The sequence below is a fragment of the Vibrio sp. IB15 genome (assembly GCF_016406055.1).
Classification (GTDB): Bacteria; Pseudomonadota; Gammaproteobacteria; order Enterobacterales; family Vibrionaceae; genus Vibrio; species Vibrio chagasii.
The window spans coordinates 1-54,544 of record NZ_JAEFCE010000034.1; the positions used below are offsets into that span (position 1 = coordinate 1).

The 54,544-nt window shown below is 43.7% G+C and carries 42 protein-coding genes and 1 pseudogene; 17 read left to right on the forward strand and 26 right to left on the reverse strand.

Annotation, left to right across the window (positions count from 1 at the left end; genetic code table 11):
• Window positions 1–93 precede the first annotated feature (93 nt).
• Both JC606_RS13530 and JC606_RS13535 read right to left on the reverse strand, forming a co-directional pair.
• Entirely contained in the window at window positions 94–891 is a 798-nt protein-coding gene (locus JC606_RS13530; RefSeq protein ID WP_137408342.1) for a slipin family protein, read from the reverse strand.
• Window positions 892–960: 69 nt separating this feature from the next.
• Window positions 961–2,354, reverse strand: a pseudogene (locus JC606_RS13535) (NfeD family protein).
• A 469-nt stretch (window positions 2,355–2,823) separates the two neighbouring features.
• Here JC606_RS13535 and JC606_RS13540 point away from each other — a divergent pair.
• On the forward strand, window positions 2,824–4,083 hold the full coding sequence (locus tag JC606_RS13540) for a dicarboxylate/amino acid:cation symporter (RefSeq protein ID WP_008219823.1): 1,260 nt from the start codon (window positions 2,824–2,826) through the stop codon (window positions 4,081–4,083).
• Window positions 4,084–4,203: 120 nt separating this feature from the next.
• Here the strand turns inward: JC606_RS13540 and JC606_RS13545 are convergent, their stop codons facing one another.
• The 6 genes from JC606_RS13545 to JC606_RS13570 all read right to left on the reverse strand — a co-directional run bounded on the left by JC606_RS13545 (window position 4,204) and on the right by JC606_RS13570 (window position 13,988).
• A complete protein-coding gene (locus JC606_RS13545) occupies window positions 4,204–4,785 on the reverse strand; it encodes a TetR/AcrR family transcriptional regulator (protein ID WP_004741243.1) in 582 nt (193 codons plus the stop codon).
• A 307-nt stretch (window positions 4,786–5,092) separates the two neighbouring features.
• Window positions 5,093–5,488 (reverse strand): hypothetical protein, encoded by a 396-nt coding sequence (locus tag JC606_RS13550; RefSeq protein ID WP_004741242.1) that lies wholly within the window; start codon window positions 5,486–5,488, stop codon window positions 5,093–5,095.
• 15 nt (window positions 5,489–5,503) lie between these two features.
• Window positions 5,504–6,754: a hypothetical protein gene (locus JC606_RS13555; RefSeq protein WP_004741241.1), complete on the reverse strand. Its 1,251-nt coding sequence runs from the start codon at window positions 6,752–6,754 to the stop codon at window positions 5,504–5,506.
• A gap of 12 nt (window positions 6,755–6,766) precedes the next feature.
• Window positions 6,767–8,386 carry a methyl-accepting chemotaxis protein gene (locus JC606_RS13560; protein WP_137408347.1) on the reverse strand — a complete coding sequence of 540 codons (1,620 nt, stop codon included), beginning with the start codon at window positions 8,384–8,386 and terminating at the stop codon, window positions 6,767–6,769.
• A gap of 116 nt (window positions 8,387–8,502) precedes the next feature.
• The gene (locus tag JC606_RS13565; RefSeq protein WP_198778760.1) at window positions 8,503–9,699 is read right to left on the reverse strand and encodes an EAL domain-containing response regulator; all 1,197 of its coding nucleotides are present in this window, start codon (window positions 9,697–9,699) and stop codon (window positions 8,503–8,505) included.
• Between the two features lie 14 nt (window positions 9,700–9,713).
• Window positions 9,714–13,988, reverse strand: coding sequence for an ATP-binding protein (locus JC606_RS13570; protein WP_198778761.1), 4,275 nt, complete (start codon window positions 13,986–13,988; stop codon window positions 9,714–9,716).
• A 545-nt stretch (window positions 13,989–14,533) separates the two neighbouring features.
• Between JC606_RS13570 and JC606_RS13575 the strand changes: the two genes are divergently transcribed.
• The 5 genes from JC606_RS13575 (at window position 14,534) to JC606_RS13595 (ending at window position 17,013) form a co-directional block, all read left to right on the forward strand.
• A complete protein-coding gene (locus JC606_RS13575; protein WP_004741237.1) occupies window positions 14,534–14,782 on the forward strand; it encodes a hypothetical protein in 249 nt (82 codons plus the stop codon).
• A 109-nt stretch (window positions 14,783–14,891) separates the two neighbouring features.
• On the forward strand, window positions 14,892–15,470 hold the full coding sequence (locus JC606_RS13580; protein ID WP_198778762.1) for a septation protein A: 579 nt from the start codon (window positions 14,892–14,894) through the stop codon (window positions 15,468–15,470).
• A 263-nt stretch (window positions 15,471–15,733) separates the two neighbouring features.
• Window positions 15,734–16,132, forward strand: a complete 399-nt coding sequence (gene yciA, locus JC606_RS13585) for an acyl-CoA thioester hydrolase YciA (RefSeq protein ID WP_004741235.1) — start codon at window positions 15,734–15,736, stop codon at window positions 16,130–16,132.
• A gap of 187 nt (window positions 16,133–16,319) precedes the next feature.
• Entirely contained in the window at window positions 16,320–16,616 is a 297-nt protein-coding gene (locus JC606_RS13590; protein ID WP_004741234.1) for a YciI family protein, read from the forward strand.
• Between the two features lies 1 nt (window position 16,617).
• Complete coding sequence (locus JC606_RS13595) at window positions 16,618–17,013, forward strand: GspS/AspS pilotin family protein (protein ID WP_198778763.1); 396 nt, start codon at window positions 16,618–16,620, stop codon at window positions 17,011–17,013.
• A 79-nt stretch (window positions 17,014–17,092) separates the two neighbouring features.
• Here the strand turns inward: JC606_RS13595 and metE are convergent, their stop codons facing one another.
• Entirely contained in the window at window positions 17,093–19,438 is a 2,346-nt protein-coding gene (metE, locus tag JC606_RS13600) for a 5-methyltetrahydropteroyltriglutamate--homocysteine S-methyltransferase (RefSeq protein ID WP_198778764.1), read from the reverse strand.
• A 281-nt stretch (window positions 19,439–19,719) separates the two neighbouring features.
• Between metE and JC606_RS13605 the strand changes: the two genes are divergently transcribed.
• Window positions 19,720–20,631 (forward strand): LysR substrate-binding domain-containing protein, encoded by a 912-nt coding sequence (locus tag JC606_RS13605; protein ID WP_198778765.1) that lies wholly within the window; start codon window positions 19,720–19,722, stop codon window positions 20,629–20,631.
• Window positions 20,632–20,748: 117 nt separating this feature from the next.
• Here JC606_RS13605 and JC606_RS13610 read toward each other — a convergent pair whose 3' ends face one another.
• Both JC606_RS13610 and JC606_RS13615 read right to left on the reverse strand, forming a co-directional pair.
• Window positions 20,749–20,949, reverse strand: a complete 201-nt coding sequence (locus JC606_RS13610) for a DUF4250 domain-containing protein (RefSeq protein ID WP_004741624.1) — start codon at window positions 20,947–20,949, stop codon at window positions 20,749–20,751.
• A gap of 97 nt (window positions 20,950–21,046) precedes the next feature.
• A complete protein-coding gene (locus JC606_RS13615; RefSeq protein ID WP_198778766.1) occupies window positions 21,047–21,727 on the reverse strand; it encodes a hypothetical protein in 681 nt (226 codons plus the stop codon).
• Window positions 21,728–21,964: 237 nt separating this feature from the next.
• Here JC606_RS13615 and JC606_RS13620 point away from each other — a divergent pair, with 237 nt between their 5' ends.
• Window positions 21,965–24,352, forward strand: coding sequence for a YgiQ family radical SAM protein (locus tag JC606_RS13620; RefSeq protein ID WP_198778767.1), 2,388 nt, complete (start codon window positions 21,965–21,967; stop codon window positions 24,350–24,352).
• A gap of 122 nt (window positions 24,353–24,474) precedes the next feature.
• Here the strand turns inward: JC606_RS13620 and JC606_RS13625 are convergent, their stop codons facing one another.
• From JC606_RS13625 to JC606_RS13635, 3 genes are read right to left on the reverse strand one after another with little or no spacing between them, the layout of a single operon-like run.
• On the reverse strand, window positions 24,475–24,939 hold the full coding sequence (locus JC606_RS13625; RefSeq protein ID WP_198778768.1) for a GtrA family protein: 465 nt from the start codon (window positions 24,937–24,939) through the stop codon (window positions 24,475–24,477).
• A complete protein-coding gene (locus JC606_RS13630; protein WP_198778769.1) occupies window positions 24,926–26,395 on the reverse strand; it encodes an ArnT family glycosyltransferase in 1,470 nt (489 codons plus the stop codon). Before JC606_RS13630 ends, JC606_RS13625 begins: the two co-directional genes overlap by 14 nt.
• Window positions 26,392–27,411 (reverse strand): glycosyltransferase family 2 protein, encoded by a 1,020-nt coding sequence (locus JC606_RS13635; RefSeq protein ID WP_198778770.1) that lies wholly within the window; start codon window positions 27,409–27,411, stop codon window positions 26,392–26,394. The genes JC606_RS13630 and JC606_RS13635 overlap by 4 nt, the downstream gene beginning before the upstream one ends.
• A 125-nt stretch (window positions 27,412–27,536) precedes the next feature.
• On the opposite strand from JC606_RS13635, the gene JC606_RS13640 reads away from it, so the two are divergent.
• The 4 genes from JC606_RS13640 to JC606_RS13655 all read left to right on the forward strand — a co-directional run bounded on the left by JC606_RS13640 (window position 27,537) and on the right by JC606_RS13655 (window position 31,478).
• A complete protein-coding gene (locus JC606_RS13640) occupies window positions 27,537–28,214 on the forward strand; it encodes a response regulator transcription factor (RefSeq protein WP_004741618.1) in 678 nt (225 codons plus the stop codon).
• The gene (locus JC606_RS13645; RefSeq protein ID WP_102425385.1) at window positions 28,211–29,467 is read left to right on the forward strand and encodes a sensor histidine kinase; all 1,257 of its coding nucleotides are present in this window, start codon (window positions 28,211–28,213) and stop codon (window positions 29,465–29,467) included. The genes JC606_RS13640 and JC606_RS13645 overlap by 4 nt, the downstream gene beginning before the upstream one ends.
• A gap of 124 nt (window positions 29,468–29,591) precedes the next feature.
• A complete protein-coding gene (locus tag JC606_RS13650) occupies window positions 29,592–30,539 on the forward strand; it encodes a 1-aminocyclopropane-1-carboxylate deaminase/D-cysteine desulfhydrase (RefSeq protein WP_137408358.1) in 948 nt (315 codons plus the stop codon).
• A gap of 201 nt (window positions 30,540–30,740) precedes the next feature.
• The gene (locus tag JC606_RS13655) at window positions 30,741–31,478 is read left to right on the forward strand and encodes a dienelactone hydrolase family protein (protein ID WP_198778771.1); all 738 of its coding nucleotides are present in this window, start codon (window positions 30,741–30,743) and stop codon (window positions 31,476–31,478) included.
• Window positions 31,479–31,556: 78 nt separating this feature from the next.
• Here the strand turns inward: JC606_RS13655 and JC606_RS13660 are convergent, their stop codons facing one another.
• The 7 genes from JC606_RS13660 to JC606_RS13690 all read right to left on the reverse strand — a co-directional run bounded on the left by JC606_RS13660 (window position 31,557) and on the right by JC606_RS13690 (window position 43,864).
• A complete protein-coding gene (locus JC606_RS13660) occupies window positions 31,557–32,810 on the reverse strand; it encodes a D-amino acid dehydrogenase (RefSeq protein ID WP_198778772.1) in 1,254 nt (417 codons plus the stop codon).
• 271 nt (window positions 32,811–33,081) lie between these two features.
• Entirely contained in the window at window positions 33,082–36,870 is a 3,789-nt protein-coding gene (locus JC606_RS13665; protein ID WP_198778773.1) for a cellulose synthase subunit BcsC-related outer membrane protein, read from the reverse strand.
• Entirely contained in the window at window positions 36,861–37,970 is a 1,110-nt protein-coding gene (gene bcsZ, locus JC606_RS13670) for a cellulose synthase complex periplasmic endoglucanase BcsZ (RefSeq protein WP_137408362.1), read from the reverse strand. The genes JC606_RS13665 and bcsZ overlap by 10 nt, the downstream gene beginning before the upstream one ends.
• On the reverse strand, window positions 37,967–40,261 hold the full coding sequence (bcsB, locus tag JC606_RS13675; RefSeq protein WP_198778774.1) for a cellulose biosynthesis cyclic di-GMP-binding regulatory protein BcsB: 2,295 nt from the start codon (window positions 40,259–40,261) through the stop codon (window positions 37,967–37,969). Before bcsB ends, bcsZ begins: the two co-directional genes overlap by 4 nt.
• On the reverse strand, window positions 40,248–42,884 hold the full coding sequence (gene bcsA / locus JC606_RS13680) for a UDP-forming cellulose synthase catalytic subunit (RefSeq protein ID WP_198778775.1): 2,637 nt from the start codon (window positions 42,882–42,884) through the stop codon (window positions 40,248–40,250). The genes bcsB and bcsA overlap by 14 nt, the downstream gene beginning before the upstream one ends.
• Window positions 42,885–42,887: 3 nt before the next feature.
• Complete coding sequence (gene bcsQ, locus JC606_RS13685) at window positions 42,888–43,670, reverse strand: cellulose biosynthesis protein BcsQ (protein WP_198778776.1); 783 nt, start codon at window positions 43,668–43,670, stop codon at window positions 42,888–42,890.
• Window positions 43,667–43,864, reverse strand: a complete 198-nt coding sequence (locus JC606_RS13690) for a hypothetical protein (RefSeq protein ID WP_198778777.1) — start codon at window positions 43,862–43,864, stop codon at window positions 43,667–43,669. Before JC606_RS13690 ends, bcsQ begins: the two co-directional genes overlap by 4 nt.
• A 473-nt stretch (window positions 43,865–44,337) precedes the next feature.
• Here JC606_RS13690 and bcsE point away from each other — a divergent pair, with 473 nt between their 5' ends.
• The 3 genes from bcsE to bcsG are packed head-to-tail and all read left to right on the forward strand — an operon-like array spanning window position 44,338 to window position 47,719.
• Window positions 44,338–45,921: a cellulose biosynthesis protein BcsE gene (gene bcsE, locus JC606_RS13695; protein ID WP_137408366.1), complete on the forward strand. Its 1,584-nt coding sequence runs from the start codon at window positions 44,338–44,340 to the stop codon at window positions 45,919–45,921.
• Window positions 45,918–46,094, forward strand: a complete 177-nt coding sequence (locus JC606_RS13700; RefSeq protein WP_008219898.1) for a hypothetical protein — start codon at window positions 45,918–45,920, stop codon at window positions 46,092–46,094. The genes bcsE and JC606_RS13700 overlap by 4 nt, the downstream gene beginning before the upstream one ends.
• Entirely contained in the window at window positions 46,094–47,719 is a 1,626-nt protein-coding gene (gene bcsG, locus JC606_RS13705) for a cellulose biosynthesis protein BcsG (RefSeq protein ID WP_137408367.1), read from the forward strand. The genes JC606_RS13700 and bcsG overlap by 1 nt, the downstream gene beginning before the upstream one ends.
• A 129-nt stretch (window positions 47,720–47,848) precedes the next feature.
• Here the strand turns inward: bcsG and JC606_RS13710 are convergent, their stop codons facing one another.
• From JC606_RS13710 to JC606_RS13730, 5 genes are all read right to left on the reverse strand, one after another.
• Entirely contained in the window at window positions 47,849–48,775 is a 927-nt protein-coding gene (locus tag JC606_RS13710; protein WP_198778778.1) for a LysR family transcriptional regulator, read from the reverse strand.
• A 259-nt stretch (window positions 48,776–49,034) separates the two neighbouring features.
• Window positions 49,035–49,820: an HAD-IIB family hydrolase gene (locus JC606_RS13715; RefSeq protein WP_105057368.1), complete on the reverse strand. Its 786-nt coding sequence runs from the start codon at window positions 49,818–49,820 to the stop codon at window positions 49,035–49,037.
• Window positions 49,821–49,855: 35 nt separating this feature from the next.
• Window positions 49,856–51,139, reverse strand: coding sequence for a TRAP transporter large permease (locus JC606_RS13720; RefSeq protein ID WP_198778779.1), 1,284 nt, complete (start codon window positions 51,137–51,139; stop codon window positions 49,856–49,858).
• Between the two features lie 9 nt (window positions 51,140–51,148).
• Window positions 51,149–51,613, reverse strand: a complete 465-nt coding sequence (locus JC606_RS13725; RefSeq protein WP_050651502.1) for a TRAP transporter small permease — start codon at window positions 51,611–51,613, stop codon at window positions 51,149–51,151.
• A 103-nt stretch (window positions 51,614–51,716) separates the two neighbouring features.
• On the reverse strand, window positions 51,717–52,730 hold the full coding sequence (locus JC606_RS13730; protein WP_198778780.1) for a C4-dicarboxylate TRAP transporter substrate-binding protein: 1,014 nt from the start codon (window positions 52,728–52,730) through the stop codon (window positions 51,717–51,719).
• 273 nt (window positions 52,731–53,003) lie between these two features.
• On the opposite strand from JC606_RS13730, the gene JC606_RS13735 reads away from it, so the two are divergent.
• Together JC606_RS13735 and JC606_RS13740 are read left to right on the forward strand one after the other, a co-directional pair.
• Entirely contained in the window at window positions 53,004–53,708 is a 705-nt protein-coding gene (locus tag JC606_RS13735; RefSeq protein WP_198778781.1) for a glycerophosphodiester phosphodiesterase family protein, read from the forward strand.
• 9 nt (window positions 53,709–53,717) lie between these two features.
• The gene (locus JC606_RS13740; RefSeq protein WP_198778782.1) at window positions 53,718–54,470 is read left to right on the forward strand and encodes a DeoR/GlpR family DNA-binding transcription regulator; all 753 of its coding nucleotides are present in this window, start codon (window positions 53,718–53,720) and stop codon (window positions 54,468–54,470) included.
• Window positions 54,471–54,544: the final 74 nt, after the last annotated feature.

Sequence of the window (54,544 nt, forward strand, 5' to 3'; positions counted from 1 at the left end):
GTTCAAAAAAAATCCCCAAGCGTGGCTTAGGGATTTGTGTATAAGAGACAGCCACAGATGTGGTGCCTTTTTTATTTCTGCTAGAAAAACTCGCTAATCTTCCGACTTCATCGCTTTCTTAATCGCAGCCTCATTGAGTGTCGCTTTGATTGGGTCAGTGATTTTATCCACCAAATCGACAGGCATCGGGAATACGATGGTTGTGGTGCGTTCATTCGCGACCTCGGTTAATGTCTGCATATAACGTAACTGAATGGCGTTGGGCGCCTTGTTCAGTACTTCTGCGGCTTCTCTTAGCTTAGTGGATGCCTCTAACTCACCCGTCGCATGTATCACCTTAGCTCGACGAGAACGTTCCGCCTCTGCTTGTTTCGCAAGCGCTCGCACCATACTGTCATCAAGATCAACATGCTTGATCTCGACATTAGCAATCTTAATCCCCCAGTTATCGGTATGTTGATCCAGTATCGATTGCAAGTCTCTGTTGAGCTCTTCACGCTCAGACAACAGCTCATCTAGCTCATGCTGACCTAAAACAGACCGCAACGTGGTTTGTGATAGCTGGCTAGTGGCTTCAAGATAGTTCTCCACGTTGTTGATTGCCATCTTAGGATCAAGTACTCGGAAATAAACCACAGCGTTAACCTTCACTGATACGTTATCTCTGGTGATCAAATCTTGTGTCGGAACATCCAATACAATGGTTCGTAGATCGACTCGCACCATTTGTTGAATGAAAGGAATGATGATAATTAATCCTGGCCCTTTCACGTCATAAAAGCGCCCGAGGAAGAAGACCACTGCACGCTCGTACTCGCGTAGTACTCTGAACATACTGGCGATCAGCAAGACAACCAGCACGATCACAATACCTATAGTGTGTATAAACATAACCGCCCCCTAATGGTAACGATGACTCAACAATGAATAAGTTCTTCGAGTTAACCCTCTCATCAAGCACTAACCTGTTTTCGATGATGTCTCATCAGAAAGAAATTCAACATCTAAAGAAAGTCCTGTTAGCTTGGTGACTCTGATACTCTGCCCGGCTTGCAGCTCACTAGTGCATTGAGCTTGCCAAATTTCGCCAGCAACAAGCACTCTACCCGCGCCAGGAAAACCGCTGACCACCTTACCGGTCTCACCGACCACCGCTTCCATCCCAGTGGTCACAGGCTTGCTTCTTACTCGAGCTAACATAGAGAGTGTTACGACGATAAAGGCAACGGAGAACAAACTTATCCCGATAATTAGCGGTAATGCGATTTGGTAGCCTGGTACTTCAGTGTCCATCAACATGATGGAACCGAGTGAAAACGCAGCAACGCCCCCCAAGCCGAAAATCCCAAAACTCGGACTAAAGGCTTCGGCGACCATCAAAGCAATACCGAGCAAAATGAGGGCGAGACCGGCATAGCTCACAGGCAACATTTGTAAGGAATACATAGCCAATACCAAACAGATGCCACCAAGCACCCCTGGCAAGCCGACACCTGGGTTATAAAACTCAAGTAACAGACCATAAATACCAATCAGCATTAAGATGTATGCAACGTTCGGATTCGTGATTACCGAGAGCAAACTAAAGCGCCAATCTTGTTCTCTCTCGACAAAGGCCACGTCATTAAGTTCTATGTACTGATTGATGCCATTAATCAGGATGGTGCGTCCGTTATCATTTCGACCAAGTGTTGGAGGTCGCTGGCTATAAAATCAATCACATTCAGCTCAAGGGCATTCTCGGAATCCAAACTGGCTGCCTCTCTTACCGCTTTTTCTGCCCACTCTTCATTTCGATTGTGTAGTTTAGCCAAGCCAACAATGTAAGCCGCAGCATCATTAATGACTTTCTTCTCCATCGCGGTAGTGGCTTTTACTTGCTCGGAACTCTCTTCTTTCGCTGAGCCTCGCTCATTATCTGTGGTGGTATCATCATTATTGGCGTCATCTTGAGGAGATAACGGATTGGCTGGCGCCTTCCCTCCGCCAAGTGACACAGGAGTGGCAGCCCCCAAATTTGTCCCGGGAGCCATAGAGGCGATGTGACTGGCGAGTAGAATATAAGTCCCAGCACTTGCCGCCCGTGAGCCTGCTGGTCCAACCCAAGTAGCAATCGGAATGGGTGAAGTGGTAATGGCACGAATGATGTCACGCATTGAAGAGTCCAGTCCTCCGGGCGTGTTCATTTTTAATATGATGAGCTTGGCTTGCTGCTCTATCTCTCTTGTTAGGTAATCACTGGTTGCAGGGCCGATACATCCATTCACCTCAATCACCCAAACATCATCGGCTTCAACATTTACCGAGCTGAACAACAGAAGAAATGCGAACAAGTACTTTAAAATAAAAGTCATGTCTCTCTCCTTACAACTGAGATGCTAGATAGACGTTTTATTTAAAGCGCAAAGGTAACATCTTGGTAATAAATCGATACCTTAAGCATAGTTCAGGCTAAATTTCGCACAACACACTCGCTTAAGTTCACCACCTTCTACCTGCTCAAAAAAAGCTCCAACTTGAAAAGGAAATGTTAATAGATGTTTATCATTATCAAACAACCAAATTCATTCACAAAACACGCGCTCACAACACATTTATAAATCAACCCAATACCACTCTAAGAGAAAACCAAGGCAAACGTTTGCCTTGGTATAAAAAAACACCAAAAAACGTTGGACCTACAATTTTTGGCGCACTTTCATCTCAGCTCATATTGATAAATGTAAAGGATACGTGTAAAACTCCTCGCGAAATATTTATCCAATGGTACAACGTACATTGGTAAGTAATTCTGGGAATTTTATATTTAGTAGCACAGAGGTTATGGAAGTGTTAAAAGAAAAGAGTTTACTAAGCAACATTGGCGTTCAAGTCGTTATTGCAATGTTCATCGGTACCCTAGTTGGTGCGATGATGGGTGACAGCGCAACAATGTTCGCTCCACTGGGTGCTATCTTCATCAACTTGATCAAGATGCTGGTTATCCCTCTAGTTGCGGTTGCCCTAATTTCAGGTGCAGCAGGCCTAGGTAATAGCTCGTCTGCTGGTAAAGTTGGTATCACCACCCTAGGTTACTTCGCACTAACGTCTGCACTTGCTGTAGCGCTAGCGCTTGTAATGGGTGAAGTATTCGAACCAGGTCGTGGTATCGATGTTTCTGGCGTAGAAGGCATGTTCTCTTCTGAGTACGCTGCGAAAGGCGAACTGCCAACGTTCTGGGCAACCATCACCGGCATGATCCCTACCAACGTTTTCCAATCATTGAACGAAGCAAACATTCTGCAAATCCTAGTTTTCTGCTTGTTCTTTGGTATTGCGCTTTCTAAGCAAGCGAAAGAAAAACGTGATCCTATCATCAATGGCGTAAATGCGATTGTTGACGCGATGGTTTGGATGATCAACAAGGTAATGATCATCGCTCCACTTGGTGTATTTGGTCTAATGGCAGAAGCAGTAGGTACATTCGGTTTTGGCGCACTGATGGTTGTGTTCAAGCTGTTTGTTGTTTACATCGCCGCTATCCTGATCTTCGGCTTTGTTGCTTACCCGCTAATGATTCAAATCTTCACTAAGACTTCAGCTAAGAAGTTCCTAGTTGCAATGAAGAAGCCTCAAGCGGTTGCTCTTTCAACAGCATCTTCAATGGCTACCCTGCCTGTTACCATGGACACTGTAGAAAACGAGCTTGGTGTGCGCAACTCTACGGCTTCGTTCGTTCTACCTTTAGGTGCAACGATCAACATGTCTGGTAACGCGATCTACTACGGCCTAGTGGCTATCTTCTTCGCACAGCTGTTCAACATCGACCTATCTATGGGCGCTTACGTTGCTATCATCGTAACATCAACACTAGGCGCAGTTGGCCAAGCAGGTGTTCCTGGTCCTTCTTTCCTAGTTGTTGCTGTTCTTCTGGCGGCTGGTATCCCTATCGAAGGTCTACCTCTGTTGTTCGCTCTAGACCGTATCTTCGACATGATTCGTACAGCACTGAACATCACTGGTGATGCAGCATGTGCAGTTATCGTTGACTCTCTAATTGAAGACGAAGCGAAAGAAGCTGAGCTACAAAAGCAACAAGCATAATTTTCGATTACATCGGAAAACAAAAAGCCACTCTATGAGTGGCTTTTTTTACGTTTTAAGATAAGGTCATTGCTGAGCTAAATTCGTAGGCTTCAGTCCTTTTGATACCCTACATACAACTCAGTATGCGTAACTATTTTCTTTCTTAAACAAGCTCGCGATAACTTCTTGATAGTGCATCAAGTTAAATGTCGAACTCTCAGAATTGTATTTTTGCTGTCTTGTTTCTAAGTAAGGCTGAGAAACCAGTGAACTTACTAGCATCTGATAATAATGAAAGTTGGATTCGTTACAGCCATCAACTAAATAAAGGAGGTTTTCAAGAGTTTTGTGATAGATGAAACCGAACTTAGATTCTTTTAACCTTTGCACATTGTCGTGATTAAAAGAGTTACCACCAAGAGTGAATAATAAAAATATGTTTGGCGCACTTTCCCAAAACTCAATAAGCTCTGAGATTAGCTGTTGTAGCTGTACCCCTTCCACTCTTTGATATTTTGAAAACTGTTCCTTAAATCGATTTGTATGCTCTTCAATGAGCTGGTCAAAAAGCTGTTCTTTATTATTGAAGTAATAAAGAATTAAAGCAGGACTTACCCCTGCAGATTTGGCAATAGAGCGAATTGATACTTTATTATAAGGCTGAGAAATAAATAACTTTTCTGCTGCACTTAATATTTCTTCTCTTTTTTCTTTTGGCATCAGATTGTATCCCACCCGCTTGTTTACATTTGCCACACATTTTATAACTCTAAGAAACAATCTCAATATGAAAAAACACACATTAAGTACACCGTTAGATAATCAAAACTTAGAAATCTAAATTTAATGTGTGTTTTAAATAATGTAATTAAAATCAAACTGAATAATTGCTCTAAGAAACAATAACATATAGCTAAGCAATATCATGTAAGGGTTAAGTAAGGCTAGCTATCTTAAATGTAAGGACGACAAGCTTAAACGTAAGCCAATGTAAGAGTGGCGCTCATATTGAGCGCCACATATAAAATTAAAGTTTTAAAATCACTTTAACTGAACTATCGACTAAAGATTCATCGATATAAGCAATCGTATTTGTCGAGCTAGCAACCATGTCTTTTGCTAGGCTCTCCTGACCAACAGCCTTAGGTGGTTGACCTTTACCCGTGAATACGCGTTTTGCCCAATATGCTTGCAACTGCGCTTCGGTTTTTTGAGTGATAGCTTGGTGAAATTCACCTTTCTTTGGGTGTCCGTCTTCCAAATCAACCGCTTCAATTTGTAGTGACTTCGCTTTTCCTAAGTACAACTTCTTAACCGTTGAAGCATCAAGCTCAGACATAGCAGGGTTGCCAACTACAACTAGGCCAGCGAATGCGTTCATGCTGCTAAGAAGAGCAGCGGCTACTAATGTTTTTTTCAACATGATTGATTCTCTTCCTTAAAATACCGCATCAACTTTTACAGTGTACAAAATGTTATCGTCGTTCTTATATTCCGACGCTACACCACCATTCGTTGAACCAAAGCCAGTTAGGTAACTAATATCACCTTTTAGCGCAATATTCGGTAGGAAGTCCCAACGAGCACCAATGCTGTATGTTGTGCGCTGTGTGTTTAGCTTATCAGCCAATGCTTTTGCTGAACCGTATGCGTATTTCGCAGACGCACTGGTTGGGTTTTGAAGTACATTTGCAAGCTGACGGTTTGCTTCTGCATTTCGCTCGTCATCGTCCTGCGTTTCCATGTGTGACACGGTAATGTAAGGCGTTACTTCATCTAGACGGTATGCTGCTGTTAGATATGCTGCATCCACATCGTAGTAGAACCCTTCAACGGTTGTGCGTGTCACTTCTGAAACCAGCATTAGGTTGCCGTTTTCGTATCGACCACCAACACCGTAAAACTTCGCTTTCTCGTCATCAAATGTTGAATTCAATACAGGCTTACTGTTTACATTCCAGTTAGTTGAAGAGCTGATCACAGACTGTGCGTAAACAGCACGTAGTGTCCAAGTATCATCAGTCCAGTTAACTACACCACCAGCAATGTCATCAAACTGTGTATCAGCATTGTAGCTATGCTTTGATGCCGACAGCTTCTGTGAACCGGCAAAGCCTTGGAATGAAAGAGTGCTGTCATCTAGCTCCACATCATAAATGAAGTCACCACCCGTTAGAGAAGTAAGCACTACTGAACCGTACACTTCATTAGGTACTCGTACACCAACTTGTGCGTAACCCACTTCTAGATAATCAGAGTACATGAACAGTGGTAAACGTAATTTACCACCACGAACCGTTAAGTTCGGCGTCACTTTGTGGCTTAAGAATGCCCACTCAATATCTGGAGACCAGTTCTCTTTTTTGTTACCACGAGCAACCATCTGAACAACGGCTGAAGTTGACTCATTAACTTCGAACTCACCTTGTAAACCAAACAAAGAACCTTCATCAAAACGTACTTTATTCTCCGACTTCATGAAGCCGTGGTTTTGATTACCCAGCTGCATGTTCAAAGACGCAAAACCATTGAAACTAAATTTATCAGCAATTGAGTTTTGCTCTTTCGCTTCAAGGATAGCGACCTTTTTCTCTAGCTCGGCCAATTTTTGCTCATCTGAAGCATGTGCAGCAAACGATGCCGCAAGCGCCACTGCTACAGGCAATAAGCGAAATGGGGAGTTAGTCATTATTGTTCTCCGTTATACTTTGAATTGTGATGTTGATTTACTCAGCTCTGTCACGATGCCACTCAACTGGTGGCTCAGAGCTTCTAGTTGATCGGTAGACTGAGACACTTGGTGAGAGCACTGTCTAAAATCATCCATATGGGTATGAATTTGTTTTGAAGCGCGAGCTTGGTGTTCAGTGGTACTCGCTATCTGGCGATTCAGCTCGGTAATTTCTTCAACCTGGCCGCTAATTTCTAATAGGTAATCACCAGCGTTTTGTGCATCTCCAACGGCTTGAGAGGAGCTTGCGAGACCTTGGTCCATTGCACCTACCGCCGCATTCGAACCAGACTTAAGCTCACCGAGTAAGGCATTAATCTCGGTTGCTGATTGTTGAGTATTATTAGCGAGTACACGTACCTCATCAGAAACGACCGCGAAGCCGCGCCCATGCTCTCCAGCGCGAGCTGCTTCAATCGCCGCATTTAGGGCCAGCAGATTGGTTTGCTCGGCAACGCTTTGAATCGTGCTGAGGATTGAGCCCACATTGCTGGCATTTTGGTCGAGCTCTTTTAATTTTCCGGCGGTATCGCGAATATTGGTGGCAAGCTCTTCGATCTCTTGGCTTGTTTTCAAAACGACTTGGGTACCCGTTTGAGCACTGGCATTGGCCTTTTGAGCTTGTGAATCGGCATGTGATGCAAAGCCAACCACTTGTTCAATAAGAGCAATGATATTGTTAACTGCGTCAGTCACTTCTTCGATGTGGTCACGTTGGGTGCTGTTCAACGCTAAGGTTTGATTGGATTCACTGCGGATTTTGTCGCTCACAACCTCAAGCTCCTGCCCAATGCTCAACGTGCTTGCGATGATCCCTTGAAGCTTCTCAATAAACTGGTTAACGCTTTGTACAAGGGTTGCGATTTCGTCTTTGCCGGAATAATCGATGCGTACGGTTAAATCACCATCTCCCGTTGCGATCGCTTGCATTTTCTCAGTGACGAGCAGAATTGAACTGATAACAGATTTGAAAATCGCATAGCCCACTGCAAAGACAGACAAAACAAAGAAAACGCCAAGCCAGATTGACTGCTGAGCAGCATCGTTTGCGGCATTCTCTGAGTGCAATATGGTATTTACGACATTTTGACTCGCTGACGAGCGCAGCATTTCACTTGCCGCGAGTAACGAATCATATTCAGCAGTGAGCGTATTCGATCTTGCTGTAAGATTCGCGAAGGAGTCATTCAAGTTAATAAAATCTAGACTTAACGCGTACGCGGAGTCCGTGTACTTTTTTAGCGAGCTCGACACCTTGTTAAATGCTTGCGCCTGTGAAGGTAAAACATTGGCCCCTTTACTTGCTTCAACTTGAAGTTCAGAAGATATTTGGCGCGCATAATCGAGAGCCTGCTCATCTTCCATGATCACAGCGGCTTCGAACTGCTGTTGAACATTTGGCAACAGCGAGTGAATTTTAGTGGCGTGCTCTAATGCAGGGTAATAACTTATTTCTAACTGAGTTAGTCGTTGGCTATTATCGCGATGAATAAAAACATTGATGGTAATTATCGCCGCTAAACTGAGCGAGATAATAGATAAAAGAACGACAAATTGTACTTTTATATTGATATAACGAGACAGTAGCATAAGGTTCTATTGAATTAGCGCAAATTGATAATTATGTTACCGCCAGTTCACTTTTATCGGTGAACATATTCACTAAACAAATATCACTTTATGTTTAAATGGCTCCCCTATTACCCCTACGCCAGTAAATTGAACTCGGTTACTTTCTTTTCCCAGCTACTTTTCCACTCAGGCAGTTGATCAGCAGGCATCGGACGCGCAATAAAATACCCTTGAGCCAGTGTGTCTTTATTACTCATTGAACGTATATCTGTCCAAATTGATATATCTTCAATGCCCTCTGCGACAGTCGTTAAATCCAATAATTTAGCGAGGTAAAGTGAAGCTCTCACAATTGCTCGACTAGAGCGGCTTTGCTGGATGTTTTTAACGAAGTCGATATCCAGTTTCAATGCAGAAAATGGCAGATCCTCGAGTTGTTTCAATGAGGAGTAACCCGTTCCGAAATCGTCAATCGCGAGCGGAATACCACGCATACATATTCTTGTTGTAGACGCTAAAGCAAGCGCAACACTTTCAACTAGGTCGGACTCCGTTAACTCCAGCTTGATCTGCTCAACATCTAATCTACCGTTATCGATAAGCTTAAAGATATGATCGACAATTTCACCGTCGATCATATCTTTCGCTGTTAAGTTCAAAACAAACCTTCTGCTGCATAGGAAGCGTTGATCGTTAATCGCTTGCTCAAGTAACTGCTTCAAAACATTCAACATTAATCCTGAATCAATGAGGCGCGTCAAAAAGAAAAATGGACTGAGAACACCATAATGGGGATGTTGCCAGCGAATTAAAGATTCACTCTCCTTCCATTCTCCCGTGTGAATACAGACGATGGGTTGATAGTGCAAAACCATCTCATGGTTCTCGACAGCCTTTACGATGTCCTCATCAGTGATCACGATATCTCTATTTGAACTTGAAGCCGACTCTGGTTTTTTAGTATCCCTACTTACCAACTCTAGTAGCCGGGAACGATCAATCGGCTTTTCTAACACACCCAATAAATTGAGATTAAATGCCTTACACATTTTACTAGCGGCATCGAGCACGGTTTGGTTTTCAGCACTCGTTATGATGATATTGCCCTTGAAATTCAAATTAGCTAACCGTTTTAGCAATTCGATTCCATCTATCATTGGCATATTGAGGTCACACAATATTAGGTCGACCGAAGACTGTTCAATGTGGTCTAACGCCTTACACCCACACTCGAAAGAATGAACCTTACCGACACTCAAGCTGTTCAATACCATGGTCATGACATTCAACTGAAAGGGGTGGTCTTCGATTACAACAATATTTTGATCCATAGTATTCCCTCAGCCTATTGAGCATACGTGGAGTAGAAGCTTTGTAACTTCTGCGTAAGTCGCTCCACTTCATGGAAATACTCTAAGTACCCACCTCTTTGGTTTGCAGAGGCATCTTCTAGCTGTTGCAGTTGGTCAGCCATCTCAGTACTGCCAACCATCTTCGCTGCACCTTTCATTTTATGGGCAACTTGTTTGATCTCATCTAGGCTCTCGCTCTCACATGCAGCGAGTAACAAAGGCAAGTCTGAGCAGTGACTCTGAATAAAATCCTTGATGATTTGATCGATAAGGTCCTGATCTCCAAATAACTCCATTAGGTTTTGAATATCAATAGGCGCAAGGCTAGGTTCAACGTTCGCATCGTTGGCTGCCAACTGGCTAACAACCGGTGTGCCTTTCATAAGATGCTTGTTGATCGTGTCACCACTCACTTTGAGCTTGGTAGGTTTAGACAAAAAGTCATCCATACCAATCTCAAAACATTTGTCATTTTCCCCCTTAACGGCGCTTGCTGTCAGTGCAATGATAGGCAATCGAGGTATATTCTGACTTTGCTCTTTCGAACGAATCTGTTTCGTCAACTCATAGCCATCCACCTCAGGCATATGACAGTCAGTGATAAGTAAGCCATAGTCCTGCTTATCGAGCGCCGCTAGCGCTTCTCTACCGTTGTCCACCATATCGGCATGAAAACCTAGCTGCTCTATCTGCTTAATAATGATCTGTTGGTTGATTGGGTGATCTTCCGCAATCAGTATCAGCCTATTATTTTCCATCGCCGATTCGCGTGATTCGGTGCTTAATCGTAAGTTGTTTTCTTCCTTTACTATTTCTTCGATAAAGGTTGGATTATTGCTCAAGCAATGTCTTAGCTGTGAAGGGAGTAATGGGTTTGCCGATAAATTCCAACCTAACTTACAAGGTGCAGGCGAAAGCATCCCTTGTTCGCTTAGACAGATAAAATTCACGTTCTCATCAGGAGTATTAATAGCCTGAGCAAGCTCATGTGGTACGAACACAAAACCAGGCTTAATGGTCTCTACCCAATGTGCTAACTCTTTCGTGGTTTGAACGCTTTTTGTAATCACCTTAATACCCCAAGATGTCAGGTAGCTCTCCAACTCTTGATGCTGCATGAAGGTTTTGGTGAGCAAAGCGACTTTACCTGTCATATCTTGATACTGGTTATCATCAAGTGATGTCAGAGGTACCGAGATAGTAAATGTTGAGCCTAAGTTCACCTTACTTGTCACGTTCAGCGTCCCGCCCATTTGCTCTATCAATTGCTTTGAGATAGTCAACCCAAGACCCGAGCCACCGTACTTTCTCGTGGTACCTTCATCGGCCTGCACGAACGGTCTAAATAGATTTCGAATATGCTCTTCGCTAATGCCGATTCCGCTATCGAAAACTTCAAAACAGACTTGTTGCTGGCCATCGTTTTGACTGACTAACTTCGTCGTTAAGCCAACGGTTCCATGCTCAGTAAATTTAATCGCATTGCTCAAGAGGTTGTTCAGTACTTGCCCGAGACGGATGTCTTCCATCAGTACCGAATCTTTTAATTCAGGGTCTAGCCAGAACTTGAATTGCAACCCTTTGGCATGCGCCTGTCTTGCCTGCAGTTGAGTCACCCTAAGAGTCAAGGTATCAAGGCTTGCGGGTTGGTAATCCAAAGTCAGCTTACCCGCCTCAATCTTCGAAAAATCAAGGATGTCGTTAACGATGTGCAATAAGTTATTAGCGGACTGGCTTAACGTTGTATGAATCTTTTGTACTTCATGACCCACTTCATATTGCTCGGAAAGCTCTAGCAAACTCACAATGCCACCAAGAGGCGTTCGGATCTCATGACTCATGTTGGCTAGAAATCTCGATTTCGCTTCTGTTGCTGCAATCGCACTCTGCCTTGCCTGAGTGAGCTCTTCTTGCTGCTGCTTTAGCTCGGTAATATCCGTCAGTACAGAATCCCATTCGTAATAATCACCACGATCGGATATTTTGCTTTGTAGGTTAAGCCAACGATTCTGATTTTCGATATTGACGCCAATATCCAGGCTCAACTTTCCATCTTTATTGCCACAACGTATTTTTCGAATCAGAGTACGGCGATCTTTCGCATTTAACGGCGCAAAGAAGCTCGTTGGAGATCGGCGTAGTTGAGAAGGCGTCAGCCCAAGAAGTTCTTCAATTCCATTACTGATAAATACGAACTCGATATCGTGTAAGCTTCGCTTAGGCTGGATATGTTGTATCACCGCACCGTGTAAATTGTTCGCGAGTTTTTGGACGCGGTCATCCGCACTTTTGGCGATTTTTTTCGCTTCATACAATTCAGTCAAATCATCGAGAATCGTTACTGAACCTTCGATACTTCCATTGGATATGTACGGGCACTTCCAATATGCATAGTGCTTACTGCCAAATGGCGAGACCACCTCTTTTTCCAAACGAGGCAAAACATTCCCTTTGTGGATCATGGCGTCTTCGTCTGGATTATTAATGATTGCTTCTTCTATTAAGTCAAAATCCTTAAGCGCCCTAGCCACACTGTTGAAGCTCACAAGTTGGTTATCTAGATCACGTACCACAATTGGAAATGGCATTGCGTTAAGTAGTGAACGCTCGAACTCGACTTGATGCTTCAACGCAGACTCAGCACGCTTGCGGTCCTCAACCTCACGGCTTAATTTCCAGCTCCATGCCATGATCGCCATGATAAGAACGGATGCGACAGAAATAAGAATGGCCGCACCCAAAATCACATCTTTCGTGTCAACTCCAGATTCGTAAGAAACATCTAACCAATTCTTTTTAATCTGCTGGAGTTTATGATGTGGAATCGCAAAAAGCGCCTTATTGATGATGTTACCTAATATCTCTTGGTTAGCTTCCACGCTATATGCAACTGGCACATCATTGTCTTTAGAAAGCAGGCTAATTACTCGCAAGTACCCTGAATACTGTCCTTGAAGAAGCGGTGATGCGAGATATAAAGAGAGCATTGCAGAGTCAACTTGCCCTTTATCAACCGCCTCTAACACTTGCTCAACCGAGTCATACTTTTTTATTGGGCAAACTTCGCAATAACGCTTAGCCAATTGGGAACCAACGCTATCGTCAGTAGTACCGATAATAGCGTTCTGAGAAAGCTCACCAAACACATCGACCTTGTTACTGTCGCTTTTACCAATCAGCGCCCACGGCTCAACCATAAAAGGTTTCGAGTAAAGGTGACGATCATCCACACCAGCAAAGGGAGTCGCTTTGGTATGGATCAGCGGTAGAGAAACCGTATGTAAATCGTTCCCTTCGATACCAAAGTCATTTTCAAAAATGAAGTTTAGCCCCGTAAGTCGAGAGATCTCATTCAAGATATCGATAGAGATACCATCAGGCTGCCCTTCGCTGTTCAGGAATGAAATAGGTTTTGAATCTCGAATGTAGGACACATAAATATTGGGATTCAATGATAGGTATTGCTGCTCTTTTTCCGTCAATAACAACTTATTTTTGCTAACAACCAAAAGTAAACGTCTTTGTATTTCGTTTAACCATTTCTTATGGATATTAACGATTTGATTTGGCTTATCTTGGTTAATTGAAGTATTGATGATGTTCAATAGCTTCCTATTCTCAGGAGTATCAAGTAAAGCAATAACGTAGTTATTCAGAGGCAAGCCATCATGCAAATTCACAGACAGTGATGCGTCATAGGGGCTATTCATCAGCTTACTGTGTAACAACACGCCATCATCCACAATTGCGAGCACTTTCTCACGCGCAACAGCGGCTATCGCATCCTGATATGATGAGTATGATTCAAATGAAGAAAACGGAAGTAAGGACTTCACAGACGATGCATTACTCGAGTTTTCAAAGTAAGCAAGCTTACGCCCTTTCATGAGCAAATGACTCTCAATAGGTTCACTGCTCAAACTGATCATTCGGCTCGACAAGATCGGTTTCGAGTAGATAACGCCACCACTTGAAACATTTTGCTCTGCCGTGATGATGGCGTCCACGTCACCCGTTTTTAGCATATTGTTGAGTTCAGACGGTGACTGGTAACCAACAAACTCCACACCATCGAATCCATCTTTCACGTAGAAATCAACTAAGTCCGGCAATAAACCCGAAACCTCTCCTTGTTGTGATTGAGCATAAGGAGCAAAATCTGAGATTTGAATTCCCAGTTGAATTGATTCATCAGCTTGTGCTTTTTGTGATGCGAAAAACACCAATGTAATCAAAGAAAATAACTGAAAGAAAAAGATACGGTACATGATAAACCTGACGTTATAGCAGCAGCGTACTTTATAACGTCAAGTTCACAGCCATTCAGCAAGTAGCGTTAAACAAAATATGGATACTGTTTAATAAGCTAACCACACACCGAACCAGCAAGAGTTTTCGCATACCGATATAAAAACTCTCCGACCTTCATTAATTTCTCAAATTGAAACTCTCCAGCTGGCGCATGAATCAAATCTCGATAGTCTAATTATCAAGCCTAACACCCATAAAACAAACGCTTTTCGATATGGGAACGAATCAGTTTGACTCAACAACAGCACATTAATTCTCAAATTGAAGGAGAAAATTGCCTCTCAAAATAGAACTATTATCCAATAGCTACGTATTGTCTCAGTGACAGCAGAGAGCACTTTCATTTAACTGATTGAAAGAATGATTATTTCAATCCGACACGGAAAATGTTCAGGAATACTAGACAAAATGGCATTTGAATTGCTTTGTCATAGATAACCCAACCAATATACAGCAGGTTGCATCACTTCTCATCATTGCAGCTTGTCACGGAGGATAGGCTATGACCTTACAAAGACACACGTATTACGGCTTGATTCACCACGGGATTAAAACCTTGTTAATGGACAGAGTGGGCCACTTTACTGAGCGTGAATATCACGAGTACCTTGATCTAACGACAGGAAAATCCACCTGCTTCGCGATGAGTGAACAAGAGCTAGAGAACACTTTAGACAATCTGAAAAGCGAAGGTTATTTAGAAGATATCAAGAAGCTGATTCCTCGCTACCAAACGTCATCGATGCGTTGAAATTCTGCCAGCTCCAATCAGTTTAGTAGCCAATTGTCTCGAGCTGTTTTGCATCGAGGCAATTTTGGTTAGACTGTCGGTAACTCAACTAACCGGATATTCAGTCCATATGAAACAAATTCTTGATTTCATCCCTCTCATCATTTTTTTCGCGCTTTACAAGATGTACGACATCTATACGGCTACTGGGGCATTGATTGTCGCTTCTGCACTTCAAATCGTTTTGACGTACTTCATCTACAAAAAAGTAGAAAAAATGCAGGTGATAACGTTTCTGATGGTCGCGGTATTTGGTGGAATGACCATATTCTTGCACGACGACAACTTCATTAAATGGAAAGTCACTATCGTTTATGCCTTATTTGCTATTTGCCTAACCGCAAGCCATCTAATGGGGAAACCTGCGATTAAGGGCATGTTGGGCAAAGAGATTACACTTCCGGATGCGGTATGGGGCAAGATCAACTGGGCATGGACATTCTTCTTCACTATTTGTGCAATCATCAACGTGTATGTAGCTTTTAACCTACCATTAGATGTGTGGGTTAACTTCAAGGTGTTTGGCCTGCTAATAGCAACATTACTATTTACGCTGCTTACTGGCGTCTACATCTATAAGTATTTACCAAAAGAACAACTTCAAAAAGAGCAGCAAGAACTAACTGATAAAAATACTGACGAGAAGTAACCCCAAGGGGTGAGTCCTCATTCCGTTTTTGTTACAATTCTTGTCAATATGCTATACCTAGCGGCCAATGATACTCGTGATCATTGGCCGTTGGCTTTTTTGTGTTGCGGAGACTGGTCAAAATAAAGCCTATTATTTAATGTAAATCGCACTAAATTATTGGCTATCTGATCTCTGTTGTTCATTGCGCTCGTTTGCAAATGCGCTTCACCAACCAACACTTCTGTTTTTATTTGATAATCAATACCACCAAGAGTACAACAATGACGATTCAATCAACTTTGAACCCAATTGGTTCCCTACTTCTTCGCACATTAGCGATGCCTTCTGATACCAATGCAGCAGGTCAAATCTTCGGTGGTTGGATAATGTCTCAGCTCGACCTAGCCGGCGGCATCTTAGCCAAAGAGATCTCTAACGGCAAGATAGTTACCGTGTCGGTTTCGAGCATTGAATTCAAGCAGCCCGTATCCGTTGGTGATGTGGTGTGCGTTTATGGTGACTGCACAAAGATTGGCCGTAGCTCGATGAATATCGACCTAGAAGTCTGGGTTAAGCCGGTCCTGGATCACGGCATTGGCGACCGCTACAAGGTATGTGGTGCAACGTTCAACTACGTAGCCGTTGATGAAAGTGGCAAGCCTCGAACCATCAAGAAATAAGCTAGCTTGCTTCGGGAATGGTCTTTAGTCTCAACCAGTGAAACCACTAAAGACCATACAAGTCTCTCGCACCAATTCACAATTTCTTATCATTAGCTCTTCCAATACCAATTAGTTCGCGTAAATTAGCAAGATAGCTATTTTATAATCTCCCAAATTCAGTGAAGTAAAATAAGGATATGCCAATATGTGGTACGTGATTTTCTCTCAAGATGTCGAAAATTCATTAGAAAAACGCCTCAGTGTTCGCCCACAACACCTAGAACGCCTACAAACACTTCACGATGAAGGCCGCCTATTAACAGCGGGTCCAATGCCAGCGATTGATTCAGATAACCCTGGCGAAGCTGGTTTCACAGGTTCAACAGTAATCGCTGAGTTTAACTCTTTAGAAGACGCACAGGCATGGGCAGACGCAGATCCGTACATCGACGCTGGTGTCTACCAAAATGTCATCGTAAAACCATTCAAGAAAGTATTTTAACGTGAAAAAATGGATTATTAGCTCACTGGCCGCGATCCTACTTGCAGGCTGTGCTTCAAGTGAGCAAGACCAACAAAGACAACTCGAGATGATGGCGCAGCATCGTGCTGGCGTGCTATCTGCAGGGCTACCTATTGAGTATGGCCCACTGTCTGTTATGCGAGTACTAGCAAAAAACACCTTGATCGAAATCATGATGATTTACAACCAAGATGCTAAAGGTGCTAAGCCTTTAAACCAAGTTGTCGATATGAGTGTGAATAGCTACTGCACCAACTCAGAGGTAAGAGCAAACCTAGATATGGGCTTGGCTTACAACATCAAGATTCGCAATACACGCGGACAACTGATGGTCGAAAAGCTTATCAGCAAAGATACGTGTCAGACCGACAGCTAGATTCGAACAAACATAAAACTAGAAGGCCTCGCATTTGCGAGGCCTTTATTTTATTGAACAATCAAAATCCTAGACTGAACTATGCCTCAACAGATTCCCACTCTTTACGTAGTGTTTTGGTTGCTGAAACAAGATTGGTCAATGCCGCTTCCGTCTCCGCCCAGTTACGAGTTTTAAGACCACAATCTGGGTTTGCCCATAAGCGTTCGGCTGATATTTTTTCCGCCGCTTTCTTAAGCAGGCTAATAATCCACTCTTGCGATGGGATGTTTGGTGAATGAATATCATAAACACCTTGGCCAATCGCATTCGGGTAGTTAAACTCTTCAAACGCTTTAAGCAGTTCCATATTCGAACGGGACGTCTCAATAGTAATCACATCAGCGTCTAATGCGGCAACTGAGTCGATAATTTCATTGAACTCGCTATAACACATATGAGTGTGAATCTGAGTCTCTGGCTTAGCACTCGCCGCGGAAATCTTAAAGGCATCAACCGCCCATTCTAAATATTCTGCATGGTCACGTTTTTTAAGTGGCAGACCTTCACGAATAGCAGGTTCATCAATTTGAATAATGTTGATCCCTGCATCTTGCAAATCAGACACTTCATCACGCAGCGCAAATGCCAACTGATTAGTGATCTCTTTACGCGAGATATCCTCACGCGGGAACGTCCAACACAAAATAGTGACCGGGCCCGTTAACATGCCTTTCATCTGCTTAGATGTCAGTGATTGCGCATAAGTCGACCACTCTACCGTCATCGGTTTTTCACGCTCAATATCCGCTACCACAATCGCAGGTTTCACGCAGCGAGAACCGTAGCTTTGTACCCAGCCAAACTTTGTTGTTTGAAAGCCAGCTAAGTTCTCTGCAAAGTACTCCACCATGTCGTTGCGTTCCGCTTCACCGTGTACCAACACATCCAAATCGAGTGCTTCTTGGCGCTTCACCGCATCCGCGATATGACCTTTTAGTGCAGTCGTGTATTCCGCTTCGCTTAACTTTCCAGTGCGATAAGCGCTACGTTGAACACGGATCTCGCAGGTCTGTGGGAACGAACCTATCGTTGTGGTTGGTAACAACGGTAAACCTAAAACTTCCGACTGGTGTGCAGCGCGTTCTGCATAAGGGGCACTACGCTCTGCCAATGCTTTGGTGATTGTATTAATACGAGCCAGTACCTGCGGCTTGTTTACGTGTGTCGCGCTTTTCCGAGCAACAATCGGTTGGCTATAAGTCTCACACGCTAAGATGGCATTTTGATCTCCGTCTAGCGCGGCACCCAATAAGCTCACCTCCGTCACTTTCTGTTTCGCGAAAGCAAACCAGCTTTTCACTTCTTTGCTAAGCGAATCTTCTAGCTCTAAATCAACCGGGCTGTGTAGCAGCGAACATGAGCTCGCCACCCAAAGCTTATCGCCTAACTTCTCTTTCACCGGTTGCAGTTTTGCTAGTTGAGTCGCTAAGTCTGCTCGCCAAACATTGCGTCCGTTGATCACACCAGCAGACAACACCCACTCCGCCGGTAATTGACTCACAACTTCATCAAGCTGCTGTGGCGCTGCAGCTAGGTCGATATGCAGCCCGTTAACCGGTAGTTTGACGATTTTGTCTAAGGTATCTGTCACCGAATCGAAGTACGTGGTTAATAGCAGTTTCACTTCCCCTTGAATAACTTGGTATGCCAGTTTAAATGAATCAGCCCATTGTTTTTCAAGCTCGAGGGCAAGAATTGGCTCATCAATTTGAACCCACTCAACCCCCAACTTGGCAAGCTTCGCCAAAATCGCTTGGTAGGCAGTCAGCAAGCGGGGCAGCAAGGTTAAGCGGTCGAAGCCCTCTTCTACCTCTTTCCCTAAGTACAAGTAAGACAGTGGCCCAAGAAGGACAGGCTTCACTTTATGCCCTGCTTGAACGGCTTCATTCACTTCATCAAACAATTGTGGCCAGCTCACCTCAAACGAATCATCTTTACTGAACTCAGGAACGATGTAGTGATAGTTGGTATTGAACCACTTGGTCATATCTGACGCCGCTGCACCGTTGTTCGTGCCTTCAGAAGCGTGTTTCCCACCACAACAAGCAGCTTCAACTTGTGATTGCCCACGTCCCACTCGGAACAAGGTATCTAAATCAGGAAAAGCTTTCTCCTCTTCGCTACCACCAGCATGACGCTTTGGTACATGCCCCAAGAGCAAAGTCGTTGTCAGTACATGGTCGTACCATGCGAAGTCACCCGCAGTTGCAAAGCTAAGATTCGCATCAGCTTGTACATTCCAGTTACGATTTCTCAGCTCGCTACCTAGCTGTTTGAGTTCTGATTGGTTGATTTCACCACGCCAGTATTTTTCGAGTGTGAATTTCAGTTCGCGCTTTTCACCAATACGTGGGTAGCCAAGAATATGCGTTGTTGTCGTCATGAACCTGTTCCTTATTCAATAATTGTTAGTTTCTTTTCAGATTGCCTATTGTGCTCTTGCTCTCATAAAAAGGCGTCTGGATGGCTAAACTATCTACCGAATCGAATCGCTGAACAACGTCCAAATATTCATCTTGTTTATTAAAAATATTCATCATCAGCGAGTCAGAGATGAAGATAGTTAAATCCATCTGGACATCTAGACGTTTACAAATGATAAAAAACCCCGTAGGGTGATTATTAAGAAATATTGAATTAGCTTAGGGAATATGAGGAATACTCATGATAGAGCTTAAACATCTGCGAACATTGACGACCTTGAGAGATAGCGGTTCGCTCACAGCAACAGCGACCTCTCTCCACCTGACTCAGTCGGCGCTTTCTCATCAATTGAAGGATCTAGAGGCACGTATTGGTGGACAGTTGTTCCTGCGCAAAACTCGGCCAGTAAAGTTCACCTCAGAGGGGGAGATCTTGCTTAAGCTCGCTGATGAGATTCAACCAAGAATCGCTAAAGCAGAGAATGAGTTGGCGAGCCTCAAAGAGGACGTGAATGGGCGTTTGCATATGGCGATCGAGTGTCACTCATGCTTCCAATGGTTAATGCCTGCATTGAAAGAGTATCAAGTCGCTTGGCCAAGCGTGACTCTAGATTTCTCGTCCGGTTTTGGCTTTGAACCGCTACCCGCGCTAATGGCCGGCGAGTTGGATTTAGTGATCACCTCAGACATTCAACCTCGCTCTGAGATCCACTATGAGCCACTTTTCGATTTCGAGATGCGTTTGATCACAGCCATTAACTCTCCTTTGGCCGAGAAACCAAGCGTTGATCCGCAAGATCTTAGCGATCTCACGATGCTTTCCTACCCAGTTCAAAAGCAGCGTCTAGATGTGGTGAAACACTTCTTGCAACCTGCAGGTATTGAACCGAAGAAGTGGAAGCAGGCAGACAACACCTTGATGTTAGTGCAAATGGTATCAGCAGGGTTAGGGGTCGCAGCCTTGCCAAACTGGGCAATCAGCGAGTTTTCAAGACAGGGATTAATTGCTAGTAAGCCTCTGGGTAAAGGGCTTTCAAGAAGGCTATTCGCTGCGGTAAGAAACTCAGAGAAAGACAAACGTTATCTGCAAGCATTCTTCAGCACTGCAAGGCAGCAGAGTAAGAGCCACTTGGATGGGATTGAAGTCGTTTAACCATATCGGTTATTAGATCAACACAAAGTACAAAAACAAAAAAGTCACAGATTACCTGTGACTTTTTAGGTTCAGTAACGCTTATCTTACGATATCTGTTCAATCGCGAAAAATAGACTATCTTGCGTATGACTTAAACTGATTCGTCAGTGGGTCGTATTGATAGCCAAGCATGTCTAGCTTGCCAACGACACTTTCTATATCCATTTCATACATGCTAATGAGTTCTTCAAAACTGTCGCATTCCAAGCGCAGTTTTTCATTCACTATTCCAAGCAAAATAATGCTATCTAGGCTTTTGACATTGCTTAAATCCATCTCGTACTCCTTACGAACACTCTGACTAGATTAAGTTTAGAACGCTAACTCGCCTCTCGCTAAAAAACAGATCACACTTCTTAACTCAAACGGGTAATTACAGCGCCCAAATTGGTGTTAGACCAACGACAGCGGCTAACAACATCAGCAATGACACCGTAAGTTGGACCTTCTCTGGCGTTTTAACAAACAGTAGGTGCCAACACCACACCACGATTGAAGAGATAAGCAGCGCAAAGCTAAACAGCAATGCTGAGATAACAGGCTCTAACTGAGCTTCAGAAAGCGAGTAAACGTTCACAACTGTCGCTAGTACCAACAGCATTCCAGTCAATACACCGACAACAGGCAGCACACGGTGAAACGCTTGTAAGCGCGTTCTTGCAATCGTCAGTAATAGATGAGCAAACGCCGCGCCCAATAAAACCACCAACAATAATGTCGTGATAATACCAACCACCGTTGGTTGTTCAAATGCTTGAATAGCAACATAAGACAGCGATAAACCACACGCTAAATACATCACCCAAATCGGGCCCGAATCACGTGTTTTCTTAGTCTGAACTTGAGAATAGAAATAAAAGATTGCGAACACGACAAGAAACGCTTCGACCTTGACTGAAGCCACGGCTAACCAAAGTACGCCAATCGCAGGTAACATTTTGTGGATACGACCACGTTGCCCCGGGCAAATATCACCCTTTACCAGAATTAAGGTTAAGATCAGTTGAGCTCCTAATAACATTGGAGCAAATTGCAGTAATAATGTTTCGGCCATTGTGGATCTACTTATCTAGACTTATTTTCGCGAATAATATCAAAAACTGCTGTGAACACTAATCAAAATCACAAATTAGCGACGTTATTCAAGCCTTCAACTATGCTGTTGTTTGGCTCTTTTATTGTTTTTATCAACAAAATCACGAAAGACACCAGAACTAACAGGGGCATGTTCTACTGGCTAGTCAGGGCGCATGCCGCTATAATTCCCGCCTCAAAAATCAGAGGTCGAAATATGTACAGCGATATCACTCCTATTCACGAACACAAAAAATACTGGGCCGAGTGCTACGGAACTGCACCCTTTTTGCCTACCAGTAGAAAGGAGATGGATGCTCTTGGATGGGATAGCTGTGACATTATTATTGTAACTGGTGACGCTTATGTTGATCACCCGAGCTTTGGTATGGCTATCATCGGGCGTCTTCTTGAAGCTCAAGGCTTCCGCGTGGGCATCATCGCTCAACCGAAGTGGGACAATAAAGATGCCTTCATGAAGCTAGGTAAACCAAACCTATTCTTCGGCATCACTGCGGGTAACATGGACTCCATGATCAACCGCTATACCTCTGATCGCAAATTACGTCACGATGATGCATACACGCCAAATAATGAAGGTGGTAAGCGTCCTGATCGTGCAACTTTGGTTTACTCTCAGCGTTGTCGTGAAGCCTATAAAGGCACACCAATCGTATTGGGTGGTATCGAAGCGAGCTTGCGTCGTGTAGCTCACTACGACTACTGGTCGGATAAAGTTCGTCGCTCTGTACTGTTTGATGCAAAAGCGGACATCCTGCTATTTGGTAACGCAGAACGTGCACTAGTAGAAGTGGCACACCGCCTTGCTGATGGTGAAGAGATCTCTAGCCTCACCAATATTCGTGGTACGGCAATCAACCTGCCTGCTGCACCTGAAGGTTACAAGATCATCGACTCTTCTCGTATCGAAAAACCAAATAAAGCTTACGTACCAGTAAACCCGTACGAAGTGGAAACGCAATGCGATACCAAAAAAGATGAAGAGCCAAAGGCGCAGCCAATTACGATTCGCCCTTCTCGTCACGATGCGAAAACAACCGCGGTTCGTATACCTGCGTTCGAAAAGCTTAACAACGACCGTATTCTTTACGCTCACGCAAGCCGTATCTTACACCTAGAGACAAACCCGTACTCAGGCCGGGCTCTGATTCAACGTCACGGTGACCGCGAGCTTTGGGTTAACCAAGCACCAATCCCTCTAGCAACAGAAGAGATGGATTACGTGTTTGGCCTTGCTTATAAGCGTGTACCTCACCCGATGTACGGCAAAGCAAAGATTCCAGCCTACGAGATGATCAAAACCTCGGTAAACATCATGCGTGGCTGTTTTGGTGGTTGTTCTTTCTGTTCAATCACAGAACATGAAGGTCGTATCATCCAGAACCGTTCAAAAGAATCTATCTTGGATGAGATCGAAGACATCAAAGATAAAGTACCTGGCTTTACTGGTACCATTTCTGACTTGGGCGGCCCTACGGCGAACATGTACCGTTTAGGTTGTTCAGACCCGAAAGCAGAAGTGAACTGTCGCCGTCCATCGTGTGTGTTCCCGAAAATCTGTGAGAAGCTAAACACAGACCACAAACACACCATCGACCTGTACCGTTCAGCGAGAAAAGTACCAGGCGTTAAGAAGATCATGATCGCTTCTGGTGTTCGTTACGACTTGGCGATTGAATCACCAGAGTACGTGCGTGAGCTTGTAACGCATCACGTAGGTGGCTATTTGAAAATTGCTCCAGAGCATACTGAAAAAGGCCCTCTGGATCTGATGATGAAACCGGGTATGGGCACTTACGATCGTTTCAAAGAGATGTTCGAGAAGTACAGCGCTGAAGCCGGTAAGAAACAGTACCTAATTCCTTACTTCATCTCAGCTCACCCGGGCACAGAAGATGAAGACATGCTTAACCTGGCATTGTGGCTGAAAAAGCACAACTACGAGTGTGACCAAGTACAGAACTTCTACCCATCGCCAATGTGTAACGCAACGTCGATGTACTACTCAGAGACAAACCCTCTGAAACGCGTTAAGTACAAAAAACGTGAAGATATTCCTGTGCCAAAAGGTGACCGTCAACGTCGTCTGCATAAAGCATTGCTTCGCTACCACGATCCAGAGAACTGGAAACTGATTCGTGAAGCGCTGATCGACATGGGTAAAAAGCACCTAATCGGTGATAAACCAGGTTGCTTAGTTCCTGAGGATGACTTTGATGCTCAAACACCAGCACAGCGTCGCAAGTCTGGTCGTCACGGTTCACAACGTTTTGCTACTAAGCACAGCAAATCTCAACCAGGATTAGGCGGCGAGAAGCCACGTAACCACTCTAAATCTGGTGGCAATAAGCCTAAACCAGGGGGTAAGAAACCTACTGGTAACAGCAATGGTGGCCAAGGTAACGGTGGCGGTAATGGGAACTCTCGTAAACCAGCAACTGGCTTCATCAAGAAAGGTCCTGGTGGTCAATCACAAGGCACAGGCAGCGGAAACGGCAAACCAAACCGCAATAAAGGCGTTAACGGCCAAGGTGGAAAGCCAGCAGGTAACGGAAAGAACCGTCAACGTGCCGCACAACGCTAATCTTATAAGCCGATACCATTAGCGAACACAAAAACACAAAGCGCAGCTAATTAGCTGCGCTTTTTAATGTCTGTTATCCATGACTAATCAAGGTTTCACTTGGCTATATGATTACAAGGAGTTTAACGAGTAAAGACCCAATATTGACTAAACAGGTAGTTAGTCACCATACCGACCAAGATACCAACTGCCATTGCGATAAACACAGCGCCCGTAAACACTGGCAGTAGTTCTACCATCAACTTAAAGCAAAGTAGATTAGGTACCGCTGATATCGATGCGGAGAACATGAATTTTTGCCACTGAATCAGTTTATCAGACCAACGCCCCTGCCCCTTGAACCCAAAAGTCAGCACGCGATTACCAAACCACGTTGTCGTTGCAGCAGCAATGAACGAGCCTATTCTCGCCGTCATTAGAGGCAAACCAGCAATGTAATGCAGCAAGGCAAATACCGCACAATCAACAACAAACCCACCAACACCAACCACAGCAAATCGAACCATCTTGTGATGGGATTGGAGCTTTTGACTGTGTGCCTGAAGCTTGTTGTTGACCATTTGCAGTCCTGAGTTAACGCTGAACATTACTTTCACTTCGGATGTGGCTCAACGACAGATTAGGTTTGATGTTTTGGCTATGACAAGTGAATAAAGCACGCTTTATTTTCACCGTTGGTTCCAAAATACAGGTCAACGCATTTTCTTTTATCTTGGTTTCTACTTCTGCCCTTTTACCAATCAAGTAGAACTTGTCGATGCCATCTAGTTGCTCGATATCAAGCAGTTTCTTCGCTTGCCCGTGGCTATAAAATTGGCCTGAGAATGGGCGCTTACCTACATAGAAGCTTGGCGCAGAATCCGTAATCTGTTCAAAAATGATACGGTCACTCTTCTCGTTCGCCTTACCTAGGTTTAGGTAAACCATCGCAATCATCAGCAACACTGGTAGAACCAAGGCCACGCTCGAGAACCACTTCTTATCTTTTTCCACTAAGAGTATAGCAACCAACAAACCAAGAGCAGGAATACCTGGTAACACGTACGCAGGAAGAATGTTACCTGCCATGGTGAATAGAATTAGAGGTGAGATTAACCAACACACCAGAAATGAAAACAGTCCGCGATTCTCAGCGTTAATTTGAGCGATTTTGCTGCGACGAGCGAACGCTAAAACAGGTAAAACAATTGACCAAGGTGCGGCGGCTTGAATCCAGAATACCCAGATCATACCTCGCGTTTCATCATGAGCAGATCCATAAAGATCCCCTTCCCAACCGCTTACTACAAAGCGTTTGAAATGTTCACCAACGATGAAGTAATCAATAAACCCTGGCGTAGCGATCTCAGCCATGATGTACCACGGTAACGAAATAGCTAGCATGACACCGATACCAGACAACAATGGGAAACGTTGCCAAAGGACTTTGAAAGCGCCAATAAACCCGTGTTGTAAAACTAACCAAGGGAAAACCGCGATACCCATGATAACAATCGCAACAGGACCTTTTGCAAGTAAGCCTAGCGCCAAACCAATGAAACCGATATATCCCCAATTTCTATTGGTCTTATCGCTTCCTTCTCCCTGCCAACACAAATAAAACCCTAACATCGCAATCGTCATAGACAAGGTTAAAGCCATATCAGTCATTACAGCGCCAGCAGCAATCGAGAAGATTCCACATGTTGCTAATACAACAGCAGTAACCAAAGCACTCTGGCCCACTCGTTTTGCCATATACGCGATCAATAGAATCGTCGCGACACCAGCTAACCAATGGGGTGCACGAACCGCAAATTCACTCAGGCCAAATAGCTGAATACCAGCCGCACTCATCCAAGTAAACATTGGAGGCTTACCCCAGAAAGGAATACCGTAATCGAATTGTGGGGTTAACCAATTTCCAGTTTCGATCATCAAGCGGGCCATTTCGCCATAGCGTGCTTCTGTGGTATCCATTAGCGGATATGTCGCTAGGGATAAAAGCCTTAGAACCAGTGCAAAAGCCAGTAAATACCATAGGTGCGTTCTATTCAGGCTCATGCCGATTCCTCTAGTTTAAAGTGTGTTTTTAATGCAGGTGTATCAACCACAGACTGGATCAAATACAAAGGACGATTCTTGGTTTCAATGAAGATACGACCTATGTATTCCCCCATTAAACCGATACTCAGAAGTTGAATGCCACCGAGGGCAAGTTGAACCACCATCATGGATGGGTATCCTGTGATTGGCTCACCAAACATCATGGTTTTGAAGACAATAATGACGCCGTAGATAAATGCGCTCAGTGCGACTAAACCACCAACAGCCGTCGCAATACGCAGCGGTCGAATCGAGAATGACGTAATGCCATCCATTGCTAACCCGATCAGCTTGAGGTAGTTCCACTTAGTCTCACCACAGAAACGTGCATCACGATTAAACTGAATAGTCGCTTGGCGAAAACCCGGCCAAGAAAAAATGCCTTTCATATAACGATTACGTTCTGGAAGTTGGTTTATATGGTCGACAACTTCACGGCTCAGTAGTCGGAAATCCCCCACATTCTCAGGAACGTCAATCTTGGCAGCTGCATTCATCACTTTGTAAAAACTCGCCGCTGAGAACTTCTTAAACCAAGTTTCTCCATCACGTTGGCGACGTTGCATGTTGACCACGTCATAGCCTTCACGCCATTTGGCAATCATTTGAGGAATTAACTCTGGGGGATCTTGCAAGTCTGCATCTAATAAGATCACCGCTTGCCCGCGACAATGCTCTAAGCCAGCACTCATCGCGGACTCTTTACCGAAGTTGCGGCTCAGTCCGATAACAGAAATAGAACTATTGATAGAGGTAAATGAGCTCACCACGTCTAAGCTGTTATCTTTACTGCCATCATCGACATAAACAATCTCACTGGTAATCGGCAGGCTATCTAACACCTTGGTTAGGCGCGAATGAAACTCTTCCAGCACCTCTTGTTCATTATAAAATGGCACAATGATAGACAAAGATATCGCAGGGTGAATCTGCGAAGGGGAAACTTTAGGTCGGCTAATATGAAGTTCAGACATGATACGTTCTTCTATTTTTTAATCTGAAACCAATTTACGCGCCCATAAGTGAAAGTTATGTTATTGACATATTTTTCACGCTCGCCCAGGATAATGTTACTGTCTATTTCTGTATGAGAATCAAAATGAAACGAGTTCTATTGGTCGAAGATAACCGTGAAATTGCAGGTGTCTTGTTTGATTATTTTGAGTGTATTGGCATGGAACTCGATTATGCCGACAATGGTGAGCTTGGCCTGCAACTCGCGATGGATAACTCTTTTGATATCATTATTTTAGATCTGATGTTGCCACGAATGGATGGACTGACAGTTTGCAACAAACTACGAGATCAAGGCAACGCAACGCCGATCCTGATGCTGACTGCACTCGATAGCCGCGAAGATATGCTGAAAGGCTTTGACCACGGTGCAGATGACTATCTCACCAAGCCCTTTGACTTAGATATTCTCGAAGCAAGGATGAATGCGCTGGTTCGCCGTTACCGCGGAAAAGTCGCCTCCTCTAAGCTTCAATTTGACGAGCTCACCATCGACCAGAAAACCCGCAAAGCTTACCGTCAAGACAAGCTACTTGCACTCAACCCAACCACCTATACCATTCTTGAGATGCTGTGCCAGAATGCACCTGAAGTGGTAACGCGTGAAGACATCTCGTACAAGCTATGGGAAGAAGACGAACCGAACAACGATGTGCTACGTAGTCACATCTACCAACTGCGTAATCAACTCGATAAGCCCTTTGATACCCAGATGCTAATTACGGTTCCTAAGGTTGGATTCCGCCTGGAGTCTTACAATTGATTCTCAATGTTCTCACTAGCACAAAAACCCTAACAGGCCGCTTAGCGCTTTTCTTTGGCTTAATGGCGGTGATTGTGACGGCATTTGTCTATGTGGTCTTTATATCTGCACTGTTTTTGTCTGAAGACAGCGTCGGCGAAAGGCGAATCCTGATTGACCGCAACTACGCCATCAGTCAGTTTCAAGCTGGGGAGAATGGTGAATTAAGAATAGATGAACTGACCACCGCCTATAATGACCCAACTCTCATACCGGAAGAGTACTCTAAATTTATAAAAGGCAGAGAAAACTTCCTTGGCGAAGTGGGTCAAGAACCAAACTCGCGCATGGTCTATGTTGGTGAGTACACACACCAAGGAAAAACCTATCCTATTATTTTACTGTCTGAAATAGACCTTATCGAACTGGACCAAACAGAATCAGTGTACGCAACAATGTTTATACTTACATTGCTCTCTATCCTAATTTTTTGCTTTGGTTCAATACTTTATCGATTATCCAAACGGCTTATTGAACCATTTAACTCTCTCTCTGCACAGCTTGAGTCGAACAAACTCAACCTCAACGAAGAATTTGGAGTAAGTGACGATGCTGCGATTGAATTCCGTCAACTGACCGATCAACTCAATCAATATCGTCGAGAAATCAACTCCCTTATCAAACGTGAGCAAGCCTTTGCACGCTACGCAAGCCATGAATTGAGAACACCATTAACGGTTGCACGTGGTGCTAATAAGCTATTGCTTCGTAGTGATACGACCGATTTTCAATCTCGTCAGGTTGAGCGTATTGATGACGCCATCGTGCAGATGTCGGAGATGGTCGATGCCTTGCTTGGCCTCGTGAGATATGAAAGAAACAGTGACGACGCACCACTGCGCTTATTTAGCCAACAAGAACTAGAAGCTATTGTGTCAAAAAGCACTTCACAGGCCTCTGACAAAGAGGTCGAGATATCATTAACCGTTGAGTCTGAGCCGACCATTCAAGCCACCAGCGCTATCATGAACATGCTGATTGGTAACCTACTAAGGAATGCTATTGCTGCGACCAATAGTGGTACTGTGACAATTACTTTGTCTCAAAACGGCATTACGATTGAAGACCAAGGCGAAGGCTTACAAGATCAATACAACCCTAACGGTCACGGCTTAGGGTTACTGATTGTTGACGACCTGTGTCAACGCTATCACTGGGACTTCAAACTGTTCAACCGAACTTGCGGTGGATGCACAGCTCAAATCACCTTTTAGAGCGATCAATATCGAGTGAAAACTTGATGTAGTTGGTTTACAGAGCCAATAACCTGCTAGATACTCGTAAGTCCAATTTGATTTTAAAATGCTGGTTTTTTAGTCAGCATTTTTACTAAGTGCGATGAAACTAAATAATAGCCCTGTAACTCAGCATCAATACAACAACCACACCTTTTTCTTAAAGCGTGATGACCAGCTGCACTCCCACTTTTGTGGCAATAAAGCCCGCAAATTTATGAAGCTGCTAGAAGACGATCATCCGGACATCACCACCCTAATCAGCTACGGCTCAGCGCAAGCTAACTCTCTGTTCTCACTCGCGGCATTGGCAAAGATTAAAGGTTGGACGCTGGAGTTTTACGTCGACCACCTACCTCAATGGTTACAAGAGCGCCCAATCGGCAATTACCGTGGTGCTATTGACCTAGGCGCTAAAGTCATTTCAGTCAAAGAAACAGGTTCAGAACTTCATCCACAAGCGTATATTGATCAAGTGAGACAACCAGACTCACAGTGCATTGTGTTACCTGAGGGGGGACGCTCTCAACTTTCCGAATATGGTGTGAAGCAACTGGCAATGGAAATACTGAGCTGGACGCGCTTTGAAAACCAATACGACTTTGTTGTGGCACTACCCGCAGGGACTGGCAGCACTGCACTTTATCTTCATAAGCACCTAAAGTTACACAATATCCCGGTGCTCACTTGCGCTTGTGTGGGTGGAAGTGACTACCTGACTCAGCAATTCAATGAGCTTGGCGAAACCGAACATCCACAGATATTGCCTCTCCCGAAAAAGCATCACTTCGGTAAACTGTATAAGCAAGACTATCAGACATGGCTAGATCTTCAGGAGCAAACTGACATTGAATTCGATCTGCTTTACGATCCATTGATGTGGCAATGTTTAGAGCAATGGCAGGCAGATAATCCGACTAAAACCATTATCTATATTCATCAAGGTGGCATCTTAGGCAATGAATCAATGTTGCCTCGCTATCAGCGTAAATATCCTGATATCAGAACAAGTCTTTCTAGCAGCGATAACAGCACAGCCCCTACTTGGTAATGGTTCAAACCTCTTAAACCTGTTATTCGAACAATCACAGTGACGGTTTACTGTGATTGTTTCTTCCGTATAAGTTTCTTCCGTTTAATACAGTAATCCTTCTTGCTTTACCAATCAAAGCCAAGCTGACAATCTGGCGAGAATCATAACTTTATCTATACTTTCCATTGGATTGCCACTCGTCACCTGAAGGATTAATGTATGCGAGCACTTACTACACTAGGCCTGCTTTCGGTTTGGCTTCCTTTTGCAGTACACTCTGGAGAAAACGTCATCTACCAGGTGGATGGCATGGAGTATGAAGGTTATTGGAGTGAAGCCAGCGATCAAGCCCCTCTAGTACTTTTAATACACGATTGGGATGGTTTGACCGACTACGAGAAAAAGCGTTCTGAGATGCTCAACGAACTCGGTTACAACGTGTTTGCTATCGACCTGTTTGGAAAAGACATTCGCCCAACAGAAGTGAAAGATAAAAAGCAACACACGGGCGAGTTGTATAAAGATCGTGAAAAAATGCGCGCACTACTTAATGCTGGCGCGATAGAAGCGCAAAGGCTTGGCGGTAACTTAGATAACAATGTGATGATGGGATATTGTTTTGGTGGTGCTGCCGTACTGGAAGCCGCAAGAGCAGGAATTCCATCCAAAGCTTATGTCACCTTCCACGGTGGTCTATCGACACCGAAAGGACAAGACTACTCACAAACCAAAGCACCCGTTGTCGTGTTCCATGGAACGGCAGATGCCATGATCTCAATGCAGGATTTTGGTAGCCTTGCCGCTGAATTGGAGTCAGCCAAAGTACCTCATGAGATGATCACCTACAGCGGAGCCCCTCATGCGTTCACTGTATTTGGTTCCAATAATTACCAAAATGAAGCCGACCAAAAATCGTGGCAGCGATTCACGCATGTGTTAGAAACCACCACCAGATAAACTAAAACACTAAAACCGAGTTAACCCATGTTTATAACTAAGCATGGGCTAATTCGTCTATACACGTTTTTTGATGAGTTACATGTATCGGTAAATACTCAAGTCGTCTGATTGAATATCGCTATTAGAGCCACTAACTACACTCGCTAACAACTTTCCGGAACCACACGCCATCGTCCATCCCAACGTCCCATGGCCTGTATTGGTAAACAGGTTCTTAATTGGCGTCTTGCCGATTATAGGTGTGCCATCTGGCGTCATTGGCCTCAAGCCAGTCCAGTACTCTGCTTTAGAGAAGTCCCCAGCCTGCGGGAACAGATCTTTAATCACCATATCAATCGTCGCTTTGCGCTTTTCAGGAATCAGGTAATTGAAACCAGCAAGCTCAGCCGTCCCAGCGATACGAATTCGATCATCAAAACGCGTCATCGCCACCTTATAGGTTTCATCCATAACGGTTGATGTTGGTGACTTATCCGCACTAACAATTGGCAATGTCAAAGAATATCCCTTCACTGGATAAACAGGAATCGACAAATCGACTTGTTTCAGCAGATCTCGAGAATAACTTCCCGAAGCCACCACGTAAGCGTCCGCTCTGAACTCTCCTTGAGTCGTGGTAATGCTCTGAATATCTTGATAATTACGGTTTAGCTTGAGTACTTCCGTATCAAACATAAACTGCACACCAAGCGCCTTAGCTTTCTCAGTCAGAGCTAAGCAGAATTGGTGACAATCTCCCGTTTCATCATGAGGTAAGTATAAGCCGCCCACCAGCTTGTCTTTCACGTCAGCTAATCCCGGCTCAACCGATAGGCACTGATCAACACCAAACAGCGAGTGCTCGATGCCGCTTTCTGTTAGTAGCTTCATATCCTGCTGAATTGCATCCAGTTGTTTCTCGCTTCTGAATACCTGCAGGGTACCTTTCTGCCTGCCCTCGTATGCCAAATTTTCACTGGTTCGAAGGTGGGTTAGACAGTCTCGGCTGTAGTTTGCCACTCTCAACATCCGTGACTTATTCACGGCGTATTTAGCTTCGTTACAATTGGCGAGCATCTTTGTCGCCCAAGAAACTAAATCAGGGGAAAGTGATGGCTTCACTTTCAAGGGAGCATGCTCTTGGGTGAGCCATTTCATCGCTTTCAAAGGAATACCCGGCGCCGCCCATGGTGATGAATAACCGTAAGAAATTTGACCGGCATTCGCAAAACTGGTCTCTTTACCACTGCTATCTTGGCGGTCGATAACCGTCACCGAGTGGCCCTCTTTCGCCAGATACCAAGCACTGGTCAAGCCAATCACACCGCTGCCAATTACAATTACTTCCATTCTCTTCCCCTACGCCCGACCAAATCTGCCGAGCATTACTGCCTGTTTCAAACTACCTTCGTTAATAATTTGTAACTTATTCATCGAGCGTTGACTCAACAATGCATATTATGTTGATAAAAAGTCAATTTGTTCGTAAATCCGGAGAATGAGTTTAGAAGTGTGATGTTGGAGAGGTTATAAAGCAGCTTAATAATCAGTGAAGGTTTACTTGCAGAAAATAAAAAAAGCGACTCTCTTGGGCCGCTTTGGGATTGTTTAGTCTTGGTTTCTAGTAAAAATCACTGTACAGGATTGGCGTTGCAGGAGGAAACTCAATAGGTTGCCAACGGTCATTGAATGTATATTTTGCATACAACATAAAATGGTTTGGTGTGTAAAATTCAGAGCGCTGTAAATCTAAAAAAGCACCTAAATACCAACGCTTACTCACCCGTTTTTCTACTGCAGCTTGGAAAGATGACCCAAAGCCTCCACCGGAATCACTTACGCCATTTTCACTTAAATAAGGGGCATCTTCTTGTGTCCATGAATTGGAAATAGACCCGCTTAATAAATATGACCAAGCGTTACCGTATCGACCGTAATAATTAACCGGCAACGAAACCGACAGATAACTTTGGGGACTATAATAGCCGCCATGGCCAAGCGAGTACTCACCCAGGTTTTTATCATACCCAAGATAAATCAGGTTTGTTCCAATACTCAAACGCTCGTGATCGTTAGAAATCAACTTGTAATAAGCCCCACCAAGAACACCAAGTCGATTGTTATCCTCAACACTTTCTCCCGTAAGCGTATGGTACTGAAGGCTACTCCAAAAACCATAAGGCCCTCCAATATCCCAACTCGTATTGAATTTAACTCCCGTTCTTACAACACCTCCCCATTTAGTTCCCTCCGGGTCAGGCGTTTCAGGAGACGGCAACGAGTACTTGGGAACTGACATGCCCGCATAAGAGAGTGTGCTACTTGTTTCTGGACGGCGAGAAGCAACAGCACTCCAGCCGAACTGCCCTAAGTCACCATTCACACTAACACCACCAACCCACGTCGTATGATCAAAGCCGACAGGTGTAGTGCCTATATCAGCGCTCCAGTTCTTAGCTTGCCAACCAATACCCAAAGCCATGCCCGATGCGCTATTTTGAAACGAGGTAACGTCTTGATTCGTTGATTTGTCATAATACTCAAGGGCACCTGAATCTATTGACACATAATCAGCTCTAAGCAACAGGTGGCCTTCCCACTCTTCAATAGGCAATCTAGCTTCAATCGGTATTTGATTTGATTGATTTTGTCCATCCCGAGCACTGTAATCCCAACCAACAATAATGTGACCATCACTACGATCATGTAACGCATCTAAATCCGATTTTACATTTCGTGTTAACCAATAATCATCACTTTCATTGTACAAATCTCGTAGCGACGGAGTTAGCGTTTCTAAAGTGCCTTGTTGACTCGTTTTTTCTATTCGGTCGCTGTTCAATGCTTGATAGGCTCTCTCTTCCGCTAGTACCCACTGGCGATTTTCCATCGCAATTGCCATTCCGTCTCGGTATTCAAGCGCGCCCGCATCTGCCTTAGTATCTAGTAACGCATTGAGCTGATTTGCATCATGCACATTACCTTGTTGATTAAATACAGTCGCCGTTGTCATCAACTGCGATGCCGATAACACGTCAGCCTTTTTGATTAAAATCGGGCGATATTGGTCATAGACAGATGAATCTCCACTCATAGCACTAGCACGCAGCATGCCAATTTCAGCCCGGGTTTTGTAAGGTTCGGGCTCTGACAGTACCCTACTGTAAAGCGCTAAAGAACGATCTAAGTTTTCACTTTCTAGCATTAAGTCAGCCTCAGACAAAATACGTCGAGTTCTGAGTTCATCGAACTGTATAAATTCTGATGCAGTAAACTCTTGCTCATCAAAACTCGGAGCCAATCCATTAAACCAAGCATCAAAATCTTCAAATTTATTCAAACTAACCATCAACTCACCGTAAGCAAGCTGCTCATCAGTAGAGAGAAATGAAGACGAATCAATGCTCCTGTAAATCCTATCCGCCTCCTCGGTTTCACCAACATCAACCCAAGCGCTAGCAATACGAGATAGTGGTTGAATCTGACTTTGATATTGAGCTTCTAGACTCAGTAATTCTTTTGAGACCGATTTAGGCGATTGCTGGTAACGTATTTCTATACCCTGAAGTTCAGAGTCTAACCTTAAGCGGGTAAGGTTTCGCTGCATGGAGGCGGTCATATCTTGTAGTGGAACACTTTCTAGTTCAGCAATAGCTTGGTCAACTCTAAGGCTCTGTGCAAGGTAAAGCGCATAGGCGAACTTCATCTCAGGATCTGAGGTGTCTTTCGCCCAACCTTCCATCAATTGATCTGCACGAGATTTATTCCCCATAGAACGCACAACGCCTGCAATATCTAACCTAAGCCAAGGAGAGTCCGGATTTAATTTGATTAGCGCTTCGACAGATTCAGCCATCGCCCTGTCATCATTATTAGCAATGGCGCCTCTTAAGCGAATCAGAATAACCTCAGAATCAATACTACTAATTTTTTCTTCAACCACTAGCTTCTGAGCTGATGAGTATTGGTTAGCCACTTCTCTAGCTTCATGCCAATTCCCTTGATAAACCTCAACGTCAAGTCTTCCACGCAATGCCGAACCATTCAGCGAATCAAGCGACAAAGCCTGCGAGTAAGCCTTGTCAGCCGACGAATACTTTTTTTCCTCAAGGAAGAGAGCACCTAAAGCGACAAAAGCATATGGCTGTGTATTATCTAGCGCTATCGCCTTACGGTATAAACGTTCAGCTTCTTCAAGTTCTCCTCTAGCTAACTGGAGATCTCCCCGATCTAAATATGCCCAATACTGAGACGTTTCAACCAACGTGGTCCATTTAGAAGAAGTATCTGGATTCTTATCCAATAATTGGGCTTGCTTGAAATATTCAAGTGCTTTTTGTTGTTGCCCCTTTCGCAGGTAGGCCTTCCCCATCCCGCCTAAAATCTCCGGGTCATTGGGACGCGTGGTAATGGCATAACGCAACTGCGCCTCTGCTTGTTCAGTTTTCCCCAGTTCGAGCAGCCCTAACCCTTTTAGCTTTGCAAGGTAAGTAGGGTCTTTACGTAGCTCTTGCTCTTGGGTCCAACGCTTCCTAGCCGATTGATTTGCTTTTTGAATCTCTAAGTCTGAAGGGTAATAACTCGCGAGGACTGCATATTGCTCCGTCATTTGCTTTGAAATAGGTAATTGATCTAAAGCTCTTAACCAAGAAGTCGCAGCACTCGTTCCTACAATAGGAGCCAACGCCAGTTCTCGATAGGTATCCAAAATCCAAGGGTCACCTGGGTCTACTTTTCGTATATGGTTTGCCAATGCAAGCTGAAATTGAGGAACACCCGGGTAATCAGCATTAAGACGTTCAAGTCCAACCTTCACTTTATCCCAGTTATCATCTAGGTTGGCTTGAAGTTGCAAGTACTCAAGTTCAAGCGCAGCAGAAGGCATCCCGTTAGGAAAAACAGTTTGATAAGCTTCGATGGCTTCTACATAGCGACCTGATTTAGCAAATAACCTTGCTCGTTGATAATCAGCTCGCTTTTCACCTTGAATTGCCATTATCGAAGACAAAGACTGGGTTTGTGGAGCGTTAGGAGCAATGTCTTTTAAGCGTTCGTAGCTTTGCTCTGCCAATTCAGGCTGCTTACGTTTCAAGAACATAGTTCCCTGATAATAAAGCCCAGACAAGTTAGCTCTTTCAATAGCAAACAGCCTTTGTAGAGTACTTTCTACAATATCGTCACGACCAATTGCGTCTGCAAGTTTTAGCTGTTTGATTAGCCAATCCACAGAATCAACTCGTTCAAGAGAAGAAGATAGCTGAACCAACTGAACTGGTTGATATACCAACTCACGTTCTGCCTCAGATAGAGGTGTCGAATCAACACCAACCGCCAGTGCTGTGCCAGCAGAACAAATACTACTCGCTACAATAACGGGAGCTAACCAATAAGAACCTACCCTTACTGACATTGCTTGCCCCATGCCGGTTGCAACTCACCATACTCGCCAAATCTGAAGCGTTCGTTGTACCAACCAAGACCAAATAAACTCAACACATTGTCGTAATAATGATCGTTCCTGCTCGTCACCAGTTGATTTTGAGCGCGAGTAACCTGTGCCTCAAGAAGATTGGAATAATCCATTGAAGCAAGTAAAGGTAACGCGGCAGCTGAAAAGCCGGCGCTACCGGGTTGAGAATACTTACCTGTTTCGGTATCGACCTCACGTGGGGGCGCGCCTAACTGCTCAATAGCGGTAGCAAACGGCCCCATTTTCTTAACTAAATGTTCTTTCTCTTTATTTTTTTCATTGAGCATACCGACCCACAAGTATGTTCGAATTGCGTTATAGCTCCCAATTGGCCCTGTGACTTTGTCTTCACTAAATCCTTTGCCATTCAAAGTTACCCAATCAGGACTAAAACCCGCAGTCAATGTTTGACCAAGTATCAAAGTACTCGATTGGTACATTGAAGCCCACGAGTATTGTGGATAGAGGTCTTTCATCCGAGCGATCAACTGTAAAGGAACGTAGCTAGGGTTCAAACGATAGCTACCTTTACCAAGATCAAAGCCTTTGGGAGCAGGAAGCAAAGTCGTCCCAACACCTGCTACATCAACCGACTCTTCTCTCAATATACGAGCGGCTAAAAGATGCCCTAATGACTGATAGTAATAGTTATTCCATAAACGTCCTGCTTCCCCCAGCGCATAAGCAATCCACAAATCAGAATCTGAAGCTGGGTTTGTATCGAGTATGCCAAACTGCCCATCAAGTCTTTTTCCCCACAACCACGCAGGTAACCTAGCCGTTAAATCACCACCAGCTAGGTTCGCTTGTGTCCATTTCAATACTTGATCAAATGTCTGCTGGTCGTTAGCTACCAACGCAAAAAACAAAGCATAAGACTGACCTTCAGACGTCGTGATCAAACGTTCATCACTGCCATCAATTACTCTACCATTCTCAATGTATATTGATTTGAAATTGCTCCATTGAGGCCACTCACATGTCACAGCCATAAGCTGAGGAGACAATAAGAGCGACAACAAAAACATTAACTTCTTCATTGTTCATCCCCCTCTGTTTTTTCTAAGCGCTGAGCCGCGATTTGACGTAATACTCGCCATAACACAATGGTTACAATAACCATCATCAACGCAGCAAAGCAGGCAATAAGAATCGGATGACTCGAAAAGTGATACCAAATCAACTGCCAGACTGGTAGCTCGCCAACGTAGTAATGGGCACCTACATTGTAACTTGCAACCTCGTCATTTCTGACCGTAATAAGCGAACCAAACATGTGTTGGACTTTACCTGAATCGCTTAACGCACTGTCTATAGCAGCAAAATCAGACGGTTGTGCTGCCATAATTGACACTAAGCTACGATTGCTTGTAAATGGCGATTCCATCCCATAAATTGCGGCGAATGAACCATGAGCTTCTACTGAAACATAGTCGGTTGCATCTTGCTCTGTATTCGAAGGACTCATCCAGTTCATGCCAAGTTGTTCCTCATTTTTACTTGGCAATCGGATTTGACGTTCCCCAGCTTCCATAACAATATTCAACTGCTCTGGAGCATAGCCTGCTTGTTGAAGCTCACTAGCAACACCAATACTTAGTATGTCTTTATCTGCCAAAGACTCACTATCCCAATTATCAGTTAGCATAACCTGAAGACCCGGGTAACCAGAGTCGCTGCCTAAAGACCCCATAATATTGAGAAAAGTTTTTAATGCTTCTCTTGGTGCGTCCTTTGGCAAAATAATCGCTGTTTCCGACAGATCTGCCATCCTTGTGTATGGAAAACCCGAAGTCGCAAATGCACGCATATTAGGCATTTCAATGTAATGAGGGAAACCGCTAAAATCGATAGTTGAATCGCCATCAACCACCGCGTATTGCTTACTAGGTTGTGTCACTTGACACTGTCCATCAGTTACAGAAGCAAAGCCAAACTCAAAGTCGATTTGGTTCTTACTACCAACCTTAAATGCGGGGATTCTTACTCGATCACCCGAACTTAAAAAACTGTCATCAAGCAATGGGACCCTTACACGATTGGAGTCGCCACCCTGCCCTTCTGTTGTTAAGTTAAAGGCTTGAATGAACTGGTCATTAATGCTTAACGTCAAACGAGACCCAGAGTGATCATCGGTTGGTGGAGAGTAACGATAGTTTAAATCCATCGGTATACCACGGCTCTGCCAAGTAAACAGATCCGGTGGTAAGCGCAGGCTGACACTAATTGGCGGAGGCGTACGACCTTCAACTTGAAGCACACTTTTCTGCTCAACAAGCTCAGACAAAGCTACAGGGCGCTCTGTACTAACCCAGTTTGGCGAATCATAAGGAACTCGTGGTTTGATCTGTTTAACATCGTTAACCTTCGCGATCGGCCCCGTCAATACTTGATGACCTAATGCTAACCCTTGGACTGCCGTGTTTAGGTCGTCGCTATCACGGCCAACGACTAAAAGAAGTTTTACATAAGGATCCGTAGGGTGAGTGATCACTTGTAGATAGGGACCATCTGTATCAGGGAAATCTCGTAAAAAGTTGGGTTTATTGTCATTCGTAACAAAAACTACTGCATTACGATCTGGCAAAGTATCAAAACTCAAAGGAAAATTTGCCCCACGCCAACCAGCCAACGCGCCAAAATATGAACTGAGCACGCCCGCCGCTTTAATATCGTCAAGGCTATATTGGTCACCTAAAACAACGGGCAGATCCAACTTATTAAAATCGCGAACATCAAAAAATGGGGCTGGCAATAAGCTCAAATCACTCTTGATCAATGTTTTCTGAACAGACATTTCGATTCGACTACTTTGACTAATCTCAGCCCAAATACTCGAATCATTGGGATTTGCGCAATCTGTTTTCGTGTTGCCAATCAGCTCAAAGCGTATTTGGTTATAATTGCTGAAATAACGCGTATCTAATGGCATCGATAAATTCAGCTTTTGCCCTTGCTGCCCATCAACAATGGACGTCACCCCCATCAATTCATTATTCAAATACACTTTTACGTGAGAAACCAAAGATAGAAGTGCTGGAGATGGGGTGATATCAAAATATAAAGTCGCCTTTGAAACGACCTCATCAAGACGTGAGCCAAACCCAACATAAGCACTTGCCTCACTTCCTTGGATCGCAATCGAACCGTTATAGCCCAGTTGACTAAATGGAATGACACGTTGCACTACTTCAGCGCTTTCGCTCCGGCTCAACAACGCTTCTGCAGACTCTTCTGGTTGATATTTACTTGTATTGTTTGCGGCGACATTACTCGACAAGCACGCGATAGAAAGTGCTGTCAACGCCGTTATTGTTTTATTGATTAGCATGACTTTGGGTCCTGATTGGGACATAGCGTGGTCTTAACGACCAAATAAATATGAAGCTCTGTAAAAATAAGTCCGCGGTAACTCTTATAAAGTTAGGACTGTGTTTCAATAAGCGTTTATAGCCGTTAAAACCAACCTGGAGTACTGCTCGCATACTCGATAAAGGTTTATCTGACTGATATCCTTGCTGCCATTTGGCCCATGTATCAGCTCGAGCAAATGTACATTGAACATATTGAACTTGCTGTTGGTGAGACAACTCCTCCAGGCGAAGCCCAAAAATGCCTTTAGATGCATAAGCAACAGTCATAGGGAAAACGAATTCTTGTCCCCCACGTTTGAGTACAACGTCTAAACATTGACCAAGTAACCGCTCACAAGTTTTTTCATCAGCATCGTTGATCACGACTCGAATCCCACCTAAAGAAAAATCCTTCATTTCTGCCTGAATTAAATGCCCTGTACGAAGCTTAACCCAAATTGGCATAGATACTTCGACTCGGTGATCCTTACGTACTTGCTTCGCCTCAACCGCTACAGCAACCGCTGCACCCAGTATCAACAAATTGTACAGGGTCCAGATCAAGTTAACGATAACAGTACCAATCTCATCATTTGGTCCCCAGCCCAAGCGATAGAAACCAACACCAGCCCCTAAAATATTTAGAGCAACGAGAACTAAATACGGCCTTGAGATCACCCAGTCGTAATGAGACTTCTCAACTAATCCACCTTTGGCTGTAACATTAAAAGTGCCTTTGTGTGGAGCAAAAAGTGCTACAGTCGTTGGCCTTGCGATGTACCAAGCTAACACTGTTTCGTAGACCTCCCCCCAAAATGAGTAACGATGGTCACCCTGCATTCGGGAGTTAGTCATACTTGCATGTATCATATGCGGTAACACATAGAGAATAATGGCAAGTGCCGGAGCGTAAATAACATACGAATGTAAAATTAAAAACGCGAGTGGAGCTACTAAAAACACAATCCTTGGGATACCGGATAAAAAGTGCATCATCGCGTTTAGATAACAAAGCCGCTGTGACAACTTAAGCCCTTTCCCTATCAGAGGATTATCTACCCGGAATATCTGAGCCATACCTCTAGCCCATCGAATACGTTGTCCAACGTGTGCCGATAACGTTTCGGTCGCTAAGCCTGCTGAAATTGGCTGCTTTAAATACGCCGAACGATAACCAAGGCGGTGCATCCTGAGAGAGGTATGCGCATCTTCTGTCACCGTTTCGACAGCAATACCACCAACTTCTTCTAACGGCTCACGCCTTAGTACAGCACAAGAACCACAGAAAAAAGTCGCGTCCCAAAGATCATTACCGTCTTGAATCAAGCCATAAAACAAACTCCCTTCATTAGGCACATTTCGAAAATTCGATAAGTTGCGCTCAAACGGGTCTGGAGAAAAGAAATGGTGCGGCGTTTGTATCAACGCAAGCTTTGGGTCTTTAAGAAACATTCCCATGGTCAGCTGAAAAAAAGCTCTCGTCGGAATATGGTCACAATCGAAAATAGCGACATATTCACCATGGGTTTGCTTCAACGCGTAATTGATGTTGCCCGCTTTGGCATGCTCATTAGTCGGGCGACGGATATAATTAACTCCGACACTTTTCGCAAAGTCTCGGAAACTGTCACGTTTACCATCGTCAAGAATATGAATGTTCAATTTATCTTTTGGCCAGTCAACACCAAGCGACGCATATACTGTCGCTTTAACAACATCCAAATCTTCATTGTAAGTGGGAATCATCAGATCGATTGTTGGCCAACTCGATTCATCTTTGTGCATAGAGATTGGTTTGCGACTCAAAGGCCATATATTCTGAAAATAGCCGAGTAAAAGCACAATCCAAGAGTAAGTTTCTGCCAGAAGTAAAATACTCCCCAAAAAAAGAGCAATCGGATCATCCCAATTTAAAGTCGATGAGTAACGCCACCACAGATAACGACACGAAGCCGTCACTGAAAGAATAATCAGCAACATAGTGGGGAAGCGCCCCGGCATACGACGCACCATCATTGCCAACCCCCAAAGCAACAATATAAATACAGTTTGAGCCTGATAGCCAAAAGGGACAGTAAAACAAAGCAACGCAATAAAAACGACCAAGAAAAGTAGTATGTAGTTGAACAACATAACCAATTTGCTTTCTTTCATCCGTTCACGTATTTCGGATCCGTTGGTTTGATCCGCAGCCATCTCGAGCCAGGCGACCAATTTAGATATTTGAGAGAACGGTATATAAAATAAATTTTTCAGTAAGTTAAATGTGTCATTGACGATTTTAACCACTTTCTTAGACAAGAATTTACAGGGGGTTTGCTTAAAAAAAGCTAGCCACAGCGTTTGAACCATAAATCGAACAGAATCAAACAGCCTTGGAGCAGCAAAGTTTATATGTGGGTACAAATACAGAGGCAGCTTCCATGTGGCAACCCCTGCTATTTTAGGTTTCAAAAGAACAAAACAGAAAGAAAACCATATCGACAAAAGCATCCTGCCAACTCTTGTACTATTGCAGTTCTTGTACTTCTCGTAAGTTCTCGTTTGAAACTTAAATTGCTCAGCTATCCAAGGTTGGAAAATCAAATTCAGGCTACGCATTAGTTAGCCTTGAGAATAATGAGATGAAAACGTTGAAACACACCAAAAAGCCAAGGATTGAAAGTCCTTAGCAGCTTGACTAAACGGAGAAAAATGCTGAACCGTAGTAAGGTTAGCAACACAATCTAACAGAGCGGTATCACGATGGAGTAATACTGGCACTAGTATCGAACCAAATTCTTTCTTCAATACAAGCATGAAGTCACGACCAACTTCGGTTTCTGGTTGATAATGGTTGATGACAAGTCGTAGTTTATTTCTCTCTAATAACTCATCGAAGAAAGGACAGCTTTGAATCCATGACTGAAGCGCGCTGTAGCTAACGGCATCGGCCGTAACGGCAATAAATACCATATCTATTGCATCAATAGTGCCGTGGACCGCTAGATTATTTAGATCTGATAGCGCTGCATGAAATAATTGCCACTGTTCGCCCTTATCTGCGCGGGCATTTAAAGTCGTTTCTACTAACGAGTTAAGGTGTTGCTCTTTGTTTTTTTCAAATTCAAAGTGCTGATCGAAAGATAACTTCCCGAAGGGAAGAAACATAGCACCTTGTGGGCTCTGATAGCCCGCGTCAAACAAGTTTAGTCGATTCAGCGTTCTTACTGCCCACCCGTCATTCTCTTCATATGGAAGACCTAAATGGAGCCCTAAAAGGTTCTCAGGTGAAGCGTCTATCGCTAATACCTGCTTATTGATTTTCACTAAAGCCTGCGAAAGGTTTGCTGTGATGGTCGTAGATCCACAACCACCACGTAAGCTAGCAAAAAGAAGGCGCTTCATATCGCTTCCGTTTCTATACCTGCCTGTTTCTTACCGACTAACTTATCAGTAGTACGTACTTGCTTTGATTGAAATATTAACCACTTACTTTTAGCTTGTGTATAAGACTCATTCTCTGTCATTTCAATGTACTGATGTTGAGTTAGATTATATGAAGCGTAGATCGAATTAATGTCTTTTTCTGGTTCAGCCACTAGATTTTTCCAAAATAAAAGCACAAAAACACAGAGGCAAAGACGTTCCTGTCAATTCCTTTAACCTGTATACATTACGCTGATAACTATTTAACGCACGAACCTATGCGCAGAACATGAATAGGATGTACATATGAGCAATGAAATCTTGACTCACACTACTTTCGTTCAATAAATGGTGTCTTCTTAGGTAATAAGGAATTAGCAACATAAAGACAAGTTGTAACTACTTACGAAACATCTATATTTAAAATCAATGACATGGACACATTTATTTAAACTGACTATGATTCATCATGTAACACATAGTCATCTGAAAAATTATAATATATCTATTTTAATTTTCGATCAAACTTGATTAAGATATCCGCGTCATTTTATTGTCACAACTCAGCTCTAAAGCTTCAACGCATAATGCTCTGTGTTATATGCTAGCTATCAAAAAACTTAACCACATGAAACTAAGGAATTTTATGCACTCGATTCATGGGCTACCGGCAACGACCAGTGAAAGAGAATATGAATCTGTATACGTCAATTTATTCACACACAAAAGACTAGCAATCGATTCCTTATTCAACTTATTAAAAAACAAAGATAACACTTCACTTACAATATTTACTGACAAAGAAACTTTTTTGACAGGGCTCACTGAAGAAGTAATATCAAAAATCAATCACTTAGCAAAAACGTCATTAGAAAAAATGTATTTTGTTAATAGCCATCAGTCGAAAAAAACAATCAATCCAATTTCACTGTCACTTGATATTCACAATATCAATATAAAAAGCCATTCTACTTATATTTTATTTATTCATGACAGCTTGCTCGCTCACTGTGATGACAATGAAATTGATAAATTTCTATACAATATACAAAGTATTGCTCATAAAAAGCACTTATCCATCAATTTATGTATTTACGGCAACCTTGCAACGTCAATATTAAAACCAAAATTGCTCACTAATAACCGCTACATCGCAGGGCTTGCAACTATGACTCCAATCGATGAGTCTAGTTATAACTACCTTGTTGATTTTTGGTGCAATAAACATGGTGTTAAGTCTGATAGTGAATATATTCTTACGAGTTCAAGTAACGGTCAATTAGAGGCTACCTTAAACCAGAACCTAAGCTCGCTAGACATAATCGAAGATAAAGCGGACAACGATCGAATCTATGTGAGCAAAGAAGTCTTGAGTGAGGGCGTTAAGGTTCCCAAAAGCGTACATGTAGCGAATGACAACCAAACGCTACTAAAGATGCTCGATAGTCCAAGAGCTTCAACCGTTATCTTTAGTTGCACCAATCAGAAAGAAGTTAGGCAGTTAGCTATTGACTGCTTTAGGTTACGTGCTAAAGCGGGGAACCAACTAAAAATAGTTATTCGCGAGACTGAGCAGTGCCTAAGATACACAGACGAAAAGTTTCTACTTCGCGCAGGAGTTAATTTGATCTGTCCTGTTCAACTTCCTCACATGCGCTTTATGACACAAGTCGAGGCAATACAAGGCCAGTTATCCACTCGCCCATTACCGAAGAATATCGAGTCTCTCCTCAAGTATGACCTAAAGTTCGGAAATAAAGGTTATATGCTAAACACTGAGTTTAAAGACTATTGTGGTGAGTTGATTGCTATGTCATCACGCTCCAATGTTAGGTTTGCGTTAATCAAGCTTAGTTTGTTACCTGGAATGACGGCTGAAGATTGCCTACGTCTCTGCCATATCCGTAGAGATGGCGATGTCGTCACTGCATGTAATAATGCTCTTTATATCCTTTTTAGTGCGATCCGCCACAACGACATCAACGTTGCACTGAGTAACGTTTTCGAGTTTCCTATTCGCGATCTGTTTTATACGGTTCAAACTTATGACACTCAACATGATATCGAAGCCGAATTGCAATACATCATAAAAGATCAGGCCACAATCTCATCTGAAGTGTCACAATTAACGACAGAAGAAAAGATTTTTTCAGAGGCTACTCACCCCGTAACAGACGTCCCCCCCCTATTTGCAATAAAAAAAGTTATCGCCTCAAAGGGAACCATATGAACATTAATGACTTTCTACTCACGGCAACTATCAGCGCCTTAATTGGGGGGCTACTCGGTTACTTTCTTCGTGATGCTGTGGAATTTAGTATACGTGTTTATCAACGTCACTTCACACGTTCACGGTATTTCGAACAAGATGCCACTATCACTAAAAATAAGAAGCTAAAATAATGAAACCACATCTTAAGGATTCCATTCTTTCAAACCTAAGTTTGGGTTGGTGGAACATCTATTTTATCGCAAAAGTGGCTCTTTTCGTTCAAGGGACGATTGACTTCCACCCAATTGAAAACTTCGCTTTATTACTATTTATATTACTTCCCGTGACACTGAAGCCAATCAATGTAGCTCGCCATCTTATCGCGGTTGTGATAGCTGCTTGGTTACTGCATTATGATTCTTACCTTCCGCCGCTAGATAGGCTTTGGGCGCAAGTAGGACAACTCGCACAGTTTGAGATTGGATATCTTATTGAGCTTATAGGGCGGTTTGTTTCAGTTGAAGCACTGCTAGGCTTATTTACGCTATGTGCAGGTTACTACATCCTAAGTAGATTTCTACGTATCTCGGTCTTCGTCGTTATCGCGATGCTTTATGTCAGCCTACCAGACAGTCCTGAACCTTCAGTTCAGGTTGTTAGCAATGACTTAACACAAAAAAACGAGTCTACCCTGCCAACGCCGTCGCAACCACAAATAACTGAAATAAATGACCAATCCCTGAATAAAATGACTACAAATTTTTTCGAGAAAGAAGCATCTCGTTCTGTCGATTTTAGTCAAAGCAGCCAATCATCAGCCCCCTTTGACCTACTATTTTTAAGTATTTGTTCAGTCGCGTGGGACGACATCGAGATTGCAGGGTTAGCAGATCACCCGCTGTTTAAAGAATTCGACATCATGTTCGACAACTTTAGTGCCGGCACATCATATAGTGGCCCTGCTGTTATTCGTCTATTAAGAGCGAGTTGTGGTCAACAAGAACACAGCCAGCTGTTCGCATCAGCACCTTCAAACCAATGTTACCTGTTTGATAATCTCAAAAACTTAGGCTTCGAAGAAAACCTATTAATGAACCATAACGGTGTCTTTGACAGCTTCCTTGAACTAATTAAAAAGGATGGTGACATAGCAGCAGAACTCATGCCTCAGGATGGCTTTAAGCCTTACCAAAAGTCATTTGACGGCTCTTCAATATTCCGAGACAAACAAGTCCTAGATAACTGGCTACAACAAAGGCTAAACAGCAGTGATGAAAAAGTCGTAGCATTGTATAACTCGATCTCACTACATGATGGCAATCGAATCATAAATTCTAAGTCCAGTACGTCAATGATCAGTTATAAAAAGCGTTTGAAAAACCTGCTTGACGATCTTTATGATTTTTTCAAACAGCTTGAAGCATCAAAACGTAATATTGTTGTTGCTTTAGTACCTGAACACGGAGCAGGTATGCGGGGCGATAGAATGCAAATACAAGGTATGAGAGAAATACCAGCCCCTGGTATCGTGCATACTCCAGTAGGCATTAAGATTTTCGGGGAAAATATCAAACGTGACGGAGAGACAATACATGTCACCGCTCCTTCAAGCTACCTAGCACTCTCGCAATTAGTATCCAATATTCTAGAGGAAGATATCTATAGTGATACACAGTTCAGTCCAAAGAAACTAACTCAAAACTTACCAGAAACACCCCTCGTAGCCCAAAATTCTGGCTCAACAGTAATTGAAGTCGATGGCAAATATTACGTCACATTAGATGGATCTAGTTGGATTGAATATCCAAATAAGTAGTCGTTAATCAGGCTCTATCATTACCAAAATAGGACGAGTAAGAGGCAAGCCAGTGAATCAATCACTGGCTTTTTAATACCTACCAGTTATCGAATTGCTTAACCTAAATGTGCACCAGCGTACCTCGACCTAGATATTGTGAGCATCATGACTTAAGAATGTGGCGTTCTCGATGAGAAAGTCTAAAAAGGTTTCGGCTTGCAATGACAGTGCTCGGCCTTTAAGAGATTGAACTTTCACCGTCGCTTTAGAAAAGGTGTCTAGCTCAGTTGCAACCACTTCAATTTGTCCCGATTTGATCTCATCAAGCACAGTGAGCTTAGGCATAAAGGTCACGCCTAGGCCTGCCGAAACGAAGTTAGTTAGCGCGGTAACAGAGTTAGTTTGAAGCTTAGGTTGCAAAGTGAGATGAGAGTTTTGTTCGGCCTGCTTTACGAGCCTCCCCATACCTGTCGAGTTGTCGATCAAAGCAATAGAAGCCTCTCTAACATCTTGCAGTGTCACTGGTGCTTGTTGCGTCGTCAGTATGTGCCCTTTTGGAGCGATTAGCTCTAGAGGATGACTACGCTCGACGTGTGAATGCAGTTTAGGGTGAGGAGCAGACGCATAGGTAATCGCGAAATCGATCTGTTGATCCTCCAACATTTTCACGGCATCCAACGCACCCGCAATTTCAATCGATAAATTGATATCAGGGTATCGAGCCATGAAGGTCTGCATGGGTTTAGAGACCAAGTTTGTGATAAACCCTTCCCCTATCGCGATGCTAACGTTACCGCCCTTGAGGTTTTTCAGCTTGGTTAGGCGAGCCAGCACCGCCGTTTCACTGCGAACGATGGAGCGGTAATAGTTCAATAACTCGTTGCCCGCCTCAGTCAGCAGAGATTGGCGGTTGTTGCGCTCCCACACCTTCATTTCTGCTTGTGCTTCAAGCTGCGTCAGCATTCGACTCATTGCCGCAGGGTCAACGTTCATCATCTTAGACGCTTTACGCAGCGACCCATATTTTGATAACGCATTCAGATACTCAAGCGCACGGAGATTAAAATAATGCATGCAACTTCCTTGTGATTCGACAGACACACGGCAAGCGTCTCACAATTTTCTCATTTGCCTATCTAGGAATTGAGATACCGACACAACAAGTTTGCAAGTTGTGGGCTGAGTCACCAACACAAGTCCTTGAAGAGCGATAGGCACGATATAGAAGAAGTATGTATTCGCGCCAAATAAAACAAAAACACAGCTCAATTCAACGAAGAAATGAGCTGTGTTTGATGTTCACTATCGGCTGTTTGAAGCCGCTAAACTGTCGCTATTTTAAGGCAAGCAGCTTGTCGACAAATTCAGAGAAACCATACCCGCCAGGCTTGCTCATCACCACTGATGGGTGATGTTCTAGTCGTTCCCAGTAATGCTGAATATTCGCCACACCGACACTGTTCGGCAAAATTTCAAACATGTATTGATCGTTCATCGAGTCACCGACATAGCAACTACGCTCAACTATTTCTTGGTCAGATAGTCCCTTCTCTTTAAGAAAGGCGGTCGATGTTGCTTTCTTAGAGTGCTCACCATACCAAGCATTAATGTGAATAGAGCTTGCTGTAGCATGTGCACCTAACGCGTGAATCTTTGAGACTATCTCTTCAATAATCGCATCATCAACTTTAGGACGGTTTTGTCCAATGTCTATCGCGACCTCACACAAGCGATACGACTGATCGAGCGTTAAACTCAGCTCTGGGTAATCGCTCAAAATAGCTAAGACTTGTTCTTTCAGTTTGCTCTGATTAGCACTGACTTCTGGCAAGGGAATATCTGAGCGCAATGTCAGATAACCGTTTTTCTTTTCCATAATGAAAGCGCCATTCTCGCCGAGAACCGCATCAACAGGCCACAGCTGAGCAATATGATCACACCACCCTGCACATGCGCCCGTTACCGCAACTACTTTTTTCCCTGAATCACGCAGCTTGCTTAACGCAATCAAGGTTTCAGGAGGCAATTGACCTTGCCAGGTTAAGGTGTCGTCCACATCAGTTAACACCCAATCTATCTTTTTCCAATTTTGGTTCAATTCATTCGATACCGAATTCATTTCTACACCTCTAAATAATTAATCACTAAACAGTGTTAAAGCAAATTCGGTAAAAACATCACTAAGCTTTCAGAGAAAGTCAGCAGCATCAGAACCGTGAGTAGTGCTAGCAACAACGGAGCCACTTCTCTTACGAAGTCGACCATACGAACTTTTAAAATCGAGCAAACCGTAAACATCATCGAGCCAAATGGCGGAGTCACACCACCAATCATGATATTCACAATCACGATAATACCGAAGTGAACCGGATTAACGCCTAGGTTAAGCACAGCTGGCAATAGTAATGACGTGAGTATGATCATCGCGGCACCACCTTCGATAAACATACCCACCACTAACAGCAGCACGTTAATCAACAACAGCAAGACGAGCTTGTTGTCTGTCAGCTCAATCAAAGCAGACGCAACATTGTGTGGGATCTGCTCTAGCGTCATGTAGTAACCAAAGACCATCGCACCGATAATGATGAACATGACACTACTGGTGCCTTGCACTGTTTCACGCATGATCAGCGGGATATGGCGCAAACCCAGTTGACGATAGACAAAGATGCCAATAATCGCGCAGAGTAATACAGCAATCGCACCCGCTTCAGTAGGCGTGAACAAGCCAAAACGCATGCCTAAAATAATGCCAAATGGGATCAACAGTGCCGGTATCGCTTTCAAGAAGTAGTGAAAACGCTCTTTGGCAGAAGCTGGCTCAGAGCGAGACGGTTTGTAACGGCGCTTACGAGCAATAAACGCGATTGTCACCATCAGCGACAGCGCCATCAAAAATGCCGGCACGTAACCCGCTATAAACATTTGATGGACTGACACGTTCGCTAATAAAGCAAAGATGATTAGGTTAATACCCGGTGGAATCACAGGGCTGATACTTGATGACGCAGCTGTTACAGCTGCCGTGAATGGCAAGTCATAGCCACGCTTAGTCATCTCGGGAGCAAGAATCTTCGACTGCATCGCCGCATCCGCATTGGCAGAGCCAGAGATACCGCCCATCAGAGTACTCAGCGCTACATTCACTTGAGCCAGACCACCGGTTTTATGGCCAATCATAGAATCGGCAAAGGCGAGTAAGCGCTTACTGATCCCCGCATAGTTCATCACCGAACCCACCATGATAAAGAACGGGATGGCCAACAACGGAAAAGACTCAGCAGAACTAATAAAGCGCTGCATTACCAAGCTCACCGGAATAGAGTCATTGATAAAAAGAAAGTAAACCATCGCCGATGCAATCAGAGAAAACGCGATGGGGATGTTCAAAAGAAACAGAACAAACAGAATAAGGATTGGAAGATAGCTTTCCATGAATCGTACCTACTTAGAAGAGCGCTTTAGAGAAGCGACATCGTTCGCGATAAATCGAACGGTGTGAATCGCCATCAATGAGAAACAAAGCAACAACACGCCATTGATAACAAAATAAGATACGCCCATGACCGGTGTTACTTTGTTAGATAGCATGAGATATTGATAACTCAGAACTGCCATTAAAATGTTCAGAGCCAGTAGGAAAACGGAAACACACAATCTAAATGGGATTTTTGCTTTTTCTGGCAACATGGCAACCACCACATCCACACCCATGTGAAGCTTGTGTTTGTAACAGGAGCTAATCCCTAAGTAGACAGCCCAAATGAAGCAAATCACCGACAGCTCTTCACTCCATGGGACAACAAAACCAAATCCATAACGCAAGACGACGTTAACGATAACAACCAATACGGTGATCGAAATAGCGATAGAAGCGAGGATTTCTTCAATATTTTTCAATAAAAACAAAAGACTTCTCCGATGAAATACCTAGTACAACGTGGGTATTTCAGGAATAAAACGGCCTAAGAATATTTAGGCCGTAATCATTAACTAATTAATTTATGCAGAACTACTGTGCAGCTCGGATCGTTTCTAGCTCTTTCATGATCGTCACGTGTATGCCTTCACTCCAGCTTGGGAACTGGTTGTACACATCTGCCGTTAACTGGTTGAACTCTTCAGAATTCACTTCATTAAAGGTAACGCCTAGCTCTTCAAGTTTCTGAGTGTATTCAACATCCAGTTTAACTAGCTCAGCAGTGTTAGATTCAGCACCAGCCTCTAGCTCTTCGTTGATGATCTGTTGTTGCTCTGGCGTAAATTTGTCCCAAAGCATAGGCGAAATGTAGATACCCACAGTGCCAAGGAAGTGCTTAGTCAAAGACATGTTCTTAGCCACTTCGTAGATCTTGGTTGAGTACATTGTCAGGATAGAACCTTCAAGACCGTCGACAACGCCTTGCTGAACGCCTGCGTAGGTCTCAGGGAATGGAAGAGAAGCTGGAGCTGCGCCCATTGCTGAAAGTGTACTGATGAACAGCTGACTTTGTGGAACACGAATACGCATGCCTTTCATGTCATCAGAGTTAACGATCTCTTTATTGGTGATCATGTGGCGGAAGCCAAACATGTAGTCTGCGTTCAATACTTTGATGCCCTTATCTTCCGCTTTAGCCTTAAGGCCAGCGACGAAATCAGTGTCCATCATCGCTAAATATTCATCATAGGTGTTGTACAGCATTGGACCTGCCAGTGCAGCAAAGTCAGGCACGTAATCACCTAGATAAGTCAAATCCTCTACGGCAATCCAGTTGGCACCGTTAACCACTTGTTCCAAGTTATCTTTGTAAACAGGCAATTGACCACCAGGGAAGACTTTAATGTTTACCGAGCCATCGGTTCTTTCTCGAATTTTGTCGGTCGCTTTGATTAACTCTTGTGTAAGCAGCTCATTTTGAGTGAACACAAGGCTCATGTTGATATTGATCGGCTCGTCTTTAGCTTCAGAACCAGCCTTGTCAGCTTCACCACAACCAACAAGCAGCGTTGCCGCCATAATTACTGTACCTAATAGCTTTTTCATTTTTAATCACCTTTATGTGGCTATCGTTTTCTAAATATAGAGGGTGTTATTAAGTTTTCGTAGAGTATGTGAGTGAATTATTACATTCATATGAACATTTATCTTGATGATTTGAACATAGTGAGTATAAGGTCTCACTATTGTACAAACTCTATCCAACTCTTTTTAACTAGTTCTCATTTAAAACAGCGCAATATGGTGGAGAGTTAATAAATCTGTAATAAAGTAGAGCTACTGTTTCCTGAATTTTCAAATGAACATCGAGATTGAATTATGATCACAGGCCACCGCGGTGCCGCTTCTTTAGCACCTGAAAATACGTTAGTGAGTATTGAACACGCAGCGAAAGCTGGTGCTAAATGGATTGAAATTGATACCCAGTTGAGCGCTGATGGCATCCCTATGGTTTTTCATGACAAGGCAGTCAATCGTTGTACTAACGGAACGGGTAATATCGCCGATTTAGACTTAACCACACTCAAGACGTTAGATGCTGGTAGTTGGTTTGGTAGCGAGTTCGCGGGGACTACGATTCCTACTTTGAGCGAAGCGTTCGATAAATGCCTAGAACTTGATGTAACTCTGAACCTTGAGATCAAAATTTATGACGATAAGGCTATTCAGCCACTCGTTGAAACAGTAATCGCACTGATTGAGCAAAAGCAGTTCCCTATTGAAAAACTGCTCATCTCAAGCTTCAAAAAAGAGGCGCTAAGTCTTTGCCAGCAAATGATGCCTGAGGTTAAACGTGGTTTTATCTGCGAAGTGTGGAACGATTTCAGCCTGGAATCCCTTCAGTCACTTGATCTTTACAGCATTCATATCGATCACCGCATTCTTGATGAGAAAATAGCAAAAGCGATCAAAGCTTCAGGCGCAGTTCTTAAAATATGGACTCTGAACGATCCACAATTGGCGGCTAAATATTTCAACCTAGGCGTCGATAACATCATCACTGACGTACCAAACCAATTTTAGTGGGCTTCTATGGAACTGAACCATCGCCAGAAAGAAATACTCGCAACGCTTAAAGCAAACCAAGATATTCAGATTGACCACTTAGCCGAGTTGTTTTCTGTCACTACTCAAACCATTCGCCGTGACGTAAACCACCTGTGTGAGCAAGGTCTAGCGCGTAGAGTGCACGGAGGTGTCAGCCTACCTACTACGCTCACGAACACGAGTTATCGATTCCGCGCTGACGTTGAGTCAGAAACAAAAGACAGTATTGCTATCGCAGTTGCCGATGCGATACCAGAAGGTTCAACCGTCATGATGGGCATTGGTACCACCGTCACTCGAATTGCGCAGTATTTGTTAGCAAAGCCAGCGTTACGAGTGATCACTAATAACCTTCAGGTGGCTCGCATCCTTGAGGCAAATGAGCAGATTGAAGTGTATTTGGCGGGTGGTTTGTTCAGACGAGAGCACCAAGACATGGTGGGAAGTAGCGTGGTCCACTTCTTTTCCGACTTTGAAGCAGACATCGGCATCTGTGGTTGTGGTTCAGTAACAGACAGTCACTTCGCCATGGAGCATGAACAAGTTGAAGCTGACCTATCCAAGTCGATCATAAAGAACAGCCGCGAAAGCTGGCTTGTCGCGGATGCCAGTAAATGGGGACACTTTGCCGCTCTAAAGGTAGCGTCACTGAATGATTTTGACCGCATCTACACGAACAACACTCAGCTGCCATCGGAATTAAACATACATTTGGTCGAAGACGAAGCACACCAATAAAGATGAAAAACATAGATAGAAAAAAAGGTTCATCGCGGCTTTCCGGGGAAAGCCGCTTTTATCTTCAAGAAGAA

Excerpts from the sequence above, each read along its gene's own strand:
- JC606_RS13555 (WP_004741241.1), bottom strand. The coding sequence starts at position 6,754 with ATGACTAACTCCCCATTTCGCTTATTGCCTGTAGCAGTGGCGCTTGCG.
- JC606_RS13740 (WP_198778782.1), top strand. The coding sequence starts at position 53,718 with ATGGAACTGAACCATCGCCAGAAAGAAATACTCGCAACGCTTAAAGCA.
- JC606_RS13660 (WP_198778772.1), bottom strand. The coding sequence starts at position 32,810 with ATGGAAGTAATTGTAATTGGCAGCGGTGTGATTGGCTTGACCAGTGCT.
- JC606_RS13710 (WP_198778778.1), bottom strand. The coding sequence starts at position 48,775 with ATGCATTATTTTAATCTCCGTGCGCTTGAGTATCTGAATGCGTTATCA.
- JC606_RS13530 (WP_137408342.1), bottom strand. The coding sequence starts at position 891 with ATGTTTATACACACTATAGGTATTGTGATCGTGCTGGTTGTCTTGCTG.
- JC606_RS13625 (WP_198778768.1), bottom strand. The coding sequence starts at position 24,939 with ATGTTCAGCGTTAACTCAGGACTGCAAATGGTCAACAACAAGCTTCAG.
- JC606_RS13570 (WP_198778761.1), bottom strand. The coding sequence starts at position 13,988 with ATGTACCGTATCTTTTTCTTTCAGTTATTTTCTTTGATTACATTGGTG.
- JC606_RS13575 (WP_004741237.1), top strand. The coding sequence starts at position 14,534 with ATGACCTTACAAAGACACACGTATTACGGCTTGATTCACCACGGGATT.
- JC606_RS13715 (WP_105057368.1), bottom strand. The coding sequence starts at position 49,820 with ATGAATTCGGTATCGAATGAATTGAACCAAAATTGGAAAAAGATAGAT.
- JC606_RS13580 (WP_198778762.1), top strand. The coding sequence starts at position 14,892 with ATGAAACAAATTCTTGATTTCATCCCTCTCATCATTTTTTTCGCGCTT.
- JC606_RS13615 (WP_198778766.1), bottom strand. The coding sequence starts at position 21,727 with ATGGCCGAAACATTATTACTGCAATTTGCTCCAATGTTATTAGGAGCT.
- JC606_RS13630 (WP_198778769.1), bottom strand. The coding sequence starts at position 26,395 with ATGAGCCTGAATAGAACGCACCTATGGTATTTACTGGCTTTTGCACTG.
- JC606_RS13590 (WP_004741234.1), top strand. The coding sequence starts at position 16,320 with ATGTGGTACGTGATTTTCTCTCAAGATGTCGAAAATTCATTAGAAAAA.
- JC606_RS13665 (WP_198778773.1), bottom strand. The coding sequence starts at position 36,870 with ATGTCAGTAAGGGTAGGTTCTTATTGGTTAGCTCCCGTTATTGTAGCG.
- JC606_RS13735 (WP_198778781.1), top strand. The coding sequence starts at position 53,004 with ATGATCACAGGCCACCGCGGTGCCGCTTCTTTAGCACCTGAAAATACG.
- bcsA (WP_198778775.1), bottom strand. The coding sequence starts at position 42,884 with ATGCGTAGCCTGAATTTGATTTTCCAACCTTGGATAGCTGAGCAATTT.
- bcsE (WP_137408366.1), top strand. The coding sequence starts at position 44,338 with ATGCACTCGATTCATGGGCTACCGGCAACGACCAGTGAAAGAGAATAT.
- JC606_RS13700 (WP_008219898.1), top strand. The coding sequence starts at position 45,918 with ATGAACATTAATGACTTTCTACTCACGGCAACTATCAGCGCCTTAATT.
- JC606_RS13730 (WP_198778780.1), bottom strand. The coding sequence starts at position 52,730 with ATGAAAAAGCTATTAGGTACAGTAATTATGGCGGCAACGCTGCTTGTT.
- bcsG (WP_137408367.1), top strand. The coding sequence starts at position 46,094 with ATGAAACCACATCTTAAGGATTCCATTCTTTCAAACCTAAGTTTGGGT.
- JC606_RS13650 (WP_137408358.1), top strand. The coding sequence starts at position 29,592 with ATGAAACTAAATAATAGCCCTGTAACTCAGCATCAATACAACAACCAC.
- JC606_RS13620 (WP_198778767.1), top strand. The coding sequence starts at position 21,965 with ATGTACAGCGATATCACTCCTATTCACGAACACAAAAAATACTGGGCC.
- JC606_RS13545 (WP_004741243.1), bottom strand. The coding sequence starts at position 4,785 with ATGCCAAAAGAAAAAAGAGAAGAAATATTAAGTGCAGCAGAAAAGTTA.
- JC606_RS13640 (WP_004741618.1), top strand. The coding sequence starts at position 27,537 with ATGAAACGAGTTCTATTGGTCGAAGATAACCGTGAAATTGCAGGTGTC.
- JC606_RS13550 (WP_004741242.1), bottom strand. The coding sequence starts at position 5,488 with ATGTTGAAAAAAACATTAGTAGCCGCTGCTCTTCTTAGCAGCATGAAC.
- bcsZ (WP_137408362.1), bottom strand. The coding sequence starts at position 37,970 with ATGAAGAAGTTAATGTTTTTGTTGTCGCTCTTATTGTCTCCTCAGCTT.
- metE (WP_198778764.1), bottom strand. The coding sequence starts at position 19,438 with ATGACGACAACAACGCATATTCTTGGCTACCCACGTATTGGTGAAAAG.
- yciA (WP_004741235.1), top strand. The coding sequence starts at position 15,734 with ATGACGATTCAATCAACTTTGAACCCAATTGGTTCCCTACTTCTTCGC.
- JC606_RS13565 (WP_198778760.1), bottom strand. The coding sequence starts at position 9,699 with ATGGATCAAAATATTGTTGTAATCGAAGACCACCCCTTTCAGTTGAAT.
- JC606_RS13720 (WP_198778779.1), bottom strand. The coding sequence starts at position 51,139 with ATGGAAAGCTATCTTCCAATCCTTATTCTGTTTGTTCTGTTTCTTTTG.
- JC606_RS13540 (WP_008219823.1), top strand. The coding sequence starts at position 2,824 with ATGGAAGTGTTAAAAGAAAAGAGTTTACTAAGCAACATTGGCGTTCAA.
- JC606_RS13610 (WP_004741624.1), bottom strand. The coding sequence starts at position 20,949 with ATGGATTTAAGCAATGTCAAAAGCCTAGATAGCATTATTTTGCTTGGA.
- bcsQ (WP_198778776.1), bottom strand. The coding sequence starts at position 43,670 with ATGAAGCGCCTTCTTTTTGCTAGCTTACGTGGTGGTTGTGGATCTACG.
- JC606_RS13560 (WP_137408347.1), bottom strand. The coding sequence starts at position 8,386 with ATGCTACTGTCTCGTTATATCAATATAAAAGTACAATTTGTCGTTCTT.
- JC606_RS13635 (WP_198778770.1), bottom strand. The coding sequence starts at position 27,411 with ATGTCTGAACTTCATATTAGCCGACCTAAAGTTTCCCCTTCGCAGATT.
- bcsB (WP_198778774.1), bottom strand. The coding sequence starts at position 40,261 with ATGCTAATCAATAAAACAATAACGGCGTTGACAGCACTTTCTATCGCG.
- JC606_RS13655 (WP_198778771.1), top strand. The coding sequence starts at position 30,741 with ATGCGAGCACTTACTACACTAGGCCTGCTTTCGGTTTGGCTTCCTTTT.
- JC606_RS13605 (WP_198778765.1), top strand. The coding sequence starts at position 19,720 with ATGATAGAGCTTAAACATCTGCGAACATTGACGACCTTGAGAGATAGC.